At 33.0% G+C, this 54,830-nt stretch carries 54 protein-coding genes, 2 tRNA genes and 1 other annotated feature (1 of these 57 only partly in view); of the genes, 25 read left to right on the forward strand and 31 right to left on the reverse strand.

Annotation, left to right across the window (positions count from 1 at the left end; all coding sequences use genetic code 11):
* Positions 1-889, reverse strand: the 5' portion of a protein-coding gene (locus CBP76_RS12695; RefSeq protein ID WP_102197230.1) for an ABC transporter ATP-binding protein. Its footprint begins 833 nt before the window's first position; 889 of the gene's 1,722 nt are visible here — the first part of the coding sequence; it begins with the start codon at positions 887-889; its stop codon lies off the left edge, out of view.
* Positions 890-985: 96 nt separating this feature from the next.
* Between CBP76_RS12695 and CBP76_RS12700 the strand changes: the two genes are divergently transcribed.
* Positions 986-1,684, forward strand: a complete 699-nt coding sequence (locus tag CBP76_RS12700) for a CPBP family intramembrane glutamic endopeptidase (RefSeq protein WP_102197231.1) — start codon at positions 986-988, stop codon at positions 1,682-1,684.
* Positions 1,681-1,902, forward strand: coding sequence for a hypothetical protein (locus CBP76_RS12705; RefSeq protein ID WP_102197232.1), 222 nt, complete (start codon positions 1,681-1,683; stop codon positions 1,900-1,902). The genes CBP76_RS12700 and CBP76_RS12705 overlap by 4 nt, the downstream gene beginning before the upstream one ends.
* Positions 1,903-2,345: 443 nt before the next feature.
* On the opposite strand, the gene CBP76_RS13530 is transcribed toward CBP76_RS12705, so the two are convergent.
* The 7 genes from CBP76_RS13530 to CBP76_RS12740 form a co-directional block, all read right to left on the reverse strand.
* Entirely contained in the window at positions 2,346-2,471 is a 126-nt protein-coding gene (locus tag CBP76_RS13530; protein WP_281258487.1) for a hypothetical protein, read from the reverse strand.
* A 339-nt stretch (positions 2,472-2,810) separates the two neighbouring features.
* Positions 2,811-4,763, reverse strand: coding sequence for a BglG family transcription antiterminator (locus tag CBP76_RS12710; protein ID WP_102197233.1), 1,953 nt, complete (start codon positions 4,761-4,763; stop codon positions 2,811-2,813).
* Positions 4,764-4,881: 118 nt separating this feature from the next.
* Positions 4,882-7,551, reverse strand: coding sequence for a glycoside hydrolase family 38 N-terminal domain-containing protein (locus CBP76_RS12715; protein ID WP_102197234.1), 2,670 nt, complete (start codon positions 7,549-7,551; stop codon positions 4,882-4,884).
* 21 nt (positions 7,552-7,572) lie between these two features.
* Positions 7,573-8,673 (reverse strand): PTS fructose transporter subunit IIC, encoded by a 1,101-nt coding sequence (locus tag CBP76_RS12720; RefSeq protein WP_102197235.1) that lies wholly within the window; start codon positions 8,671-8,673, stop codon positions 7,573-7,575.
* Positions 8,674-8,677: 4 nt separating this feature from the next.
* Complete coding sequence (locus tag CBP76_RS12725; RefSeq protein WP_102197236.1) at positions 8,678-8,995, reverse strand: PTS fructose transporter subunit IIB; 318 nt, start codon at positions 8,993-8,995, stop codon at positions 8,678-8,680.
* Positions 8,995-9,450 carry a PTS sugar transporter subunit IIA gene (locus tag CBP76_RS12730; RefSeq protein ID WP_102197237.1) on the reverse strand — a complete coding sequence of 152 codons (456 nt, stop codon included), beginning with the start codon at positions 9,448-9,450 and terminating at the stop codon, positions 8,995-8,997. The genes CBP76_RS12725 and CBP76_RS12730 overlap by 1 nt, the downstream gene beginning before the upstream one ends.
* Positions 9,451-10,487: 1,037 nt before the next feature.
* Entirely contained in the window at positions 10,488-11,381 is an 894-nt protein-coding gene (locus tag CBP76_RS12740) for a BspA family leucine-rich repeat surface protein (RefSeq protein ID WP_102197239.1), read from the reverse strand.
* Between the two features lie 427 nt (positions 11,382-11,808).
* Here CBP76_RS12740 and CBP76_RS12745 point away from each other — a divergent pair, with 427 nt between their 5' ends.
* Positions 11,809-12,165, forward strand: a complete 357-nt coding sequence (locus tag CBP76_RS12745) for a tyrosine-type recombinase/integrase (RefSeq protein ID WP_102197240.1) — start codon at positions 11,809-11,811, stop codon at positions 12,163-12,165.
* A 114-nt stretch (positions 12,166-12,279) separates the two neighbouring features.
* On the opposite strand, the gene CBP76_RS12750 is transcribed toward CBP76_RS12745, so the two are convergent.
* Positions 12,280-12,352, reverse strand: a tRNA-Glu gene (locus CBP76_RS12750).
* A 154-nt stretch (positions 12,353-12,506) separates the two neighbouring features.
* Here CBP76_RS12750 and nfsA point away from each other — a divergent pair.
* Positions 12,507-13,244: an oxygen-insensitive NADPH nitroreductase gene (gene nfsA / locus CBP76_RS12755; RefSeq protein WP_102197241.1), complete on the forward strand. Its 738-nt coding sequence runs from the start codon at positions 12,507-12,509 to the stop codon at positions 13,242-13,244.
* Here nfsA and CBP76_RS12760 read toward each other — a convergent pair.
* Entirely contained in the window at positions 13,236-13,871 is a 636-nt protein-coding gene (locus tag CBP76_RS12760; protein WP_102197242.1) for an SAP domain-containing protein, read from the reverse strand. The genes nfsA and CBP76_RS12760 overlap by 9 nt on opposite strands.
* Before the next feature lie 148 nt (positions 13,872-14,019).
* Here CBP76_RS12760 and CBP76_RS12765 point away from each other — a divergent pair, with 148 nt between their 5' ends.
* Both CBP76_RS12765 and CBP76_RS12770 read left to right on the forward strand, forming a co-directional pair.
* Positions 14,020-14,847, forward strand: coding sequence for a helix-turn-helix domain-containing protein (locus CBP76_RS12765; RefSeq protein WP_102197243.1), 828 nt, complete (start codon positions 14,020-14,022; stop codon positions 14,845-14,847).
* Between the two features lie 37 nt (positions 14,848-14,884).
* A complete protein-coding gene (locus CBP76_RS12770; protein WP_102197244.1) occupies positions 14,885-15,511 on the forward strand; it encodes an NUDIX hydrolase in 627 nt (208 codons plus the stop codon).
* A 54-nt stretch (positions 15,512-15,565) separates the two neighbouring features.
* On the opposite strand, the gene CBP76_RS12775 is transcribed toward CBP76_RS12770, so the two are convergent.
* The 4 genes from CBP76_RS12775 to CBP76_RS12790 all read right to left on the reverse strand — a co-directional run bounded on the left by CBP76_RS12775 (position 15,566) and on the right by CBP76_RS12790 (position 20,551).
* On the reverse strand, positions 15,566-17,338 hold the full coding sequence (locus CBP76_RS12775) for an oleate hydratase (RefSeq protein ID WP_102197245.1): 1,773 nt from the start codon (positions 17,336-17,338) through the stop codon (positions 15,566-15,568).
* 190 nt (positions 17,339-17,528) lie between these two features.
* Positions 17,529-18,353: an aldo/keto reductase gene (locus CBP76_RS12780; RefSeq protein WP_102197246.1), complete on the reverse strand. Its 825-nt coding sequence runs from the start codon at positions 18,351-18,353 to the stop codon at positions 17,529-17,531.
* 225 nt (positions 18,354-18,578) lie between these two features.
* Positions 18,579-19,406 carry a TMEM175 family protein gene (locus CBP76_RS12785; RefSeq protein ID WP_102197247.1) on the reverse strand — a complete coding sequence of 276 codons (828 nt, stop codon included), beginning with the start codon at positions 19,404-19,406 and terminating at the stop codon, positions 18,579-18,581.
* A 65-nt stretch (positions 19,407-19,471) separates the two neighbouring features.
* Positions 19,472-20,551, reverse strand: a complete 1,080-nt coding sequence (locus CBP76_RS12790; RefSeq protein WP_102197248.1) for a serine hydrolase domain-containing protein — start codon at positions 20,549-20,551, stop codon at positions 19,472-19,474.
* Between the two features lie 169 nt (positions 20,552-20,720).
* On the opposite strand from CBP76_RS12790, the gene CBP76_RS12795 reads away from it, so the two are divergent.
* The 4 genes from CBP76_RS12795 (at position 20,721) to glyA (ending at position 24,507) form a co-directional block, all read left to right on the forward strand.
* Positions 20,721-21,269, forward strand: coding sequence for a LemA family protein (locus CBP76_RS12795; RefSeq protein WP_102197249.1), 549 nt, complete (start codon positions 20,721-20,723; stop codon positions 21,267-21,269).
* Positions 21,270-21,281: 12 nt separating this feature from the next.
* Positions 21,282-22,187 (forward strand): zinc metalloprotease HtpX, encoded by a 906-nt coding sequence (gene htpX / locus CBP76_RS12800; protein WP_102197250.1) that lies wholly within the window; start codon positions 21,282-21,284, stop codon positions 22,185-22,187.
* A gap of 264 nt (positions 22,188-22,451) precedes the next feature.
* The gene (locus CBP76_RS12805) at positions 22,452-23,264 is read left to right on the forward strand and encodes a DNA/RNA non-specific endonuclease (protein ID WP_102197251.1); all 813 of its coding nucleotides are present in this window, start codon (positions 22,452-22,454) and stop codon (positions 23,262-23,264) included.
* Between the two features lie 4 nt (positions 23,265-23,268).
* A complete protein-coding gene (glyA, locus tag CBP76_RS12810; RefSeq protein ID WP_102197252.1) occupies positions 23,269-24,507 on the forward strand; it encodes a serine hydroxymethyltransferase in 1,239 nt (412 codons plus the stop codon).
* A gap of 186 nt (positions 24,508-24,693) precedes the next feature.
* Here glyA and yjeM read toward each other — a convergent pair whose 3' ends face one another.
* From yjeM to CBP76_RS12825, 3 genes are read right to left on the reverse strand one after another with little or no spacing between them, the layout of a single operon-like run.
* Entirely contained in the window at positions 24,694-26,223 is a 1,530-nt protein-coding gene (gene yjeM / locus CBP76_RS12815) for a glutamate/gamma-aminobutyrate family transporter YjeM (protein ID WP_102197253.1), read from the reverse strand.
* Positions 26,224-26,261: 38 nt separating this feature from the next.
* On the reverse strand, positions 26,262-27,692 hold the full coding sequence (locus CBP76_RS12820) for a C69 family dipeptidase (protein WP_102197254.1): 1,431 nt from the start codon (positions 27,690-27,692) through the stop codon (positions 26,262-26,264).
* A gap of 9 nt (positions 27,693-27,701) precedes the next feature.
* Entirely contained in the window at positions 27,702-28,028 is a 327-nt protein-coding gene (locus CBP76_RS12825; protein WP_102197255.1) for a heavy metal-binding domain-containing protein, read from the reverse strand.
* A gap of 339 nt (positions 28,029-28,367) precedes the next feature.
* Here CBP76_RS12825 and CBP76_RS12830 point away from each other — a divergent pair, with 339 nt between their 5' ends.
* Complete coding sequence (locus CBP76_RS12830; RefSeq protein WP_102197256.1) at positions 28,368-29,312, forward strand: hypothetical protein; 945 nt, start codon at positions 28,368-28,370, stop codon at positions 29,310-29,312.
* Between the two features lie 238 nt (positions 29,313-29,550).
* On the opposite strand, the gene CBP76_RS12835 is transcribed toward CBP76_RS12830, so the two are convergent.
* Positions 29,551-29,622, reverse strand: a tRNA-Gln gene (locus CBP76_RS12835).
* 332 nt (positions 29,623-29,954) lie between these two features.
* Positions 29,955-30,218: a hypothetical protein gene (locus CBP76_RS12840; protein ID WP_102197257.1), complete on the reverse strand. Its 264-nt coding sequence runs from the start codon at positions 30,216-30,218 to the stop codon at positions 29,955-29,957.
* A 214-nt stretch (positions 30,219-30,432) separates the two neighbouring features.
* On the opposite strand from CBP76_RS12840, the gene CBP76_RS12845 reads away from it, so the two are divergent.
* The 4 genes from CBP76_RS12845 (at position 30,433) to CBP76_RS12860 (ending at position 35,762) form a co-directional block, all read left to right on the forward strand.
* Positions 30,433-31,407, forward strand: coding sequence for a hypothetical protein (locus CBP76_RS12845; protein WP_245865804.1), 975 nt, complete (start codon positions 30,433-30,435; stop codon positions 31,405-31,407).
* A gap of 307 nt (positions 31,408-31,714) precedes the next feature.
* Positions 31,715-33,070 carry a purine-cytosine permease family protein gene (locus CBP76_RS12850; protein WP_174683330.1) on the forward strand — a complete coding sequence of 452 codons (1,356 nt, stop codon included), beginning with the start codon at positions 31,715-31,717 and terminating at the stop codon, positions 33,068-33,070.
* A gap of 24 nt (positions 33,071-33,094) precedes the next feature.
* The gene (locus CBP76_RS12855) at positions 33,095-34,207 is read left to right on the forward strand and encodes an S-methyl thiohydantoin desulfurase family protein (protein WP_102197259.1); all 1,113 of its coding nucleotides are present in this window, start codon (positions 33,095-33,097) and stop codon (positions 34,205-34,207) included.
* Position 34,208: 1 nt separating this feature from the next.
* On the forward strand, positions 34,209-35,762 hold the full coding sequence (locus tag CBP76_RS12860) for an ROK family protein (protein ID WP_102197260.1): 1,554 nt from the start codon (positions 34,209-34,211) through the stop codon (positions 35,760-35,762).
* 130 nt (positions 35,763-35,892) lie between these two features.
* On the opposite strand, the gene CBP76_RS12865 is transcribed toward CBP76_RS12860, so the two are convergent.
* The 3 genes from CBP76_RS12865 to CBP76_RS12875 form a co-directional block, all read right to left on the reverse strand.
* Positions 35,893-36,804, reverse strand: coding sequence for a LysR family transcriptional regulator (locus tag CBP76_RS12865; protein ID WP_102197261.1), 912 nt, complete (start codon positions 36,802-36,804; stop codon positions 35,893-35,895).
* Between the two features lie 84 nt (positions 36,805-36,888).
* Entirely contained in the window at positions 36,889-38,649 is a 1,761-nt protein-coding gene (locus CBP76_RS12870) for a CocE/NonD family hydrolase (RefSeq protein WP_102197262.1), read from the reverse strand.
* A 171-nt stretch (positions 38,650-38,820) separates the two neighbouring features.
* A complete protein-coding gene (locus CBP76_RS12875) occupies positions 38,821-39,852 on the reverse strand; it encodes an SDR family oxidoreductase (protein ID WP_102197263.1) in 1,032 nt (343 codons plus the stop codon).
* A gap of 129 nt (positions 39,853-39,981) precedes the next feature.
* Between CBP76_RS12875 and CBP76_RS12880 the strand changes: the two genes are divergently transcribed.
* Positions 39,982-40,554: a TetR/AcrR family transcriptional regulator gene (locus CBP76_RS12880; protein ID WP_102197264.1), complete on the forward strand. Its 573-nt coding sequence runs from the start codon at positions 39,982-39,984 to the stop codon at positions 40,552-40,554.
* Positions 40,555-40,667: 113 nt separating this feature from the next.
* Here the strand turns inward: CBP76_RS12880 and CBP76_RS13275 are convergent, their stop codons facing one another.
* The 5 genes from CBP76_RS13275 to CBP76_RS12900 all read right to left on the reverse strand — a co-directional run bounded on the left by CBP76_RS13275 (position 40,668) and on the right by CBP76_RS12900 (position 44,251).
* Positions 40,668-40,808, reverse strand: coding sequence for a hypothetical protein (locus CBP76_RS13275; RefSeq protein WP_166667280.1), 141 nt, complete (start codon positions 40,806-40,808; stop codon positions 40,668-40,670).
* Positions 40,809-40,820: 12 nt separating this feature from the next.
* Positions 40,821-41,066 carry a GlsB/YeaQ/YmgE family stress response membrane protein gene (locus tag CBP76_RS12885; protein ID WP_102197265.1) on the reverse strand — a complete coding sequence of 82 codons (246 nt, stop codon included), beginning with the start codon at positions 41,064-41,066 and terminating at the stop codon, positions 40,821-40,823.
* A gap of 169 nt (positions 41,067-41,235) precedes the next feature.
* Complete coding sequence (locus CBP76_RS12890; protein WP_102197266.1) at positions 41,236-42,231, reverse strand: tRNA dihydrouridine synthase; 996 nt, start codon at positions 42,229-42,231, stop codon at positions 41,236-41,238.
* A gap of 130 nt (positions 42,232-42,361) precedes the next feature.
* Entirely contained in the window at positions 42,362-43,537 is a 1,176-nt protein-coding gene (locus tag CBP76_RS12895) for a multidrug effflux MFS transporter (protein WP_102197267.1), read from the reverse strand.
* Positions 43,538-43,690: 153 nt separating this feature from the next.
* Positions 43,691-44,251, reverse strand: a complete 561-nt coding sequence (locus tag CBP76_RS12900) for a TetR family transcriptional regulator (RefSeq protein WP_102197268.1) — start codon at positions 44,249-44,251, stop codon at positions 43,691-43,693.
* A gap of 154 nt (positions 44,252-44,405) precedes the next feature.
* Between CBP76_RS12900 and CBP76_RS12905 the strand changes: the two genes are divergently transcribed.
* The 7 genes from CBP76_RS12905 (at position 44,406) to CBP76_RS12935 (ending at position 50,101) form a co-directional block, all read left to right on the forward strand.
* Positions 44,406-45,041 carry an NAD(P)-dependent oxidoreductase gene (locus CBP76_RS12905; RefSeq protein WP_102197269.1) on the forward strand — a complete coding sequence of 212 codons (636 nt, stop codon included), beginning with the start codon at positions 44,406-44,408 and terminating at the stop codon, positions 45,039-45,041.
* Between the two features lie 17 nt (positions 45,042-45,058).
* Positions 45,059-46,027, forward strand: coding sequence for an amidohydrolase family protein (locus CBP76_RS12910; RefSeq protein ID WP_102197270.1), 969 nt, complete (start codon positions 45,059-45,061; stop codon positions 46,025-46,027).
* Positions 46,028-46,257: 230 nt separating this feature from the next.
* Entirely contained in the window at positions 46,258-46,995 is a 738-nt protein-coding gene (gene deoC, locus CBP76_RS12915) for a deoxyribose-phosphate aldolase (RefSeq protein WP_102197271.1), read from the forward strand.
* Positions 46,996-47,013: 18 nt separating this feature from the next.
* Positions 47,014-47,733, forward strand: coding sequence for a GntR family transcriptional regulator (locus CBP76_RS12920; RefSeq protein ID WP_102197272.1), 720 nt, complete (start codon positions 47,014-47,016; stop codon positions 47,731-47,733).
* A gap of 67 nt (positions 47,734-47,800) precedes the next feature.
* Positions 47,801-48,412: a histidine phosphatase family protein gene (locus CBP76_RS12925; RefSeq protein ID WP_102197273.1), complete on the forward strand. Its 612-nt coding sequence runs from the start codon at positions 47,801-47,803 to the stop codon at positions 48,410-48,412.
* A 171-nt stretch (positions 48,413-48,583) separates the two neighbouring features.
* Entirely contained in the window at positions 48,584-49,585 is a 1,002-nt protein-coding gene (locus tag CBP76_RS12930) for a tRNA dihydrouridine synthase (protein WP_102197274.1), read from the forward strand.
* A 240-nt stretch (positions 49,586-49,825) separates the two neighbouring features.
* On the forward strand, positions 49,826-50,101 hold the full coding sequence (locus CBP76_RS12935; protein ID WP_281258489.1) for a SemiSWEET family transporter: 276 nt from the start codon (positions 49,826-49,828) through the stop codon (positions 50,099-50,101).
* A 163-nt stretch (positions 50,102-50,264) separates the two neighbouring features.
* On the opposite strand, the gene CBP76_RS13280 is transcribed toward CBP76_RS12935, so the two are convergent.
* From CBP76_RS13280 to asnS, 4 genes are all read right to left on the reverse strand, one after another.
* Positions 50,265-50,426 (reverse strand): hypothetical protein, encoded by a 162-nt coding sequence (locus CBP76_RS13280; RefSeq protein ID WP_166667281.1) that lies wholly within the window; start codon positions 50,424-50,426, stop codon positions 50,265-50,267.
* On the reverse strand, positions 50,423-50,974 hold the full coding sequence (locus tag CBP76_RS12940; RefSeq protein ID WP_102197276.1) for a DUF1700 domain-containing protein: 552 nt from the start codon (positions 50,972-50,974) through the stop codon (positions 50,423-50,425). The genes CBP76_RS13280 and CBP76_RS12940 overlap by 4 nt, the downstream gene beginning before the upstream one ends.
* Positions 50,964-51,281: a PadR family transcriptional regulator gene (locus CBP76_RS12945; RefSeq protein ID WP_102197277.1), complete on the reverse strand. Its 318-nt coding sequence runs from the start codon at positions 51,279-51,281 to the stop codon at positions 50,964-50,966. The genes CBP76_RS12940 and CBP76_RS12945 overlap by 11 nt, the downstream gene beginning before the upstream one ends.
* A 136-nt stretch (positions 51,282-51,417) precedes the next feature.
* Positions 51,418-52,809: an asparagine--tRNA ligase gene (gene asnS, locus CBP76_RS12950; RefSeq protein WP_102197278.1), complete on the reverse strand. Its 1,392-nt coding sequence runs from the start codon at positions 52,807-52,809 to the stop codon at positions 51,418-51,420.
* A gap of 59 nt (positions 52,810-52,868) precedes the next feature.
* Positions 52,869-53,104 (reverse strand) — a binding site (T-box leader).
* An 89-nt stretch (positions 53,105-53,193) separates the two neighbouring features.
* Here asnS and CBP76_RS12955 point away from each other — a divergent pair.
* Positions 53,194-53,910, forward strand: a complete 717-nt coding sequence (locus tag CBP76_RS12955) for an alpha/beta hydrolase (protein WP_102197279.1) — start codon at positions 53,194-53,196, stop codon at positions 53,908-53,910.
* A gap of 83 nt (positions 53,911-53,993) precedes the next feature.
* Positions 53,994-54,677 (forward strand): hypothetical protein, encoded by a 684-nt coding sequence (locus CBP76_RS12960; protein ID WP_102197280.1) that lies wholly within the window; start codon positions 53,994-53,996, stop codon positions 54,675-54,677.
* The last annotated feature ends 153 nt before the right edge of the window (positions 54,678-54,830 follow it).

Below are 54,830 nucleotides of genomic sequence, written 5' to 3' on the forward strand. Positions count from 1 at the left end.
GAGGAACAAAAACAAAGACCATTGAAAGAATCATGAAACTCATTAAAATTTGCATAGCATAAGTCATAAATGCAATCATATTACCAATCTCCATTGATTGATTAGCAATATAATGTGCACCTAACCAAGTAATTCCGACATTAGTGCCGCTCATAACCAATGTTACAACCGGAAACATAACGGCTACAATACTAAATACCTTAACGGCATTGCTAGTATAGTCAGCATTAGCGTCCTTAAAACGGTCTTGTTCAAATTTATCCTGACGGAAAGCACGAATAACACGTACTCCTGTCAATCCTTCACGAAAGACCAAATTTAACCGGTCAGTCTTCTTTTGCATTGCCTTAAATAATGGCACGGCAAAAAACATTACTAACCCTACGATAACAATTAAAATAGGAATTGAAACTAAGAAAATCTTAGTCATTTCCGCATTCTTTTGGTAAGCCATAAAACTTGCACCAATCAACATGATTGGTGCCATAATCATCATCCTTAACATCATGATCATAACGTTTTGAATTTGGATAACATCATTAGTAGTTCTGGTAGTTAATGATGATGTCTCGAATTTGTCGAATTCATCATGTGTAAAGTATAATATTTTTTTGAATAAGTCAGATCTCAATTTACGACCTAATCCTTGTGATGCCTGTGAAGCCATCAAAACATTACCAAAAGCTGCAATCGCAGTTATAAATGATACAATAACCATTTGTATACCAGCATGTACGATATAATTAGTATCGCCTGTGATAACACCTTTATTAACAATGTCTGATGTAAGATTAGGAATATATAACGTTGCAACGACTTGGAAAATCATAAAAATAACTGCACCAAGTACTTGCCAACTATTGATCCTGCCTCGAGCAATCTTGAACATTTATTCACTCCCTTTAAATCTAACTATAGCATTATAGTATTAAAGCACTTATTATCAATAAATTCTAATAATTATATTAAATAAGGCGGTATTTTAATGAATAATACTAAAAAAACTTATCAACCTATAAAAGTTATACTTCATATTATAGCCTTTTTAGGTTTATTTTTAATGGAACAATTGCCATTAAGTATATTAGCTTTAAATAAAAAACAACTTGGTGAAAAATATACTACATATCTAAAGTACGCACCGATTGCAACCATTTTATTATTAATAGTCGCTGCAACGATAATTATTTTAGTTTTCCAACATGCACAAAACTTTCCCACACAAAGGTTTACCAGAAAAACTTGGATAATAATTATTATTGCAGTTGTTCTAACGGTTCTAATTAATTTGGCAACCATCCCATTTATGAAGGAAACTAATGATAATGTTAAGGCTCTTGAACTAATAGCAAAAAATAATATTGCCATTCTGATTATTTTCACAATATTTGTAGCTCCCGTTTTAGAAGAAATTCTCTTTCGTGGCATCTTTATGAATTGGTTCTTCGTAGATCATCCACTCATTTCCGTACTAGCCAGTGGTTTACTATTTGGTTATGTTCATGCGCCATTTAGTACTTCAACTGACTGGATTTATGCCTTATCAAAAATTCTTTTGGGAATTGTCCTAGCTGCAGTCTACTATCGAACTAAAAATATCAAAGCCGACATCACTGTTCATTTTCTAAATAACTTTTTAGCTATCCTTAGTGGTGCTTTAGTCTCAGGAGTTATCTTACTATGAAAAATAATCAAAAAAAATTTAACGAAGTTTATCAAGACTTATTACGTAAAGTTATCATGTTTGGTGTGCTATCAATGCTCTTGATTGCCAGTGCACGAATTACTGGCTGGGTAATTATGGAATATGCTGGGTTTGCTAGTGCCATTTATACAATTTTTTTAATCGGAATGATGGTTTATGTTTTGATTATTAAAAATAAAGACTCTAGGGGAAAATAGATACTTATTTCTATGCTAAATGTACTTGAAAAACTATTTGTTAACTATTAAAAACTGAATGCCCTTATGTGAAATACAATAAAATCAGTAAAAATAAAAAAGCCTTCAAATTGGTTGAAAATGCCAACTTGAAGGCTTTTATTTTGTGAATATCATTCGTATGAGGGTTCATCACTTACTTACAAAAAGTCAGTAATACAGTAGTTTCAAGGTTTAAAAGTGCCATAATATGCTAATGGTTCAACTTTTTAAATTAAAAGCAAAATTGTCTTTGCTAATTTTAATTGACTAACGATTTTTTTAATACAAAAGATATAATATATAATGTTCTATTTAGTTTTCAGATTTCAGCCTAAGATCTTCTAATCTTCGCTTATATCGTAATATCCAAAAAAAGATATCCAATAATATCAGGTTCTGTCTCAACTAATGGTAAATATTTTTCATTTATTTTGAAGTTTATTCACAGCTTCTGAAATTGTCTTACCGTTTGCTGAAACACTAGGATTCTTCTTGTCCAAAACGGTAAACAATTGTGAATCCGTATTTAATTGTACACGATATTTCATATGCTTACCTCCTTTTAGTTCAATATTTCATACATTTTATATGCTTAGATTATTATTGTCAATTAATTACACAAATTGTGATCTGACTATATATTCAAGTGGTTTACTTCCTTAATTTCTTGTCTCCTAGGCATATTATTTTTTCCCGCTAGAGAAGACTTCTGATTTCTTTTTTAGATATTCACCAATTATCTTAGTTCTAGCTCGGATTGATTACAGAATTTTTCACTAGAAAAAACTTCTTCACAAGTATCTTATGAATTATTTACTAAAATAACAATTCATAAAAACATAAAAAACTGAATCAATTTGATGATCATTAAAATGCTCTATTTTAGATTAATTAATATTGTTTTGAATAAACGAATTAATAACTTTAATTGTCTCATTGGAATCACTGCACTTACTGATTGAGTTATAAAACCTAGTATCACTTTGTAAATCAGCCAGAAAATTAAACAATGTTTGAATTTTAGGATATTCTTTCTCATTTATTGCTAGTAAAAACACTAATTGAATCTTATTGTCATTATCGTCCCAAACTATTTGCCTTTTTAATTGTAAAAATGCTACATTTGACACTTTTGCAGCAAATTTAATAGGATGCGGTATAGCAATTCCGCCCCCAATGGCAGTTGAATACATTTTTTCCCGCTTAAACATTTTGGCTCTAAAGTCACTTCTAACAACATCTTGTTCTTCCAATTTATCACATAGGAAATCTAATACCTGCTGACGTGTTTGTAAATCACTATTTATAAATACTAATTCTGGTTTAAATAGACTGTACAGGATTTGTTGGTTATTAGATGTTGAAGTTATGAAGCCATACAATTCCTTACTGTCGTTAGCGAAATTAGATAAGTCTACTTCAACGACGGGAACTTTACTATTTAATATAGGAACAGTTGAGATCAAGAAATCAACTTCCTTAGGATAAAGAGAGCTGCAATACTCTGCATATGAATAAACTCTTATTATATTCAAATAATTACTAAATCTATTCTCTAGTTTTGCCCTTAACAGATTGGCTGTGGCCGTTCCCGATCCACAAATGATTGCTACGTTGCGCTTCTTCCACTTATTGCTGTACTTTCTCTCCATAGATGCACCAATATGTAAAGTTATAAATGATAATTCGTCATTAGAAAAATGAAATTTTAACTGGCATTCCAAGATTTTTATTGATGTGATTGTCATTTCATAAGCTAAAGGAAAGGTAGAAGGTATAACGTCTAATAAAGGATTTTTTCTAGAACTATCTAAAGATTTTATCTTAATAGCAGCTTTTATATGTTCTGTCAGACTTTTTATTAAAAGGTCATCATTTAAAAGATTGAATGTATAATTATTACGTATTTTATCTAAGAAAAACAACACGCTTTTCCTTATCAATTCTTCTTGTGGCTCATTGGAATTATTAACTATTTGAGGATTATTTAAACCTATGTGATATTTTACATATTCCCTTTCAGGTAAGATTATCTCATTACCAATATTCAACTCTAATCTATCAAACATTTTATCGAATTTATCTTGAAAACCATGAGATACCTGCAAATTACTATTAAACTCTTTTAAAATATACCCAGCTTTAATTCTAGATAAGGATAAGATTACGTGAATAACAATATTTTTACGATTATAGTCAGGAATTTCTTTCATTTCCTTATCTATAAAGGCATTTATTACTTTACTATTAGTATCCAAATCAATATTATTAAACAACCTACGTTCATTGGTAGTAAATCCTAAAACATATTCTTTATAATTCTTATTCTCCAATTGATTTATAAAGCAATAACGTTTATTCTCCTCCTTCCCCACCAAAGATAATCCATTATTTTTATGAACTATACGTAGATTATATTTATTAGCAATTTCTTTTATATCAATAATATCCTTATTCAAAGTATTAATACTGATATATAAACTATCCAAAATATTATCAATGGAAATCAGTTTTTGCTTGGTCAATAATTCGTTCAGAATATATTTAATTCTACTACCCGAATTATCTACATTTGTTTTCTTATCTAATCTGTTCAAATCACATTTTAATTTATCTAATTGTTGGTTATCTTTAATCGCTAAATAATATCCTTTTCCTCGGCAATTCATTATTTCTAATTTATAGTCACTAATATCAGAATTCAGCTTCTTTATATCACTACGAATAGTTCTAGTACTAACATTTAATCGTTTTGATAAAATATTACTTGGTACCTCAACCGTTGCCAAAATTATTATCATTAATATCTGTTTTAATCTTGGATAAGATAGTTTCAGCATTCTTAACCTCCTTATATATATAAAGACCAATCTAATCGATGAAAATTCGCACAGAAATAAAATAACCAGTCTTCAATATAAATTTGAAGATTGGTTATTCTTTATTCAAATACCGAAATTAATATTCAAAATAAATGGTCTTAATTTTAGCATGTGTAATGTCATTCAATTTGATAGTATTATCAGCAAATTGAATTTTTTTGATAGTATCTTCCTTCAAATTAACTAATTCAACTCTAGTAGGCTTCTTATTAAATATAACTTGATCGTCAGTTGTTTTGCACCCATAACCGTTATAAAATCGTGCAATATAACCGCTGCGATGGTTAGCTTTCTTCAAAGTACTTAAAATCAAATTACCATTTGTACGCAAAATACTTCCACTTTCATTTAAGGTACGATCAATTGAATCCATAGTGAATATCAAACGCCCATTTAAGAAATCTGCATATTCATAATATTGTTCTGGTGTGTCATAATCTTTGGCCTTAGACGCTACATCGCTATCATCAAAGTTCTTATCAGTAATTGATAATCCTAATTCAAAATTCAATTCAGTTTGTAATTCAGCATGAGGTGTCGCAATAACCTTTTCACCTGAAGCTCTACCTGGACGATAAAGTAAATCGGTTTTACCCATCATTCCATATGTTCGAAATAAAGTAAATCTGATGATTGAATAATCTTTTCCAATAATTTCATATTCACGAACACCCTTTGGAAATACGGAGACAGTATTTTCACTATTTGATAAAGCCACAAAAGACTGACAAGTTTCAATCGAAATTGGTTTCTCATTCCAATTATTTTTATTCCCCATCCAAGATTTCATTTCCTTCTCACGATAAACCGGTCTCTTTATTGTTCCAAATTGTTGATCCGCATACGAAACCTTAGAACTAATACTTGTAGAAAAATCTATACACAATCTATGATCTAAGGGTCCACGATTATCTATTTTGACATTGAATTTAATTACTGGAGAATCCCTTTCAAGTTTAACTTCAACTGATACTGGCATCTTTACATTGCAATTCTTTTCGGCCCTACCTTTTAAGTTTTTTGGCACTAAAAAATCATAGTTAATCTTTGCCAAGGAAACCAAATCAGATTTAGTTACGGAAATAGTATTTGCCTGATCTGTTGAATAAACAATTAAATCCTTTTTGGCAGGCGAATAATTAAAGGAATCCCCATCATCGCCATTCTCCTCAAGAACAGCTTGGTTTTCATAAACTTTTCCCGAAGCTTTATCTGTTATTGTCAAAGAACCATTTTTTTGAATGACAATCTTAAAATTATTATTTTCTAAAGTCCTTTCATTAATTGCCTTGATTGTCTTATTTTTCTTTAAATTTTCATTAATATACAATTGCTTGTACCCCATTGCTGGTACATCTTTTACAAAAACATAGGCGTCTACTTTATAAATCTTTTCAGGTTTATAAATTTTCTCTCCTGGGTTCAATTGAATTGTTTGGTCACTTATATATTCAGTTTGGTCTTTGCATGATTCAATTGAAAATTCAACAAATTGATCATTTTCATCAACAATTTCAAAATCTTGCGATGGTACATAGAACGAGATTTTTGTAATTTGAGTTCTATTAACTGGCAAAGTGTTAAAAACTGACAAACTAATTTCATATTTCTTATTCTTTTTAATTTGTGTAGCCATTTCTCTTAGTGTGACCTCAACCAAGTTCGTACTGATATCACGAACCTGTTTATAACGCATATAAATATCTTCATTGGTTGTATCGGAAACACAAGACCCAATCGAATCATGTGCAGCATTTTCAAACATTAATTTCCAAATATCATTAACTACTTCACGAGGATAATCAACACCATAGTGTTCTCCCATCGTCAAAACTGGTTCAAGAATATTGACTAGATAAAACTGAATCTTTGTATTTAATTTCTTTAAGTCAGAGCGCGATGAATAAATAGATTTATGAATTCTCATATTTTTACCATTAGTAAATTCACCACTAATTTCTTCTAATTCAGGTTTTTCACTTTTAACAGCATCTATATATTCTTGAATTGAACTAATTTCAAAATCGAAATCTCTATTAACAGCATTAAACTTCTTAATTAATTCCGGCAAATCTTTTCTGGCTGGAGCTTGATCAAAACCATTGGGAAAAGCAACATGACTTGTTGTTGCTCGTTTAACAATTGAAGCAAAGGGTTCTTGATACATTATTTTCTCAAGCTGATTTTCGTCAATAATTCCACCGATATAATACCCTGATGGTATTTGGTAAACATTTATCTTTGAACCATCTTCACCTTTCCAGACGAATTCTGTATGATCAATATTTTCTTCGGAAACTCCACGCCAAAACATCGTGTCAGGAATTTCAAAACCTTTATAGATTTGAGGCATACTTGATTCTTGACCAAACGAATCAGGAACATAACCAACATTCATATAAGTTCCTAATTTATTGCAAACATCCATACCATATTGAAGATTTCTAATAATACTTTCACCAGATATAACGAATTGATCCGTTTGCGTATACCACGGCCCAATTATTAATTTTTTATCTACCACTAGTTGCTTTATAACATTCTTATCTTGAGGTCGCCACTTCAAATAATCTTCTACTAATGAAGCTTGTCCATCTAAAATAAATCTATCATAACCTATATTGTGTTGTAGATTATTGTTAATATTCATCAAATCTTTTAACAAGTAAACTTTTGAACGTGACGTAGTAAAATACCATTCTCGATCCCAATGCGTATGTGGAAAAACATGAACTGTATTGACCATTTTATAACTTCTTTCTTTTATTTATTCCATATCAATATTAATATCATCTTCACCAATATCTTTTTCTTCTTCATCAGATGAAATATTGAAATTTGCAACTAATGGTGCTACTAATCCTATAAATAATGCTCCAGCTGCTATACCAGCAATATAGGCGAGTTTATTATCAGCAGTGATAATCCCTGGTAACCCACCCAATGGGGGAATATGTGATTTCATACCTAATAATTCACCGGTCACAGCGCCCAAAGCTCCACCAATCATATTGACTGGTAATAATTTCAATGGGCTTACTAAGAAGAATGGAATAGCACCTTCTGTAATCCCAAAAGAGCCCATAATCAAATCATTACGTCCTGCCATAAACATTTCATTTGAAAAGTACTTGTGAGGATAAATAAATGTTGCCAATGCATAACCTAGTGGAATACAGCAGATAGCAATATTTGTCATTAATGCTGGTCCATAAACGCCTTCGATAAAGAGAATATTACCCACCATCCAAGCAGCTTTATTGATAGGACCGCCTAAATCGGTACCAATCATAGCTCCTAATACAAGGGCAACAATTGCACCATTAGTATGATTATTGATCATAGCTTTAACCCAAGCTACCAATGAGATATTTAACCATGATAGTGGCCCAGATAAAATAATACCTACAACTAAAGCGACAGCACCTGTTGTCAATAATGGCACAATTAAAAGGGGAACAGATGACTCCCAAGCTTCACCAACCTTAATTTTCCTGCAATAACGGGCAACATAACCAGCAACGAATCCAGCTACCAACGCTCCTAAAAATCCAGCATTAATGGTACTTGCTAATTGTCCACCAATGAATCCAGCACCTAAGGCAGGTTTATCTCCAATGGCATATGCCACATAACCAGCAATAACTAAATTTACTAAGCCAATTCCAATCCAACCTACTTGATTGATCTGATAGAGCATATGAAAAAATCCTTGAGCACTCTTATATTTACTAAGGTCGTTTACCCCAAATGCCATCCCGATCAATTGTGGAATACCAACAATCATCGCACCACCAATTACGGTAGGAATCATATAAGAAATTCCACTCATCAAATATCCTTTCCAATCAGCTAAAAGCTTTTTCATAAGCCTATGCCCCCTCTACAGTAGAAACACATTTTTTAAGTACTGCTTTTGGTGCTTTAATACATACATTGATATCAACACGCAAAATTTTCTTATTTTTGAATCGCTCCATTCCAGTAATTTTTTGATCAGAAGCAATCAATACAAAGTCAGCTGTATCAGCCTCATCTTGATTAATGACGTTTACTGGACCCATAGATCCTTGTTGTTCCATTTTTACGTGATATCCTAATTCTTCTCCCGCTTTCTCCAAAGCTTTAGCAGCCATTGGTGTGTGCGCTAAACCAGCTGGACAAGCTGAAATTCCTACAATATTTGTCATTATATATTTCCCCCAATCTCATTAGTTATATATTCTGAAATTTTTTCTGAATCGTTTAATTCGTGAATTTTCTTCTTAAATTCATCTTCTAAAAGTGCTGTGGCTAGATTTGATAACATCTTCAAGTGAACCTTTCCAGTACCACTTTCATTAACCATAAGTACAAAAACATCTGTAACTGATTTATCATCATATGTTTTCCATTCAATTGGATGTTGAAGCCTAACATAAAAAATTTGTGCAGATTTAACAAAATTTGTTTTAGCATGCGGTATTGCAAATCCATCTTGTAATCCTGTAGAATACTCCTTTTCTCTCTGAATAAAAGAATCATACAATCCCTTAGATGAATTCGTATATCCAAAGATTTCACATTGTTTTGAAATAAAGCGTAATAAACCATCACGATCTGTTACGTTTATATTTAATAAAATATTTCTTGCTGGTATTTCCATTAATTTTCACCTCGCTTTCATGTAATCCCTTACATCGACTATTTTAATAAGAACCATTTTTTTGTAAACATAACAAATTTCCAACAAAGTTGGAAATTAACTAGTATATTAGACAAATCACAAATTTTGTCCGAACAACTTACGCCATAAAATTCGTGACGTTCATCATAAATGTTTTTACTCATTACAAAGATATTTTCAATTAATGATAAAGATGGAATACTGAATTTAAATTGCAAGTTAAAATATTATCCAACTATTTTTTTGATCTCTATAAATATAAATAAAAAAGACATTGATACCAGTTTCCTGATACTCAATGCCATTACTACGATCATCATTTCTTTTTTATCATATATAATCTAATTCTCTGACATGAAATCTTTCGAAATCTAAACAAACTTTCATATTCTCGAAAACTGGTTCTACGTCAATTTTTCTACGTACATAGATATCAGCGTATTGAGGAATTGAAAGTTTACTTTTCACGACTATGTTCAGATGTGGATTGAAACTTATAAAATGACCACATTAGTGAACACAGTTATTATATCTATTCATTGATTCCAATTGAAATACAAGACTATTTTCGCAAAATAAAACTCAAAAATGTTACAAAGTTTGATTATCAAAAACTAATTACTAAATATGGAAAAATACATGTTAGAAAAAGTATTTCTAAACTTAATAACAAAAAGGAAGATACTCTTTAAAACTGTACTGAATATAATTTCTGGTTCAAAACACACTCCAGTTAACATTAGTTTGTCCCATAATGCGAAAAAATCTTCTGGTTCCAAAGGAACCAAGAAGATTGTCATTTCTGCTAATGTATCATCTAGTGTAAACAATGAGATGTATGATACAAAAATGTTCCTCGCCGAACACTAATCATCCCATCATTTATGATTTTACCATCTCATAAAAATATGATATGCGGGGTGTTATTTAGTTCACTTTAATTTTGAAAATTCAGTGCCTAGAATCCCACTGATTCTTACCTATATCACAATATCAAAAAAGAGAACCCAATAATATCAGACTCTCTCTTGATTAAAGGATTGAAGACTTCCATCCCCTGAAAACATATTTATCATTTTCGTAACAGCTGAAGTATTTAACTCATCAAGATGATCTATCTTTGTTAAACTGTTATCGTTACAAAACATAAAAGACATATTTTCTACTTTTGTTGTATTCTTTCCAAATAATCCACCTACATCTAACTTTGTAAGATTAGAATCCCTTAGAAACATACCCCTAATATCCGTAACGGCTGAAGTATTTAACTCATCAAGATGATCTATCTTCGTTAAATTGTTATCATTACAAAACATAAAAGACATATTTTCCACTTTTTTTGTGTTTTTTCCAAATGATCCACCTACATCTAACTTTGTAAGCTCACTAGCAGGTTCAAACATATAAGACATATCTTCTACATTACTTGTATCCCAATTAGAAAGATCTAAGGAAGATATTTTTGTTCCTTCAAACATGCTTTTCATCGAGGTAACATGAGAAGTATCAATCTTATCTATTCCATTAATGATTGTCAAATTTTCTAAAACATCCGCACTAGAATTAGTAGAAAATAAGCTGGTCATATCTCCAATAAGACTTAACTTTCCAGTAACATCAATCTCTTTAATATTTTCGGCTATGCCTGCAGATTGCCAAGGGGCATCCTTTGACAATCCAGAATTTCCGCCATTAATAGTTAAAATTTGGGTATTTGTATCATATTTCCATTTTGCTGTACCCCATGTTCCTTCCTGATCAGTGTTATTTGGATTTGAAACTTGCACATCATTAACATTATTAGCTCTTACATTAGAAAAATTGTTTTCTATCGCAAATAATCCTGAACTCGTAAATAAAACTGTAGCTATTAAAAGCGAGTGTTTTACTTGCAACTTATTCATTACCATTAGCTTATCCTCCTATTAAGATTTTGCTAATACGCATGTATTATATCACCAATTAAATATTTTAATATGGATAACTAAAAAAGCCATCACTCTAAATTAATAGAGTGGTGGTTGTGGTTACTAGCTGTAGTGATAGTAGTTCTACTTTATTCTATGTTCAAACCGCAAGAACATTTGTTTCTTGACTTGGATAAAGATACTGTAACGACGAATAGGAAATCACATGCAACTTTTAAATTTCAAACTAATAAAGGAAACAAGGCTGCTGACTTTGATTTATGATGAGAAAACACTATTGATAAATAAAACCGTTACAAGGGATATTAACAACAAAAAAGTTATAGGCACACCTAAAACCATTCACGGTTATCGTACATTATATTTAGATCAATACACAGCAGACCTCTTACATAATTGAATAATAAGAATGCGTAAAGAAATGCTTGTCCTTGGCTATAATACTTCCTCACGAAATCAATGGATATTCCCTAATGAAAGTAATCATACCCTTTCACTCATGAAACCTAATAAGTGGATGGATACTGTTATCAGTTCATACAATGATAACGAAAAGAATAACACTAAGTTAAAAAGAATTACACCACATGGTATGCGCCACACATTTGTGACTATCGCCATTGAATCAAAGAAACTAACTTTGAAGCAAATTCAGGAACAAGTTGGAGACAGTGACATAAGTGTAATTATGAATATTTATGCACATGTTACTAAAAAGGCTTCAAAAGAAACAATTGATAGTTTTACAAGTTACGTTGGTTTCTAATTCTCGTGGCTCATTTTTGATGAGCCATATCGAAACACACCGAAACTATTAGCAAGCAAAAAGCCCTTATATCAACGATACTGGGACGTATCGAAACATATAAGGACTCCATTATCACCCGTATGGGAATCGAACCCATAACTCCACCTTGAGAGGGTGGCGTCTTAAACCATTTGACCAACGGGCAAATTTAACAACAGATATAATTTTAACTGTAAACTACCATTTATGTCAACACGAAATTGCATTTTATTCTTAATTATTCAAAGGGTTTTAAAACAATCTAAATTTAAAGTAGTGTTATTCTTTAAAAAGACTTTAATTAGAAATGAGGATTTTTTATGAACCAAACCATCGAAAATTTAATTAAACATACTGCTGTTCGTGACTTCACTGACCAAACTATTACTAACGAACAAAAAAATAATCTTATCGCGGCTGCACAACATGGTTCAACAAGCGAGTTTATTCAGGCCTTTTCAATAATTGAAATTACTGATTCAAATCTCCGTAATAAACTTGCTGATATTACAATTAGCTCCCCACATGTTAGAGAGGCAGATACTTTTTATATCTTTGTGGCTGATCTTCACCGCCAGGCATCAATGTTAAGAGCAAACAAAATGAACCTGGACAGTTTAAAAAATATGGAATCTCTACTTGTAGCGACAATTGACACTGCAATTGCTGCTCAAAACATGGCCACAGCAGCTGAATCAATGGAATTGGGAATCTGCTATATCGGTAGTATCCGCAATAATATTAAACAAGTTGCCGAATTATTAAATTTGCCTGACTTCACAGTTCCATTATTTGGAATGACTATTGGTGTTCCCAAGTTCAAAAATCAATTAAAGCCACGAATGCCCAAACAAAACCAAATCGCCACTAACTCTTATGACGAGGAAAGTTTCAATAACTTAAATGATTACGATAATACTGTCAAAAATTATTATCTCAATCGTAAATCACATCCCAATGACAATTCTTGGACAGAAAAAAATCTTGATATATTTAAACATATTCGACGACCAGATGTTGCCCAATTTCTTCGTAATCAAGGGTTTTCACTAAATTAGTTTTTCATATATCGCTATCTCCTTATGGTATTTAACCATTAAAGAGTGGCGATATTTTTTATTACCAGCACTATCACGAACTTTTTGCCATAAAATGGCTGCCACCTTCATCCGATCAGAATAATTCTGAGAAAATTCATCTTTATTAAAATCCTTAACAAAATTATTCCATTGATAAGTATTTTCTTCACTGGTCTGTTGAGCTTCTTGGTTCTTCAACAGGTAAGCATCAATTAAATCTTGAACGGTTGCCTTGGTATCTTGATTAGATTGAATCATTCTTAATTTAACCGCCATTGATTTTTTGAATGAAAATTTTTCCATATCAAAATAATCAGCAAAAAAGTTTCTAGCTTCCCTATTTAGTTTAAAATTTGATTCTAACAACCTTGTATTAGGATAAATGTCCTCGGCTTTTAGAACTTTTGTATTTCTTGATTGGTACCTGAATTGTTTAACGGGGTTACCGAGTAAAAAACTAACAATGTATTGATTCAATTCCGCTTTAGTTCCATAAGATGGTAGATTATTTTTTCGACATATTTTAACCAATTCATCTTTGTACCAATAATATTTTTCAAAATCTTTAACAGAAAGTTTATCTGAAAAAATAGGTCTTTTATCCATTAATATTTTTCCTTTATTCATTAATAATTTACATAATCTAAACAAATCTTTACATTAATTGAACATAAAATACACACTAATTTTATATCATTTACTCATAGAAAATATTAATTTGTTCAACCGAATAAAAAAAGTAGGTGTAAAAGATATGGATAATTTAGGTGATATTTTAAAAGAAACTCGCCAACAAAAACAGTTATCTCAGTTTAAAACGGCCGAAGATATTTGTTCACAGTCAACTCTCTCTGAAATTGAACACAATAAATACATTCCCAATCCTCAATTATTAATTGACCTTTGTGAACGTCTTTCAATCGTTTTTGAAGATATATCTTTGGCAAATAATTTCAAAATTTGTAAAGATAATTATTTCAATCAAAAAATTAACTCATTCTATAAAACTCACAATTATGATCAATTACGAACTTTCTTAAATCGTCCAACAGTTATTGAAACTGTTCAAACCAGCAAACAAACTCAAGCTTACTATTTTTATCTAGCCATATGTGCCTTACATTTGGAAAGAAAATTTGATAATGCAAAAGAACTCTTAAAACTATCTCTCGCAAGTACTGGTCATAGTCGCAAACAAACAACCCTTACTAGAGTTAGTAATGTTTTTCTAGCATATGTCTATGCTCAACAAGGCCTTAAAAATTCTGCTCTTAGACAAATAGATCTTTCCTTAAAAGATCTAAATTTAATTGAACATGAAGACAATCTTAATTTAATCTTTTATATTTCAGCATTATCATATTTTAAACTATCTAAACTTGATTTAGCTATTCAAACTATAGAAAGTGGGGTTAATTTTATTCGTAAAAATGAATCCCATTTTATGTTATTGAACAGTTTCTATTTAATGGCCCAAATTGCTGAATCCGTTAAAGAAAAAAATGCTGTTATTACAATTCAAAATTATGATTTATTTAAAACTCTATTTCATGCACCCACTTACCAAAGTGTCATCTCATAATTAATGTTATAATCCAAATCAAAGGATGGTAATAACAATGGATGATGTAGAACTATTAATTCAACAACTCCAGGCAATCGCCCAAACAGGTAAACATTACAGTAAAGACGTCTTTGATACCGAGCGCTATGAACAATTGGAAAATGTAGCCAAAAAACTAACTGCAAGATTAGTTAATGACTCAACACCAGATAAATTAAATATCTTTTTTGATTCTGATACTGGATATGTAACTCCCAAAGTTGATGTTAGAGCTGCAACTTTCAAAGACAATAAGATTCTACTAGTTCGCGAAAAAAGTAGTGGTCAATGGTCAATTCCTGGCGGTTGGGCTGACATTGGTTATTCAGCCTCAGAAATTGCCGCCAAAGAAACCTTTGAAGAAGCTGGTATTAAAGTGAAGCCGGTAAAAATGATTTCTATTAAAGATATGCAAAAAAATCACTATCCTAAGAAAAATCTTAACTATATTTATAAATTATTCTTTGAATGCGAACCAATGGAAAGTGGTATTCATGGTGGTGTAGAAACATCTGACGTAAAATATTTTACTCTTAATGAGGCACTCGATTTAAATTTATCATTGGAACGTAACATGCCTGATGATTTTCAAAGAGCCTTTAAATGTCATAGTACTGAAAATTGGTCTACATATTTTGATTAAAAATAAAGAGCCTATCCAACAACTATTATCGTTGCTAGATAGGCTCTTCAACTTCTATAACAAATGAGCATCTTTCAATAATTCTTCAATATAAGTTCCTTGAACCTTTTCCATAACTTTCTTCTCAACCAAACGCTCTTTAAATGGCAACTTAATATCCTCAATCTTTTGTTTTCCATCCAAATAATAAATTGCTCTCAACAATGTACGTACGTCAAAGGCCGAACCGAATACTTCAGGAACTCCACGATCAACATTCAATAATGTGTAAACAGCTTCCATGGCCGTTCTAACCGAATATTCAGTTGTAAAGACTGTATCACGTTCTGTTTCAGCAAAATTACCGATGAAAGCTAAGTTCTTTGATCCTTCTGGCACTACTAAAGGACGATCTTCAACCTTTCTTGGCATAAAGTACGAAGTGATGTATGGCATATGTGCTGGAATAGTATTTGCATGATTTTCAGCAATATCCTTAATCTTATCTACAGGTACTCCAATATGATATAACCACTCTTCACATAGTTCATCACCTGTACATTCAGTAATCTTTTTGTTTACAAAATTACCAGGCTTGTCTGAGAATAATCCATAAACCCAAACTACTATTTCATTATCTTTTTGTCTCTTAAAGTGTTTTTGACGACTAATTGAATAGCCATATAACCAATTAGAATCCTTAATGCTAACGGGGCCACTTGTGACGATCGAACCACTATGTGGATCTTTTTGACTAATTTTTTCAATATAAGGCATAACCTCGTCATCAGTCAATGTAATCGTTCCAGAGATTGTCCAATTTGCTTCTGGAATATTCTTGCAAAATACGTCAGGATTACCAAAAGCTTTATCTTGCTTTGCTAAGTTTTCCCATAATTCCCAACTGCTACCAAGCTCATGTTCTGTTGGTGCAGGATGGGTTTTATCTCCGTAAGTAGTGCTTTCAGTAATTGATCCATTGGTAACAAAGACTAAATCATCTTCTGTTAAAGCGACTGTATTGTCCTTACCATCAGTTGTCATATCAATTTCTGTTGCGACTTTAGAACCATTTGAGGTATCAACTTTAATATTATTAACATGAGTATTGTACGTAAATTGAACACCCTTATCTTCCAAGAACTTAATCATAGGTTGAATTAATGATTCATATTGATTATATTTTGTAAACCTCAATGATGATAGATTTGACAATGAATCAATATGATGACAGAAACGCATCAAATAACGTCTCATTTCCATAGCACTAGCCCAAGGTTCAAAAGCAAACATAGTTGACCAGTAAAGCCAGAAATTAGAATTCAAGAATTCTTCAGAGAAAACCTCGTTGATCTTTTTATCGCCCAAATCTTTTTCAGGTGTCATTACTAAATCGATCAATTCCTTAACAGCCTTAGGTGTCAAAGTCAATTGACCTTCTGTTGGCAATTCTTTACCTTGTTCCTGAATCACCCTTCCATGTGAAAAACTTGGATCTTTCTTATTTAACCAATAAAATTCATCCAAAACAGAAACATCTGGATTCTCCAATGATGGAATAGATCTAAACAAATCCCAAAGAGTTTCAAAATGTGGCTCCATTTCTCTACCGCCACGAATAATATAACCTTTTTGTTCATTCCAGATGCCATCCATACTACCACCTGGTAATGCTAATTCCTCTAAAACATGAATCTTTTCACCCTTCATTTGACCATCACGAATTAAGAATGTTGCTGCGGCCAAACCAGCTAAACCAGATCCAACAATATAAGCTGACTTATTATCAACGCCTTCTGGCTTCATAGGTTTTGCAAATGCTTCATAATTACCATTACTTCTATACATAAGAACCACCTCTTGATTAATATCATCTTTATCTGTAACTGCTTACAAATAAAATATAGTTCTATTCTATATAATATACAATAGAGAAATTATGATTTTTTTGTGAAATTTAGATTTATTATTTATCATATTTTGAGACAAAATAAAAAAAGAGTAGTATTTGAGACATTCTCAAATATTACTCTCATTTTTAAAATTCCTCATACACCGCAGGATCTTGATCATTCGTTCGTCCATCTTTTTTTGATAAAGCATCTATTTTGTTCATATCTTCATTTGAAATTTCAAAATCAAATATATTAAGATTTTCGCGTTGTCTAACTGGCGAAGATGACTTAGGAATTGGAATGGTTCCCAATTGATGTTCCCATCTTAAAATGATTTGTCCTACAGACTTATTATATTTTTTACTTAAGGCAACAATTACGTCATCTTTTAGAACCGAACTAGCACGTCCTAGGGGACTCCAATCCATTGTAATTATGTTATTTTTTTCGTCAAACTGTCTTTGTTCAAATTGATTAAAATACGGATGTAATTCTATTTGATTAATAGCTGGTAAAATACCTGTCTCTTTTTGCAATTTTTCAAGATGTTCTGGCAAAAAGTTGCAAACACCAATAGATTTTACTAATCCAAACTTTTGTGCATCAATTAGTGCTTGCCAAGCTTCAACGTACATATCACGTTTTGGATTAGGCCAATGCAATAAATACAAGTCAAAATAATCTAAGTGTGTTCGATACAGGGACTCCTGTAAAGTGGCTATTGCATCATCATAGGCATAATACCTGCCTGGCAATTTTGAGGTGATTGTTAATTTATCACGATCGATACCACTTTCAGCAATCGCGCGTCCAACAGTTCCCTCATTTTCATAATTATACGCAGTATCCAACATTCTATAGCCATTATTAATGGCTGCGACAATACTTTGAACGCCCTTTCGTCCATTGAGTTTATAAGTTCCAAAACCAAAGTCTGGAATCTGCTGTCCATCGTTTAATTTATACATTTATTTGTCCTCCTCAATGATATTAACCGTACAACAAATATCAAAGTCAGACAAACAAATTGGTTTTTGGACAAAGAAAAAGTCCTACATCAATCCGTGATGTAGGACTTTAGATCACTTTACAGTAAATCTTTGGAATGTATAAAGTGACCATTTTTAATACACAGGTAGGCTTTACCTGCACATTCAATCATACAGCCTTTTAAGTTAGAAAACCAGCTTTTTTTAACGTTTCGCTTTACGATGACGATAAAACTGCTTTCCATTCTGAGAAAACCAGGTTGCTAATTCCTCTCTATTCATCCCAAACTTCTTTGAACCTTCAGATAAAAATTCTTCCCAGGTCTCTTTATTGGGATGCTGTTGAGATTCAGCAACATACTTTCTAACAAATCTAATAAATTCACGACGCTGAGAGATACTTAATTTCATAAAACCACTTTGACCTTGGAGACTAAGGTTTTCCATCCCCTCAGCCGCTTGATCCTTTCCAACATTAGAAATAAAAGATCGAACAGGAACTGTTATAAATAGTATCGAACTCATCTTCGGATAAAAAATCCCTAAAATAATAATTAAAATTATTAAGGCACCATTTTCCCAATTATGTTGTCCATAAATATATATATAAACTTTAGCCATCTCATCTTTATCATGATATTTTTGATGAATGACGCTTTTAGCAATACCTCTTATCGTGACCGTAATAATTAAATACAGCAACCCATATAATGTAACGGTCTGTTTATTAGTATCATTAATCATTAGTTTCGTAAAAGTTGGCAACAAAGATACTAAGAAAATCATAAATATATCTTGAACCATAACCTGATTATTTACTTCATTTAATTCATTAAATATTGTTGTATGCTCAAACCAAACATTAGCTACAAAACAAAAACTAACTGCATAGATACCAATAGCCGAAAATAGACTACGATAATTTACCTGATTATTAACCACCTCAATTGGTAACTCTAAAACAATAATCGTAATAATAATTGCCAATATAGCATCGGTAAATGCATCAAATCGTTCTTTTATTTTTTTCATAATAATCCCTCATAACAACTGGAGATTATAACAAAACAATAAAAAAAGTGCCACATCAAGTGACACTAATTTCCATTTAACATTCCATAGAGTTGTTTAGCAACTGGTTTCATATCAGCTGCTAAACGTTGATAATTTTGCAAAGTAACCACAGCATCTTTTCCATCATCAGAAATGTGGATCACAGCCTGAAAACCATATCCCCAGCCGTTGGCATAATTATCATTACCATTATGATAAAAGCCACCACCATAAGTACTGGAACTACCTGGAAGATATAATTCTTTACGCGAATCATCGGTTAAATATGAACTGGTAAGGATATATTTTTCAACTTTGTACAAATCTCCCGCACTCATATAAACCTGTCCTGTCCCCAGTTCATCGAATTCATAGGCCTTTTTTGTATCAAAAGCATTTTTATAATCCAATTTTGCAGAAACAGGATTGATATTGCTATATCCTGTCGCTTTTTGAATGCCAGATTTTTCATCATAAGCAAAAATAGTGTGTTTCAAATTTAACTTCTTAATAAATGTGTTGGTATATAAAGTCCGATATGATTTACCAGTTAGTTGTTCTAGGATTCCACTCAATAAATTATAATTAACCGGTGAGTAATCCCAATTACCATAGATAACCTTTGAAAATTTGATATTTCCGACATCAGTATTAATAATATTTTTGTCAGTCATAATTTTATCAGGGCCAACATTACCAGGCATAACTAGTCCCGAGGTCATATCAAGCATTTGCTTAATTGTTATTTGCTTGCTACCTGGTATCTCAGGATAAAATTTATAAAGTTTATCAGTTAACTTTAATTTGTTATTCTGTACTTCTTTCATAATCATTGCGGCAGTCATGGACTTTTGAATCGAATCTATCTCGAAAGTCATATTTTTATTATTGTAAATCCCATCCGCATGGTTCGAGAATCCATGACTGGTCTGATAAATTGGTTTACCATTTTTGATCAACAATAAAGTACCAGAGTATCCCTTACGATTGATCAAATTATTGACCCGTTGATTAAAATTAGTATCAGTGGATGGATCAATGGTACTATCAGCAAGAATCTTTGCTGGAAATGAAACCATTGAAACAGAAAGAACCATTAAAATGGCTAGGAAAAACTTTTTCATAATATTCACCTATGAAACCTACTACTTATGTAACCTTCCCTTGTGTTAATTATAATTTATTTTTTTCAAAACTGATAATAATAAACTCAAACATTAATGTTGCTTAGCTTTATACTACCTAACTGGCATTATGTTAAAATAAAGCCATTAAGAAATAAAGGAGATTTACATGAAAACATTAATAATAATCGCTATTATCGCAGTGATAATTATCGCCTATGCTGGTATGTACAATAGCTTGGTTAAATATCGCAACCGTGCCCGCGAGTTCAGTTCTCAAATCGATGTTCAATTGAAACGCCGGACCGACTTAATTCCTAACTTGGTTGAAACCGTTAAGGGATATGCCAAACACGAAAAAGAGACTTTGGCAAATGTCGTTGAATTAAGAAATAACGTTACTAATGCTAACTCTCTCCAAGATAAAGTTGATGCTGACAATGCATTGACTGGTGCATTACGTCAAGTTTTTGCTTTAGCTGAAAATTACCCTGATTTAAAGGCAAATCAGGAATTCTCCCAATTAATGGAAGAACTATCAAACACCGAAAATAAAGTATCTTATGCGCGCCAAGCATATAACAGTCAAGTACAGGCTTACGACACAGCCATCCAAACATTTCCACGTAACATCATCGCTGGCATCCATGGATTCAAGGAAATGAACTTCCTACAAATTCCAGATGTTGATAAAGAAGCTCCTAAGGTTAAGTTTTAATAGAGGCCTTATATGATTTACGAACAAATTGATCGTAATAAACGTAAAACTTACTTGATATTTTTTATTTTCTTCGTATTACTGGCCGCCATTGGTAGCTTCTTAGGAATTTATTTTTTTGATAATATCTATTCTGGTATTATCATCGCTCTAGTTATTGCCATTGTTTATACATTGATTACTTATTTCCAATCTACTAGTATAGTAATGCAAATGAATGGCGCAAAAAAGTTAAATTCCGCTAAAGATGCACCTAATCTTTGGCATATTGTCGAAGATTTGGCCATGGTAGCTGATATTCCTTTACCCGATATTTATATTATCAATGATTCTAGTCCTAATGCATTTGCAACTGGACGCGATCCGCAACATGCAGCTGTTGCTGTAACTAGTGGTTTGTACGAAATGATGAATCGTGAAGAACTTGAAGGAGTTTTGGCTCATGAAATATCTCACGTCAGAAACTATGACATCAGAGTTTCAACCATCTCTGTAGCATTATCTTCGGCTATTATCTTGATTTGTTCAATTTTAGGAAATGCTTATCGCTGGTTTATTCCTATGAATGATAATGATCGTGATAATAATAATGGTGCTATTCGTATAGTTTTGTGGTTAATAGGCCTAATCTTTGCTATTATCGGTCCTATGATTGCTACCTTAGTTCAAATGGCAATCTCACGAAACCGCGAATATCTAGCTGATGTTTCAGGTGCCGAATTGACTCGAAATCCTCAAGGATTGATTAATGCCTTAGAGAAATTAAAAAAAAGCACTAAACCCATGCGACGGGTTGATGATGCAAGTGCAGCTTTATATATTGATGATCCTAATAAGAAGAAACATTTTTCTGGATTATTTGATACTCATCCACCTTTGGATGATCGTATTGCTGCCCTAAAGAAAACTTTTGAATAATTACGACATAGTCTATGTAATAAAGCCTGCCTAGTAGCTACTTCAATAGTTATTAGACAGGCTTTATTTTTTGATCTTATTTTTATTATTAATTAATATGCACTATTTCAAATCCATTATTACTTTCTTTATAGATTTTTAATCCAATAATGTATATACGAATAAAAGTTGATGTTTTCAAGTATATAGTTCTAGATTTCTGAAAATTTATGATAAAATCTTAAGTGGAGATTTCATTAGTCTTCACAGTGAGGGGAAATTTTTATGTATATGTTATTACTGATCGTTTTGGGTGCAATTGTGTTGTTTACTACCTTCATGATTAAACCAAAACGTAAAATTCATCGACGATTGGTTTCATTAGGACTTCTGTTAATTGCCGTAGGTGGTTCGGGAGTTTACGAATCCTATCAAAATAATAACTTGGGTACAGGTGATAATCCTAGACAGGTCGAAAAGAGTAAAACCTCTTCCACAATCAATTTGTCTAATCTAAATTATCAAGGTACTCAAGAAATTGAAGTCAATAACAATACGCCTACTTTCACAAAATCCGAACTAAACATCTCGAATGGTCCTTGGCAACAATTTGCTGACTTGGACAATCTTAATCGAGTTGTACAAGCAGATGCCTTATTGAGTAAAAGCTTAATGCCCACACAAAAACGTGAGCCGCTTTATGTCAATCCAACAGGCTGGCGCAACAAGAAGATTCAAGGTGGTTGGCTATATAATCGATCACATCTAATTGGTTATCAATTGACCGGACAAAATAATAATCTGAAAAACTTGATGACTGGTACTCGTTCCTTGAACTCTCCCGAAATGCTTAAGCATGAGAATGACATTGCTTACTACCTCAAGCAAAACCCTAATAATTATATTAGGTATCGAGTCAAACCGATATTTCGTGGTAATGAGCTAGTCGCTCGTGGAGTGCAAATGATGGCTGAATCTTTAGATAACAATGGACAGCCTGATAACAGAGTTACCTTCAATGTTTATATTTTTAACATTGAAAAGGGTGTGAAAATTAATTATAGCGATGGTACTAGTGTAGTTAATAATAATTATTGAGGAGATGGTCGTAGTGCAATACAGTACAGGTGATAAAGCAATCTTTGATTTAATCAAAAAAGAAGAGGAACGACAAAATAGAAATATTGAGTTAATTGCTTCTGAAAATATTGTTTCTGACAACGTTAGAAACGCTCAGGGCTCCGTTTTAACTAATAAATATGCTGAAGGTTATCCTGGCCACCGTTATTATGGTGGTTGTGAATATATCGATCAGGTTGAACAAATTGCCATTGATCGTGCTAAAGAGCTATTTAACGCAGAATACGTCAATGTTCAACCACATTCTGGTTCTCAAGCTAACGCTGCAGCTTATCAAGCTGTTCTAAAACCAGGAGATTCAGTACTTGGTATGGATTTGAATGCTGGTGGTCATTTGACTCACGGCTCAAAAGTCAACTTCTCTGGTAAAATGTACCAATTCCATTCATATGGCGTTAATGATGATGGTCTAATTGACTATGATGATGTTCAAAAAATTGCTGAAGAAACTAAGCCCAAACTAATCGTAGCTGGTGCTTCTGCTTACAGTCGTATCATTGACTTCAAAAGGTTTAGAGAGATTGCTGATTCAGTTGACGCATATCTAATGGTTGATATGGCGCACATTGCCGGATTAGTTGCTGTTGGTCTACACCCTACTCCAGTTGGGGTTGCTGACATTGTTACTACAACTACTCACAAAACGTTAAGAGGACCTCGTGGTGGTATGATTCTTGCCAAAGCTGAATTGGGTAAAAAAATTAATTCAGCTGTTTTCCCAGGAAACCAAGGTGGCCCATTAGAACATGTTATTGCAGCTAAAGCCGTTGCCTTCGGTGAAGATCTTCAACCCGAATTCAAAACTTATATGGAACAAGTAGTTAAGAATGCCGCTGCCATGGCTAAAGTAATTAATGATGCTGATAACCTTTCAGTTTTAACTGGTGGTACAGATAATCATTTATTAAATGTTGTTTTAACTGACTCCGGTCTCAATGGTATGGAAGTTCAAAACTTACTTGATTCAATTCATATAACAACTAACAAGGAAGCAATTCCTAATGATCCATTGCCTCCTAAATTAACATCTGGCTTGCGCCTAGGTTCTCCTGCTATTACATCAAGAGGATTTGATGAAGAGGATTGTGAAGAGGTAGCACGTATTATTGTTGATGCTATTAAGTATCATGATGATCCTGAAAAGCTTCAAGAATTAGATGCACGTACTAAAGCTTTAACTGATAAACATCCAGTTGAATAAAAATCAACTTAAAAAGTATTGAAATAGCCCCTTTAGTTTGGCTTTACGTCCAAACTAAAGGGGCTATATTTATGTTTAAATTCGATTTTGATTTGAGACTCACAACGATTTTCACAGAATATATTTAATTTTTTCAAAAAAATAAAGCTAATCTTATTATTAAAAATAAAATTAACTTTATTTTTACTACTTAGTAGCTTCAGCACCAACACTAACTTTACTATGATCTTTATGTTCATATCTATAGTATAAAATGAATCCGACAAGCCCAAAGACAACTGGTCCAAGGATTGTCCAAAGAGCATCTGTATACGCGCCTTCCATAATTGGTTGAAGCAATGTAAAGATAATTGCGAAAGCTAAAACTAAGAAAACGATTGTGGTTACAGTCCACATAATCTTCTTATTCTTATAGAATAAATATGGTTTTTCAATATCCTTATTCATATTAAAGAATGGATATGCACCAACTAAGAATAAATATGGGACTGTTGTTGAAACATTAGCCATCAATGTCAAAACATTGTACAAGGCCTTAGCATTTTTACCACCCATATCAACAATTAGGATAAGGACAATAACAACAATAGCTTGAACCCACATTGCATATGCGGGCATACCATGTTTATTTAATTTAGTAACCTTTGCAGGCCAGAAATCCTTTGGTGTTCCCATAACAAAAGATTTTAATGGTGAATAAATCAAAACAAAGAACGCACCCATATAAAGGATGAACATATCGAATCCAGTAAAACGTGCCAACCATTCACCAAGTGTAATAGCAGCGGCACTGCCTAAACCAATATGTGTACCAAATGTATAACCAAGATTACTCATCATAACGTAAGTAATATTACCCAAGTTAACATTTCCCTTTGAAACAACGGAACTCCAGTTGGCGCTCATAGCCCAACATAAAATAGTCAATGAGTAAAGCAAAGTGATAACTCCCGCGGAAATTAAAACACCACGTGGAAAATCACGTTTAGGATTCTTCATACTATCTGTAACACCACCAACAGATTCCATACCACCATATGCAAAAATAGCATAAACGATAAATGAAACCATTCCTAGTGGTGACGCAAAGGCTGGATTAGCCGAATGGATAAACGTATTTAATCCATGGATTGGTTCTGCGGTGTGAAAACCTGACATAAACAAAACGGCTAAACTTAAAAGAAAGAAAATACCGTTCAAAGCAATAGTCATGATACCACCAAAACTTGAAACTTTAGAAATTTTATCCATACCTTGAGTAGCGGTATAAGTAACAAAAATAATCCAAAGAACAGCTAAGATACCAATAACTTGTGTGGCACTCAATCCAAACATACCCCATGTTTGAGTTGTATCATGACCAGCAAACATAGTTGACAGTGGAATCCAAACCTTTGAGGAGGTTGAAACTAACCAGACCTCCCATGAAGCTAACCACATAAAAGTACCAATGAAAGCCCACTTTGCACCTACGGCTCCATCGATCCATGAATAAATTCCACCTTTTGCTTCATTAAAAGCAGAACCATACTCTGCCATCATAAATCCTACTGGAAGAAAGAAGAAAATAGCAGCAAATACATACCAAACAATACTTGCTAATCCCATCTGTTCATATGCAACAGTTGTATTAGCGAATCCAAAGATTGCCGTAAAGATCATCATAATTAAACCAAATAATGTGATTGTCTTTTTCGGCGCATTACCATCATTCATTTTTAAAACCCCTCATTTAATTTTCAATGTACGAATTCTTATAAATTCATATCTGTCTTGAAGTTTAGAGGTGAAAAATCAGTCGAGTCCGTAATTAATTGAGCAATCAGCTCTTTATAGCTATCAAGTGAAACTTTAGCTATTTCAAATGAAGCCTTCGTTAAATAATTAGGTAATTTATCATCATCTGTGCTCAAGGCCTCTTTATCGAAATCTTTCAACTTCTTACGAAGTGTGATATTGATGTCCTTTTGCTTGGCTTGGAAATCCTTTCCAAGTTCTTTGTAATGGCCGTCTAATAAAACACCGGCTAATTTATAAGTCCAATAGGCTGACTTAGAGTCGTATGGTAGCTCACCTAGCTTGTACTCTTCAGGAGTATCAGTCATTCCCATATAAAACGGAACATAGATACTTTGAGAAGCTACACCCATGGCTAACCATTGAACACAAGCGATTTTAGGCTTCATATTAGGTCTAATTTGTAAAACATGTGACTCCTGAGTCTTAGCCAAGCTAATTGGACGATAACGCTTATTATTTACTGAATCATTCAAAGGATCAAATTCAGTCTTCTGATAATGAGAAGCCAAATAATCTTGCGCATCATCAACACTTAACAAGCGATTAGCCTTTTTAATAAAAGCTAAATCTTCACTTTCTGGACTTTCATCAGTTGCACCTGAGAACTGCTGTTGTCCCCACCAAACACGTGGCGTGCTGTAAATCTCATCAGACAAATCATGTGTTCCAAAAATTTCTCTGAAGTTAAAACTATCAGGCTTAGCATTCAAATGATTATCATCGACAAAATTTTTAATATCTTTATGATACAAGAAATTATTTTCATCGTTAAAATCAATTTCTTGAATAGCTAACTGATTGGCTACTACAGCGTAACAATCATCGGGGATACGCTGAGCAACCCAGTAGTGGCCTGATCCACTTTCGAAATACCATACCTCATCCTTATCAGAGAACAATACCCCATTAGTTTCACAGGTTCCATAATCTTCAATAATTTTTCCTAAACGTAACACGCCTTCCCTAGCGGTTTTAACATAAGGCAAAACTACTGTAATCATGGCTTCTTCGCCAATACCATTTTTAACAAGAGGATCAACGCCTAATACACGTTGGTTTGAATACGCACTTTCCGTTGCACTCATTCCAACGCCATACTCGTTGAAACCATCCTCTTCAAATAATCCTTCTTTAAAGGTCCATTCAGGAGTTGCAGAATATTTATAGCGAATTTTAGGCAGATCCATTTGAAAGTCATTGGCTTTAGAAACAAATTTTTGATTATCAACAAATTCTTTATGTCCATGTATAACAAAATGCTTAGGCCATGAAGGCATTGCATCTTCGTTTCTACCAATGATAGTCGAGCCATCAATCGTAGCCTTCTTACCAATTAAAATACTCGTACAAGCAGATAAAGAACTCTTATTATATTCTAATGCCATTTAATCACCTTACTTAAATTTTACTGCGGTACCATACGCTGCAACTGTTTCCATGTCAGCACTGATAGAGTCTGAATCAAAACGCATCATCACTACTGCATCAGCACCCATATCCAAAGCATTTTGACGCAAACGGTCAATTGCAATGTCACGAGCCTCAGTTAATAGTTCTGTGTAAGCTTTGATTTCACCACCAACAATGTTTTTGAATCCAGCACCGATATTTTTAACGACATTTTTTGATTGAGTTGTTAAACCAAAAACCTCACCAATAATCTCGTATTCACGACCTGGAACATGTTCAGTTGTAGTTACTAATATCTCGCCTTTCTCCATTGGTTCACCTCACAAAAATAATTATTTCACTCCATTAAATAATGTAACACATTCTTCCTTAGATATGGATGTATCTGGATATAAATTTTAATGAATATTAGAAATTATAATTTATTGGCGAAGGCCTATGGTTGTAAGGGCTTTTATCAGAGATTTGGATATTAAAAAATCGGCAAAGATAATTTTCTTTGCCGATTTCTCATTTTTAATATTGAATATATCAAAATGGTATTGTTTTTTTAATTTTTGAATGTCTAATAAAAATTAATACACCTCAATTATTACTACATCCCTTTCTGATATAATTAAAGCGATAAATATATCGTTTTAGGAGAAATTATGAATAGAGAAAGTAGAGTTATTAGAAATAAAAAGCCCTTTTATAAAAAATGGTGGGTATGGTTGATTGGCATGTTTTTGATACTAATGATTATTAATCCACTTAATCCAAAACTCCAAAAGAAAGTTCCAAATAAACCCTTTCTTGAACTAAATTCATCTAACGAATATAAGCCTGCTGGCGATGGTTATTATTGGATGTATCATATAAGCTTCAGTTTACCTAGAGAAACATATTATAAAATTGACGATAATAAATACTCTCAGAATCCAACTACAAAAAAAGGTACCGGGAACATGAAAGAAGAATTATTGGAATATTCCAATGGATTATCAGACAATTCAAATATTAATGAAGCCTATATGAATAGTGGAACTGTAAAGATTACATATTGGAAGAAAGGGTCTTCCACAAAATATATAAAAAGAATAAAACTAAAAAAGCCAACTAAAAAACAAACTTTGAAGCAACAAGGGATAGTTAAAAAACTAGATAACGAAAGTACCCAAGTAAAGCAAAATAATAATAACTCTCAAAGTACAGAATCAAATTCAATGAATAACGATAAAACAACAATCAGCTCTATGACTGTATATGGTGAATTGAGCTTGTCGGATGTTAATGAAAATAAATTAGGCGATTTCACAGAAAAATCTCCCTTAAACTATGTACATATTTCAGCTCCAAATAATATTATAAAAAGTGTACGTTTAGATCTCATTAAAACCCCTATTTTATTGTCAGATACTGAAAGTCTTAAAGAATATTATTCCGAGTATATGGAAAAAGATTCACAACAAATAGAAAGCTTAAACGATACTGACTTTGTTTTCCATTCTAATAAAATTGACAAAGATTATGAGGTTAAGTATCAGGCAAATACTGAAGGTGAATTGGACGGAAAAGTATCCGTAAAACAGATATTTATAAGCGAATATTCCTAGGAAAATCAATATTAATACTATTTGCATTTTGTTTAAATTAAATCTCAATTTGAATTTGATCAGTTCAAATACTTTTTTAGTTTATAGCTAGATTCATTCTTCACAAAATTTAGAAAAAAAAGAAACCGCAAAGAAGTATTCAAATTACGTAAACTTCTAAGACGGGCACTATCACGGGTACCCATTCGGTTTCTATCAGTTAAAAGCTTGATATAACAAGCTTTCTGTGAGTATTGTATTGGGCATATTGGGTTCGAACCAATAAATTGCGGATTCAGAGTCCGCTGCCTTACCATTTGGCGAATGCCCATTAACAGTAAAATGTTATAAAAAAATAAGCACAATGTCAAGCACAATATAACAATTTAATACCGTTAACTAAATAAAAGGTCTTAAAAAACCATCCAGTTTATCAAGACAATCACAATTACACTTGTACATATCTTCAAATTATGACGATTTCTAATGGAAACAATGATCTCCTTGTCTCCATTAAGCAATTTCATTCTTACAGGCCAAAATACCCTAACCACATATAGCAATGATATCAAAAATAATAATATCTCTAATAAAAATAAAGTCTTCATTTCAAAACAAAAAAATCATTTCAATCTTACTTGAAATGATTTTTTACTATTCATACTACTTATCTGTACTTAAAACTTTCGCTACTCTATCCAACGACTCAAAAACATCATTATTCAATAGCTCCATAATTGGACTTAATCTTGCAAACTCATAAGCTAAAATATTCTTATTAATTTGCTGGTCATTGGAACGCCTCAATTGAAGATTATAATCCATTAAAGCATCAATTTTTATCTTTGAATCATCAAGCTCACTCAAAATATCATCTATCTTATCAGCATCATATTCTTTTGTAAGCTCGTTGGTTGCGTCTGCCATGAAAATATACTCCTTTTTTGTTTATAAGTTTAAATCAATAATTCATATTTATATTCTTGGTATACCTCATATGATAACTGGTTTTTCTAAAAAAGATAGTCTATTGTCCAAATCGTATATTCGATAATTACATAAATTCAACATAAATATTATGATAAAGCTTATCAAACTTTTACTGGCAATAAACTTTGTCATTTTCAGAAAGTACTAATTTATGTTAAGCTTATTTAGTTTTGCTAAAGCATCAGTATTAAAAGGAGAGACTAACCACCACATGCAATTGAATACTATTGAAAAACGCAACTATTTAATCGGATTTTCATTAATTATTTTCATGGTTGCAACAGCTACATTTCTAAATGATTTCGAAATTATCCTACCTGAGATCGGCGCTTTAACCGCTGGAACTTGGATCTATCAAAATGACGGATGGATTAATCAGCCAACTAAAATATTTCTAGCCCCTTCTGGAACAGCTATCATTGGTTTTCTGATTAATCAGTTAAAAATAAATTACGCTCAAAAGGTTCTATTAGGGCTTTTATTGATGCTAATCTTATTAAAAGTTCTTAAATCAAACCTGGCTCCATCTTTTGCCACTGGATTGCTACCAATTATTATCAACGCAACACATTGGTCATTTATTATTGCAATACTAATATTTACATCTATTCTAATGATTGGTGTACTAGTTCAAGGCGGCTATAAACAAACCGTCCCCAGTACTTCAATTAAAAAACATCATATGTTGGTTTTTACAATTATGGCTGCCGTTTGGGTTGGAACTGTTTGGTTCTTTGGTTTTTCCCAAATGGCTGCTATTCCACCCGTAATGGTTGTCTTTTTCGAAGTTCTGCAAAAGCCAAATTATAATTGGCGCATGGCTTGTAAACATTTTATTGCCTTAGTAGGGGCAGCAACTATTGGTGTATTAATACACTTAATATTTTCTTCATGGCTACTATCAGCTCTAATTGCACTTCCTTTAGTATTTTTACTATTACAGATATTAAAAATTAAACTACCCGCCGCATTTGCTTTTCCATTATTAGCCTTGGTTCTACCTAAGAATATGTTCCATATGTTGCCAATAACAGCCATTTTGGCAACAACTTTCTTCTTAGGTTCAATGGTACTATTTAAAAAAATTGTATCGATTAACCAAACATCATCCAATTTTAATAATTAATGAACTTGGCCAACGATTATATATTTTATAATCGTTGGCTATTTTTATACATTTTTAGTCTAATTATTAAAATACATTTAAATTATTAGCTGTAATTTAATTTAATGTTTTTTTATAAAATAGCAGGAATTGTTCCCACTTTTAAGAGCAAATGCTATTATATCAATCTTTTTTTAAATATTTCATTGCATATTCACAAATTTTCTGCTAATGTTCTCTAATATAAATTTAATATTTCTAATGTGATTTTAATCTTGTTCTAAGACAACTATACGCACATTACCTATGTTTTTAGGAGGATTTTAATATGGATTTAGATAAAGACGATGCTACAACTACCATTGTAGAAACTCCACAAAATAGTGAAGGAACATTTGATGATTATTCAACTCAACGTGTTCCCGATTCTGAAAGAGATCCAATGTGGAAAATATTAATGGTTCAAATTGGCGGCTTTGTTTGTTTAAGCCAATTTATGTTAGGTGCAGAACTTGGATACGGGATGTCTTTTAGAGATGCTGTACTTTCAACAGTAATCGGCAGTGTTATTTTGCAATTCATTGCTTATGGATTAGGTCTTGCCGGCCAACGTGAAGGTCTAGCAACTAGCTTACTTTCAAAATGGTCAGGATTTGGAACTATTGGATCGGCTGTAGTTGGATTAACCTTTGCTATCAGTTTAATTGGTTGGTTTGGTATTCAAAATTCAGTCTTTGCCCAAGGAATCGTTTCTATCATTGGAAAAAATGCTAATTTTGGAATTGTGTCAACTATTACTGGTCTAGTAGTTACGCTTTCAGTAATTTTTGGATTTAAAGGATTAAGTTGGACTACTAATATATCTGTTCCCGCTTTTTTAATTGTTTTGGGCGTTGCTATTTACAATATGATGAAAGGTCATACGATTGCAGGACTTGTTACTATGGCGGCTCCTGGTGCAGCCATGAGCTTGAGTTCGGCTATCACAATGGTAACTGGTAATTTCATCGTTGGTGCAATTATTATGCCTGATTTAACCCGTCGTTCAAGAAATGGTCGCGATGTTTTCTGGATTTGTGTTATTGGTACTTTAGTAGGCGAACTCGGGGTCAATGTAATTGGAGTTCTAATGGCACATGCTGTTGGTACAAGTAAAATCATGCCTATCATCTATCAACTAACTGGACTCTTTGGTATCGCTTTGATTGTTCTTTCATCAGTCAAAGTCAATGATCTAAATCTTTACTCTGCTAGTCTTGATATCGTCAACTTTTTCAAACAAGTATTTCATGTCAACCTTAACCGCGCATGGGTTACTGTTGTTGCTGGTTGTTTAGGTACCTTTTTATCCGTTATTGGTGTGATTGACAAATTTTCATCATTCCTAACAGTTTTGGGAGTTGTCTTTCCTCCAGTTGCTTCAATTATGTTTGTTGACTATTGGATTCTTAAACGTGATAGAAAATCTTTAGATGAGAGTCATAACCGGGGAACTTTACCAGCTGATACCGAAAAATTCCCTATTGTAACAATAGTTGCATGGGTCGGGGGTTCCCTAATCGGATATTTCTTCACTTGGGGTATTCAGTCTATTACCGTAATTATTGCTTCCGGTTTAATTTATTACGTTGGAATGAAGCTTTTCGACAAAAAAAGTACCAAATCAACAATTGAGCTTAAATAATTAATAACGAAAGAGACGATGAAATTGAGTAGAAAATTATATGCAGAAGACATTAATCAAATCGCAACCGGTGCAGCCTTATTAGGTGCTGGCGGTGGTGGTAATCCATACATCGGAAAATTAATGGCTCTATCAATGATTAAGAAAAATGGGCCAGTAACATTGTTATCACCTGAAGAAGCCCCTGATGAAGAATTATTTGTTTCAGCTTCCGGAATTGGAGCCCCAGCCGTTTCCATGGAAAAGTTCCCTAATGGTAGTGAATTTAGACGCTCATTTGAAATGATGGAAAGTTATTATGGCAAAAAAATCTATGGTACTTTTCCAATTGAGGCAGGAGGAATAAATTCAATGATGCCTATCGTTGCGGCTAGTGATATGAATATGCCTATTGTTGATGCCGATGGTATGGGAAGAGCTTTTCCCGAGTTACAGATGTCTACCTTTGTTCTAGCTGGACATTCAGTTACACCAATGGTGCTAACTGATGAGCGTGGAAATACCAGTTTGATAAACACTATTGATCCAGTTTGGGCAGAAAAAATCGGTCGTAACGTAACAGTTCAAATGGGTGCTACTGCCACCAGTGCTAGTGACGGATTAACTGGAAAAGAATTACGCGAGGCAGGCGTTCTCGGAATTATGACAAAGAGCCAAAAAATAGGAACCTTGATTCAACACGCAAACGAATTTGACTCAGTAGATCAGGCACTCCTTGAACTACTGAAGATCACTAATGGATTTAGATTGTTCACTGGGAAAATTACTGACATAGAGCATACAACCAAAGGCGGATTCAATTTTGGTGAAACTATCATTCATGGCTTAAATGAAGATTCAGAATCCACTGGTCAAATTTCTTTTCAAAATGAAAATATTATTTTCAAAGTCAACGACAAAGTTCTAGCTACCGCACCTGATTTAATCACTATGGTAGACGTTGATACCTTGCAACCCGTAACAAACGAGGAAATAAAATATGGTAAAAGGGTTCACGTTTTAGGCTTACCTGCCAATGACAAATGGCGAACTCCAGCTGGAATCAAATCTGTGGGACCAAGATACTTCAAATATGATGTCGATTACGTTCCTATCGAAACCAGATATAAAAATTTTGTTGAAGAAAAAGGTGAATAAATTGTATAAATTAGGTATCGATGTTGGTGGAACTAATACAGATGCAGTGATCTTAGATAGTAATTTAAAAGTTATTTCAAATATTAAAACTCATACAACAAAAGACATTGAATCAGGTATTAACAATGCCATTCATCAAGTTATTGAACAAAGTCAAATTGATGTACAAAATATTACCGAAGCAATGTTGGGCACTACTCAAGCTACAAATGCCATTGTTGAAAGACAAAAATTGGGCAAAGTTGGCGTAATTAGAATCGGTTACCCGGCTACCGCTTCAATCTTGCCATACACTGAATGGCCTAGTGATATTACAAAAATTTTATCAAATACTTTTTCATTAGTGCATGGTGGGTATGAATTCAACGGCGACGAAATTACTCCTTTTCAAGAAGATGAAGTAAAAGATATTTTACAAAGTTGGCAAGGAAAAGTTGATGGCATTGCCGTTATAGGAGTTTTCTCTTCCATAAATAATGATCAAGAGCAAAAAGTTAAACAACTAGCCGAAAAAATTTTAGGACCGGATATCCCAGTCTCATGTTCCTCCACAATAGGTTCAATCGGGCTGATAGGTAGAGAGAATGCTACTATTTTAAATACGGCATTATTTAAAGTAATTAAATTAGTTACTGATGGTTTTCTCAATGCTTTGAAACAGGAAGGGATTACAAATGCCAAACAATATCTTTGTCAAAATGATGGTACGTTAATGTCTATGGAATATGCTAAAAGCCACCCCATACTAACCATCGGTAGTGGTCCTACTAACAGTATCCGTGGAGCAGCCTATTTATCTAAACAAGAAAATGCTCTGGTGTTAGATATTGGTGGCACTACATCTGATATTGGAGTTCTAGTTAACGGCTTTCCTCGTGAATCATCTAAATCAGTCACTGTTGGAGGCATTCAAACTAACTTTAGAATGCCAGATATACTATCAGTCGGTTTAGGCGGAGGCAGTATTGTTCGAGAAAACTCGGATGGAACTATCACAGTCGGACCTGATAGTGTTGGTTATGAGATCACTGAGAAAGCTAAAGTATTTGGTGGTGATGTTTTAACTACCACCGATATAGCAGTCAAATTAGGTATGTGTCAGATTGGAGACCCATCATTACTTTCATCAATAAGTGACGATGTTGCTCAACATGCAATGACAATTATCACCCAAATCTTGGAAGATGCCATTGATAGAATGAAAACAAGTTCTAAGGACGTACCTGTAATTTTGGTTGGAGGCGGCGCTATAATTTCACCTAATCATCTTAAAGGAGTCGCCCAAATTTACACTGACAAATTTGGGGGTGTCGCCAATGCTATCGGAGCAACAATCGCACAAATCGGTGGTGAGTATGAAAAGGTCTATCAATATGTAGACACTCCAAGAACCGATGCAATTAAGGATGCTGAATTACAAGCTAATCAACAAGCAGTCAATGCTGGTGCTGTTGAGGATACTATCGAAACAGTTTCAATTGAAGAAATCCCCTTATCCTATGCTCCTGGTGATACAACTAGGGTCAAAGTTAAGGTCGTTGGTAGTAATCATTAGCTTAAGATAAAATTTTTTAGAATATTCAAATAAGACGACAACTTAAAATTAAGTTGTCGTCTTATTTGACTTAATTTGAAAAACTATACTTTGTTTCAATTCTCCGTTGTATATTTATATCATTCTCAAGTTATATCTCAGATGTTTTCTCATCAATTAGATATAAATTCAGTTTTTGAAGAAATTGATTCTTATTATTTTTATTAATTACACTAAGAATATCTTGCTTCTCCTCAGAATTATCCAAATCCACTATTTTAATATGATATTCTCTTTCTAATGTTCCATTATTCATCCCAGAGTACAAAAATGCCAATCCTTTTCCTAGTCCGACCATAGATAATCCCTGGTCTAAGTCCTTAACATAATGATCTGCTTTCAAATTAAAACCATTTTGTAGTCCCTGATTAATGACATAATCAACAATTACGGGTGATTGTTGTCTTTCTAATAAGATAAATGATTCTTCTTTAAGTTCAGAGAAATATACTTTCTTTTTCTTAGATAATTTATGATCAACTGGTAACGCGATTTGTAGATGATTTTTCATAAACAATTCTTTTTTTAGATTTTTTTGCGATTGAAAATAAGATGATATACAAAACACCAAATCATAATGTCCATCCAAAATCCCGTTAGTTAAATTCATTGGGGTATCTTGATTCATTATAAATTGAACATTGGGATAATTCTTTCCAAACCTTCTCAAAATTTCATACATTTTTCCCATATTAAAATTAGGTAGATAACCTATTTTTAATATAGCTGGTTGTAAATCGGACACTTTTTCATCATCAAACATATGTGATAAACGTTGAACTCTTTTTAAAATATCTGTGGCTTCAGCAAAAAATTTTTCACCTTTATTTGATAAAATAACTGAATGACTTTTTCGAATAAAAAGCACGACTCCAAGTTCCGCTTCTAATTCTTGTATTTGCCTACTGAGAGTTGGTTGTGACACAAATAATTTATCCGCGGCTTTTGTAAAACTTTTTTCAGTAGCTACAGCTACGAAATGATTCAACGTTGATAATTTCAAACCTATTAACTCCATTCTAAAAAAATATGTTTGTAGTAACTTCTTGATAAAGTTACTACAAACATATTCATTCAACAAGTAATACTATTTAGACAATAATGGCAATTGTAAATATGACGCATATTTACCACCTGTATGTAAAATATGGATTCCTTTATTATCAGGCGTACACCCAGGAGTACCAGGCATCACTGACCCAAGTTCATCTTTCGAACTAACCACAACCCTTAAAGTATCACCAGCATTATATGATAATCCCATTGGACTTAATATTATATCTAAAGCAATTACTTCATTTTTATCAATCTTTTCAATACGATCAAAAGTATATGACGGGATTTCCTCGGTTGATATTTGATCATCCAAATGCCGCATTGAAGCTCTCAGTCGTCCCCATGAACCTTTATAGCGTAAGGCCGAAGCACCTTCTTGTGTAAAGTCTTGCAGAGCAGCTCCATGATTTGGGACAACAAATTCACTTAGAACATTTCCTATTTTATCTAACTTTTGTACCCATACAAAAACATCCATATCATCATAACCTGCACATTGCATGAATAGTTTGGCTTTTGGGTATCCAACAAATTGAGTATCTTTATTGAAAATCATTTGAAATGAAGTTCTTCCAGGTAAACCACCGGCCTGATATTTAACCTCAAAATCTTCTTTTAATGGACTTTCATCTAAAGTTCTCGATTTTCCATTCATATAATATTTAACAGATTGAGCATTTGCTGGTGGAAATGATGTTGCCGAAATGTCATTTTGATTTTTACCTTTAAAATCAATTAGACTATATCTTACTTTAGACGTCTTGTTCCAGCCATTATCCTTATTCAATAAATAATAATCGAAAAATCGTCTCAATTCTTCAGTATTATCCTTATTATAATAATATGGCCATTCTTGACGATCATGTATTCTCAACCATTTTTCCTTTGACCCCAGAGTTCTCCAGGCACGAAATGTCCCCATTGTATGCAATGTATTAGAATAACTGGCTATAACAAATGCTGGAATTTTTATTTTACTTGGATCAGCAATTTTATCCTTCCAGATATCAGCATCTGCTAAAGGTTCAGAATGCATTTCTTTAACTAAGTCTTCCCTTTTAGCTCCTATTGCAGAAACATGATTAACAGACAATCTGCCAATAAAGTTTTCATCAGGTATACCACCAATAAACGCTAAATCTCGGTATGCATCAGAAAGTCCCTCAGTTGGATTAATACAAGTCAAATGAGGAGGCATTTCAGCAGCAATGTACCATTGTGACCAAGCTAAATATGAGGTTCCAGTTAACGCAGTTTTTTCATTGGACCAAGATTGAGATGCAATCCATTCAATTAAATCATAACCATCTTGTGCCTCTTGAGAACCTAGCATAGTAGTATTTCCCTCACTATGTGCTATTCCACGCATATCTGGATTACAAACCGCATAGCCATGTTCTACCCAATATGCTGGATCAGGCGCCTCAAACTTAGTCAAACCTGAATTCCATTCTTCTCCCATACCTAGCATATTAAAAAGATTGATATATCGTGGTGCCGTACCAGCACTCTTTCCATATGGACTCCAAGCTATTAGAGTCGGAAACTTCTCCCCACTCGTAGGCATGAAAATATCGGTATATATCGTAACACCATCACGTAATTTAACAGGAACATCTTTCAACATTTTTATATCACAAGACAAGGGTTTAAACCCTTCAGAAATCTGATGTCCTTTTTCTAAAATCATTTCTTTAGTTTCAAAAGGACTAAGTACACCATGTTCTCTACCATCATCAATATATTCAAACGATGGACTAAATTTCATTTTTTCAGTAATCTTCACAGTCATATGTATTACCTCCAATTAATTGTGCTTATCTTTTAAGCACTTCGAAGTATACAAGGACGTATAAATTAAGTACAATTGCTATTTTGCATTAATAATATTTCAAATATATGTTATCCATTTTCTGAATATCATCTTTTACAAAAAGCAATGTAAATCCAATCAAATTCTCACTTACTTTACAATACCCAAATCAATCATAGATTGAGCAGTTGCAATAATGGCCGTTTTGGCAGGCCTAGGATTCCACCCCAAAATTGTTTTAGCCTTTTTATTACTTGTTTGAGCATAACCTCCAACAATTGAAGCTATCATGCGTAGCTTGGGATTGCCGATTGCCGCAGCTTTAATAACCGAGTTTGGAATTAATTTGGTTGGTAAGTTATCAGCATATTTTGGAAAGGCACCTCTTAAAATATCTGCAACATCCATCATTGAAAGTGTTTCCCCAGTTGTTGCTAAGAATCGTTCACCATTGGCTTTCTCAGATGTCATAGCTAAAATATGAAGACTAGCCACATCACGTACATCCACATATCCTGAATCAACCTTAGGTAATGCCTTGATTTTACCTTCAAGCATCTCTTGAATCTGAATATTTGAATGTGAATATTTAGCTGATAATACAGGACCCATTACTCCTACCGGATTAACAGCCGCAAGTTCTAATCCATCACCCTCGTTTTTTACAAAATCCCAAGCGGCCATTTCTGACATCGTCTTGGATTTTTGATATGGATGTACATTCTTTGCTTCCAAATTAGACCAATCTTTTTCAGTATATGGTGTAGTTCTATTCTTATGTCCCGCAAAGATTGCACCATATGCAGATGTTAAGACTACACGTTTAATTCCATTATCACGAGCAGATTTCAAAACTCTCAAAACTCCGCCGACTGCGGGACGAATCATTTCATCTTCATTTTTAAAATTCAATTTGGGGGTTGGTGAAGCTACATGTATTACATAAGTAGCACCAGTCATAGTCTCTTCCCAATTACTATCCGCAGACAAATCAACAATTGAAAATGATAGGTCCGATAAATCTTTGATCCCACCATTCATCAGCATTTCCTTAACTACAGCTTCTTTATCTTCAGACCTAACAGTTGTTCTAACCGCATACCCTTGTTGTAAAAGTTGCAAAATAATATGTACAGCAATAAAACCACTACCACCAGTTACTACAACTAATTGTTTTTTCATAATCTTAATATCTCCTTATTTTTCATCAGCTAACGTTTCACTTGTAACGTTCATGTGTTGTATATTAATATCAACATGAAAGATTCTCAAGTAAACTAAGAGCATCTGTGACAAAAAGGAGAAAGTGTAATGGCAGCTACCGAACATTCCCAACAAATTAAGCAGGATTCAATGGATTATTTAATTACCGCACTATTAGATATGCTCCAAACTAAAAATCTTAACGAAATATCAATTACTCAAGTAGTCAAAAAAGCCGGCGTTAGTCGAATGGCCTTTTATCGTAATTTTCAAACATTAGAAGACATTCTGATAGCCTATTACAAACCCAAAATAGATTCTGAATTTAATATTATTATCAATAGAGTTCCTCAAGATAAAAAATTGAACGCTTTAGGACAATTCTTTGCTGAAATGGCCAATCCAATGAAACTAGCTGCCAAAAGAAACTATGAATTTATTATTCAAAATATTTTTAATGATAATATTACTAATTTCTATGATAAGGTCATGAACTGGAATAACTTTTCCAATATTCAAAAAAAATACTGGACTAGCTTTATGAGCGCTGGTGTCTATGCTATTTGGCGAGAATGGTTGAATAGCGGTCAAAATGAATCATTAAATGATATTCATATATTAATTTCTGATTTTCAAGTATCTACTTTGAAAGCATTGACTGAACAAATTATAAAAAAATAAAATATAGCTTTTTATACTTAAACAAATAAACCCTAGTAATCAAAGTTCGATTACTAGGGTTTATTTGACTTAATAATTGAAAGCCGAACATTCTTGTTCCACTTTCTTACTCTTTATTGATAAATTTTATCTTGTAGTTTATCGCCGGTCTTATCGATTTTTTTAGCAGCAAAAACTGTCCCACCGACTAAAAATCCGCCAACGATTAATGTACTTACCATCATAAACTTAAAAATAGATTTAAGCATTTTCATATATTTTCACCTCTACGATAATCTTTTAACAACAAATGAGACAACTACAACTAAAATAATGGCTCCAATTAGAGAAGGAAAAATTGCCATCCCGGCCAATTGAGGACCCCATGAACCAAGGATTCCTTCACCAAGACTTGAACCAATAATACCTGCAAGAATATTGCTGATCCATCCCATTGATTTACCATTATTAGTTATTGCTCCAGCAATCGCCCCAATAATCGCACCTACAATCAAAACCCATAACCAATGCATATTAATTTCCTCCTTATTTTCTTATATATTTATATTAATAAATTCCGAAGAAATACGCACTAAATATGCTGTTATATAATATAGAGTAGTAAAAATCTCAATTATTTCACGTAAAAAAGGCCGTCTGATGACTATTAAAATAGTTGTCGGACAGCCTTTTTTCGATTTTTTATTCACCGGGATCAATTTTATCAACAATTTTTCTTGCTTCATCAGTAGTCTTAGTCTGCATCAAATCATTTCTTATAGCAGAAGCACCCTTCATACCTCGTACATAGATTTTGAAAAATCTCTGTAATGGCGCAAAGTGTCCAGGAATACCTTTAGCTACAAATTGATCGTACAAGTCTAGTTGATACCTCAAGAGATTTAATAATTCATGACTAGAATGTTCTTTAGGCACACTTTCAAAAGCATAGGGATTCATGAAGATTCCTCGACCAATCATGATTCCATCAACACCTGGATGATCCTTTGCTAATTGAATACCAGCCTGATAGTCAGCAATATCACCATTTATTTGTAACAACGTATCAGGGGCATATGCATCACGCATTTGTACCAATTGATCAATCAATTCATAATGTGCAGGTACTTTACTCATCTCTTCACGAGTTCTCACATGAACTGTCAAAACCGGAACTTGTTGTTTCAATAAAAATGGAATCCAAGTTTCAAATTCCTCAATTTCGCTATAACCAATTCTAGTCTTTACACTTACAGGTAAGTCAGCTTGACGGGCTCCTTCAATAATTTCTTTAGTAGTATCAAAATGACGAATCAAATCACTACCACTATGATTCTTAATAACCGCTATATCAGGACACCCTGTATTAATATCAATAGCTTCATATCCCTGTTTTTTAACCTCTTTAGCAGCTTTAGAAAAATCTTCACCATTATTCCCCCACAATTGCACAATGGGCTTGGGATCTTCTTTAGGGTCAATATATAATCTGCCCTTTGTCGTTTCCTTTGCTAAGGGATGAGTAATACTCAACGCATTAGTGAATTCTGTATAAAAAACATCTGGTGTAGCGGCCTTCATTACTACTCTACGAAAAACAGAACCCGTAACAGCCTCCATTGGTGCTAAGCTAAAAAACGGACGATTTTCACTTTTGGCCTTATTTGCGATGCGATTCCAGTATGTTGACTGGGTCACGATCTCACTTCCAATCACAATTAATTCAATCTTTTAAACTATAACGATTATCAGTAAGTTAATGCAAGTATTATTTCTCAATCTCTATTAAAAATGCCCAAGCAAAATGATTTGCCCAGGCAATTAATTATTATTTTCTTATTCTAAATAAGGCTGATAGATAAACACCTAACATAACTATACAACTAACTAAAATAAATATTGGCAAAGGCCAAATAGTGCCGTTATGAATAAAACTAACTAAATACGTCAACAAACTAACAATTATATAATATCCAAAACTAAATATTCCACTCGCGCTCCCAATAACATCTTCATATCCCTTCAAAGCCAAATTCAATGCTACAGGTAAAACCGTATTTAATCCTAGAAAAATCAAAAAGAATCCAATAATCATTAAATATGCTTGATTCAATTGCAAACTTACTACTAATAATCCACTAGCAAGTGTAGCGAATATCAAACCGATAGTCGCAATAGTTTCTGATTTAATGTGCTTAACTAAAAAATTAACATTGATTGCACCAATCAAACTGGCTAATGCTAAGGTCATCCCCAAACTACCATATTTAACGGACGAATATCCAAAATGTTTTATAAAAATGAAAGGTGCTTCTGAATAATAACCAAATAAAACTCCATTAACTCCACCAATGAGAATTCCATAAGCCCAAACGATTGGATCTTTGATCAATCTACAGGTAACTTTCAGTAAAGAAATACTTTTAATATTATCGATGTCTCGCGTCTCTGGTAAACAGGAAAAACTGTAAATCAAAACTAATGTAGCCATAACAATTAAGGCACTGAAAACATTGCGATATCCTAAATAAGTTTCCAGTAGTCCACCGATCAACGGACCAAAAGCAGGTGACAAAGCCATTGCGGCTCCCACTTTAGAAAATACCTTAGCACCATTTATACCGTCAAAACTTTCACGCATAATTGTTTGAGTTACGACTGACCCAACACTGGCCCCAAATGCTTGAACAAAACGTGAGACCAATAAAAGGCTAAACGTTGGGCTGATATATAATCCTACATTCCCTAATAAATAAACTACAATTCCAATATTCATAGCAGGTCTGCGACCTATTCCATCTGACAATTGTCCCCAGAATAAAACTCCAATCGCAAAAGCAATAAAATAGATGCTCATAGTTAATTGTGATGTTGCAGCAGTTACATGCATATTGCTGCTGATCATAGGCAATACTGGTGTAAAAATTGATTCACTGATCTGTGGAAATCCCACTAGAACGATAATTAATAAGATTGATGGTACTGTGTTACGGACGTTTTTCATTTTATACTCCTAAAAATTTATTATGCAGAAAAACGTCCTTCATCATTTACGGGCATACAAGCCATGATGTTTGATAATTCCATGGTTTTCACCTAATTTCTTTAAGGTCTAACGTAGATCATATAGTATCCTCCAAATGTTTGCAAATTCATATTATAAGTTTTTCAACATCTCTATAATATTTTTAACATTAATCAAAAAATCTTTCTTCCGCAGATCTTGATCCGAATCATTATTATTTCGAGAAGTTACCGATTCGCCTAGCATGTAATCGGCTAATACCTGTGTCCCTCTTCTAATCGTATCAGAGTCATTAATAAACGTTTTCAGAAGTTTAGGTAACATGGAATATAATCGATCATATTGTTCTTTAACATCAGAATATTCAAGATACTTAGAAACACCGGCAAAATCATGCGGCATAATCTGAGTGTACTCACCAAAGGCAACCGTAGTCACTAAATTTAGTAACGCTTCTTCACCTGATACACCTATCAACTTCTCATACAATTGATCAACCAGTAATTGTAAATTATTAGCTAAGATCTTTGCCTTTAAATCAGTGGTATTTTTCACATATCGATACATTGACTGTGGTTGAATATCCAAACTCTTGGCAGTCTTGGTTAATGTCACTGATTCTAATCCATCTTTCTTTGCAAGTTCGGTTGCCGCTATAACAACCTTCTCTTCATTTAAAGATCGTTGTTTCATAATTATTTCTCACCTTTCTCTTGCAAAACTTGGTAGCCAAGTTTATATTAGTGTCATTAAACTTGGCAACTAAGTTTAATTCTTAATCAGCAAGTTTATATTACCATGAATCATAAAAATTGACTAAATTAAAATATCAGAAAGAAGAACTATTATGAAAATCGGAATTATTGGTGCCACAGGAAATGTTGGACAAATTATTTATAAGGAAGCAATTGCTCGCGACAATGATGTTACGGCGCTGGTCAGAAATTCTGAAAAAGCAAAAAAACTACTTGGTAACAATGTTAATTATTTGGAAAAAGATGCTTTGCTCTTATCACACGACGATTTAAAAGATTTTGATGTTATTATTGACGCTTTTGCTTCTCCAGACGCCTATCGTAGTTTGGATTTAACAGGAAAGTTGGTAGCTCTTTTTAGAGGGCAACATAAACCACATTTAATCTTTGTTACTGATTCTAGTTCGTTGAAAAACAAAGATGGTGTTTTACAGCTAGCTGATATTTTAAAACAATTTGCCGACCAACCTTGGATTCAGTCATCTGTTGAACAAAATCATTCATTAGATTTATTAAAATGGGTTGATAACGTCGATTGGACAATTATGACACCTCAAAATGATTTTGTGCCTGGCGATAAGACAAATTATCGCTTAGGAACAGATAGCGTCATGAAAGACAGAAATGGTAATTCAAAATTATCATACGGCAATTTTGCTAGTGCCATGCTTGACGAATCTGAAAACCCACAACACATTCACCAACAATTCACCGTTGTTAACGACTAAAAAAGGAAGTTATTCAAATGAAAATAATCACAGTTGAAGAACATTTTGATACACCTGCTAATGTTAAAAATTTTAATCAATATTCAAAAATTAAAAATAATAATCCTCGTCAAAATGAACTAAATCACGATTTAACCAGCCTTCAGGCGCATGTTGATTATATGGACAAATATAATATTGATATGCAGGTTATCTCTGATGCTGGTAACTCACCACAAGTTTTACCTGATAACATGGTTGTATCTGCAAGTAAAGAGCAAAACGATACATTGACCAATAATATGACAAAATTTCCAAAACGATTTGCTGGATTAGCAGTCTTACCAGTCAATCTACCCGAAAAAGCAGCCACTGAATTAGAACGATCTGTCAAAGAACTAGGATTAAAAGGTGGCATTATTAGTGGTTCTGTAAATGGTCAATTTCTTGATGATCCAAAGTTCGAACCAATATTTGCAAAGGCCGCCGAATTAGATGTTCCTTTATATTTACATCCCGGGGTTATTACTGATGAACAGCTTAATATGTTATATAAAAGCAAATCTTATTCTCCATTACTAACCACTATGATGGGTGGAGCTGCATGGGGTTGGCATAACGAAGAAGGCATCCAAGTTGTTCGTTTAATCTTAGGAGGGATTTTCGAAAAATATCCTAAGCTAAAATTAATCACCGGGCACTGGGGCGAATTTGTACCTATGTTTATTGAAAGACTTGATCAATTTGGAGCAATTGGTGGTTTGAAAAAACCATTTTCTGAAACTTATCGAAAAAATATCTTTATAACACCCTCAGGTATGTTTACAAATCCACAATTACAATTAATTAAAACAGAAATGGGTACTGATCATATGATGTATTCTGAAGATTACCCTTATGTCAAACGTGAGAACGATGTAAGAAAGTTTATTACAGAAGCTGATTTAACAAATCCTGAAAAAGAAACATTCGCTCATGGCACTGCCGAAAAATTGTTTAAACTTTAATTTATTAAGATAGTAAACCCCCTCTTATTTTAAAAAATTTGAGGGGGTTTACTATATCTAAGTATTTCACGTTATGTCCTTACTTATTATTTATATAAATATTTTCTACTAAAGTAATTATTTTGTTTAATTCTTGATTACAAGAGCCTTAATAATTAAGTATTGATTATTTAGAATCCAAAGATTATTATTTATATGTAATTACATAATAATCTTTGGAGGATTTAAACATGTCACAATATACATTAGATGAATTATCAAGATTGATCGATCATACTAACTTACACGCCTACGCTTCTGCAGATGATATGAAAAAACTATGTCAAGAAGCCATAAATTATCATTTTAGAATGGTAGCAATCAATCAGGTTCAATCAAAAATTTGTTATGATATATTAAAAGATACTGATATTGATATTGGTGCTGCCATTAGCTTTCCTCTTGGACAAACAACAATCGAATCTAAAGTCTTCGATACTAAAAATGCAATTGAAAATGGAGCTAACGAGATCGATTATGTAATCAATATCACCGAAGTAAAAAATAATAATTTTGATTACATCAAACAAGAGATGGAACAAATCGTTAACGTTTGTCATCAAAATTCTGTTTTGGTAAAAGTTATTTTTGAAAACGCCTATCTTACTAAAGATGAAATAAAACATGTTGCTGAAATAGCTAAGGTCGTTAAACCCGACTTTATCAAGACATCAACTGGTTTTGGTCCTAGTGGAGCCAAAATTGAAGATGTTAAACTTATGAAGGAAACAGTTGGTGATGTTGTTTCAGTAAAGGCTGCTGGTGGAATCAGAAACTCTGATGACTTTCTAGCAATGATTGCGGCTGGTGCTGATAGAATCGGTACAAGCAGTGGTGTTAAAATCATCGAATCTATTAAGCAAAGAATGGTCGATGACAATATTCAAACCATTAAAATCGATCGAAAGTATCAAAAAAATTTGAAGTAGAACATATGAGGTAAAACAATGGACAGTAAGAATTTGCCTAAACATACATTAATTGAAAATGACATTTTATCGAAAATTAAAAATGGGACCTACAAACCTAATACACTTATCCCTAAAGAAATTGAATTAATGGAAATTTATGGCGTTAGTCGGCCTACTGTTCGTCAAGCAATCCAATCTTTAGTCAACAAAGGTCTTTTGGCTAAACGAAAAAAACGTGGAACTATCGTATGTCAAAGTAAAATCTCTCAAGAGTTTACTCATATAATTGAAAGCTACAATGATGAGGTTAAGAATAAAGGATTGACTCCTAAAACTCATGTTATTCTGTTACAAAAAGAATTACCCTCTCAAGAAGTATGTGATAATCTGCAAATAACTAAAGATGAATTTGTTTATAAATTGGTTCGTTTACGTTACGCCGATGAGCAACCTATCGTATTGGTAACAAGTTATATTCCCAATAAAATCTTTCCTAAGTTGAATGAATTTAATTTTGAAGATGTTTCGCTTTACTCAGCCCTAGATGATAATAACTACCCTATTTTGCAAGTTCGCCGTAAGTTAGAGGTGTTGTCCGCCGATGAAACTACATCTGATCTTTTAAATATTGACGAAAATGATCCGATTTTTTATTTCCATACTGTTGGACTTACAAAGAACAATGTTCCAGCTGAATATTCTATTGCCAAATATCGTGGAGATATTAATTCATTTGAAATTTACATTCAAAGATAGAAAAAGAATTTTGTTCTAATCCATTTTGAAGTTTAGAATATAACTAACAAACTCTGGAGGGCAACTAATGGTTGAATTATATATCGTCAGGCATGGCGAAACTGATACTAACTACACTGGAAAGATCAATGGTTCTGCAACTAATCTACCGCTTAACGAAACTGGTAGAAAACAAGTCACTTATTTAAGAGAGCATATGGTCATGGATATTAATGATTTTGATGAAATTTATGCCAGTCCTTTAAAACGGGCTCTTGAAACCGCCGAAATTCTCAATCAAAATACTCATACAATAAAAACAGATGATCGATTAAAAGAAATCAATTATGGTTCATGGGATGGTCTCTTAGCTTCTGAAGTTATTGCCAAACATCCTGATGGGTTTGATGAAAATGAATACTTAACTGAGGACTACGTCAAATATGCTGAAAACGGTGAACCTTACGAATCAGTTTATAAACGTATTCAATCATTCTTAGATGATGTTTCTAAAGAAGGCGACAAAAAAATTATGGTCGTCTGTCACGGTTTTATTACCAGATCATTTATCAAATTAGTAACAAAAATACCTGATATGAAAGATGTTTATGAACCTATCAATGCAGGCGTTACTAAAATTAAAATCTTACCAAGTGGTCATCCTTACATGACCTACTTCAATCGTTTAGAAAATATTTAAGCATAGCAAAGGGATTGTTTAGCGGCTATTAAAATAGTTGTTAAACAATCCTTTTTTATGTGTAAAAAATTATATTCTTCTAATTCCTTCTGAGATAAAACATTAGTCTCAAATAAAAAAAACTAGTAGTATATAGTGATATGGAATAATCAATAAAGGAAGTAATCAAACGTGACAGAATCAAATTTTTGGTCAAAAATTGCTACTCAAGCTAAATCTGAGAATCGCCCTTTCTTCACTATGGCACCAATGGAGGCCGTTAGTAATACTGTTTTTCGACAAGTTATTGCTAAGGCGGCTGCACCTGATACTTTTTTCAGTGAGTTTGTTTATGCCAAGGGTATTACTGACCCTAACACTAAGTTTCCCATTCATGGTCGCTTATACGTCGATTCTACAGAAACAAAACGTCCGGTCGTCCAACTTTGGGGAAACTTGGCTGAAGACTTTGTAACTGCGACAGAATCTCTTAAAGAACAAGGATTTGAAGCTGTAGATATTAACATGGGTTGCCCTGATAGCACTGTTATTAAAAACCATGGTGGAAGTGATTTAATTCGTAATCATCAATGGGCTCAAAACGTGATCTCAGCTGCTAAGACATCCGGACTGGCCGTTAGTGTCAAAACACGTTTAGGATACAGTAAAGTTGATGAATATAAAGATTGGATTCCCTTCTTACTTAATCAACATGTTGATGTATTAACAATTCATTTAAGAACCAAAATGGAAATGAGCAAAGTTGATGCTCACTTTGAATTAATTGATGATCTAATCAAATTAAGAGATGAAATAGCTCCAGAAACACTCCTACAAATAAATGGTGATATTCCAAACTATCAGGCCGGACTAAAATTATATCAAGAACATCCTGGCCTAAATGGGATTATGATCGGACGTGGGGTTTTCACCAGTCCTTTTGCCTTTGAAAAAGTACCCAAAGAACATTCCCTAACAGAGCTATTAGAATTATTAAAAATGCAATTAGATCTCTTTGATAACTTCGCAACTCATTATGATTATCCACGTTTCCCATCATTAAAACGTTTCTTCAAAATATATGCTCGTCCTGAACTTGGGGCTACTAACTTGAGAAATAAAATGATGGATGCTAAAAGTACTGATGATGTTAGAGAGATATTGAACAATACTTCGCAATATTTATATAAATAATAAAATGAGTGCGAGACATAACCCCAGAATAATATAAAATTATAGCCTAAATGTGAAAAAACACATTCGGCTTTTTTTTATAGAATTGAATTGTTTGACAATAAATCTAATCTGATTTAGTGTAAAAATACAGTGTTTTTATAGAAAAAATAGTCTAATTAATGATCTTTCTTCACTAGCCATCTCCTGTCCAATGAAACTGAAGACATTAAAAGCTGAAAGATGAAAGGAAGTTATTGTTTGCAGAGGATTAGTTCAGAAAAAGTAGAAAAGATTGGTACGGTAGCAAGTTTAATGTCAGTTTTGATGTATGTTTCATACATCCCTCAAATCATTTCCAATCTATCTGGGACTAAAGGCAATCCGATTCAGCCTTTGGTTGCTTTTATTAACTGCACTATTTGGACAGCTTATGGTCTACTCAAAAAAGAAAAAGATTGGCCCATTGTTTGGGCCAATGTTCCAGGAATCTTCTTGGGAGCTGCAACCTTTATCACCGCAATATTTAGTTTTTAATAATTCATTAGCAAGCCCAATGGGCTTGCTTTTTTTATGGGGGTTAAAAGCATGTATAAATCACTATAAATTTTCTGCCATCAGATTGATTAAATGGAACTATGATTGGCATGGTGTTCTCAACACAGTTTTATATTATTCAGAAGTTATTTTTCCCGCGTTTTTAATGCAAATTTATCGGCGCATACCAGGTACCAAAATGGGACAAAATTTCATTAATATCAAAATTCAATAAACTTAAAGCGATAACCATTAATACCGCACCTACAACCAAAATAACCAATGCCAAAACCAACATTTTACTATTAAACTTTAATAAACTCATGCTTCAATCCCCCTTGAACTAAATTTTTTAAACAAACTTCTGTTTAAATTATATATGGCTCCACTAAAACCTATAAGAAATTGTTCAAATAAAATTCCCAAGCCTAATAATATTAATGAAATCCCGAACTGAAGTAGTGCATATGTAAAACCAATCTTAAAGATAACAATAAAACTACCTAAAAACGTCCATAAGCCCGCCGCCATAAAAGCCAGCGCGCATATGATCAATGAAAAAACTATTGCTAATGCAATAATATACAGGGCTGCTACAATTGGTCCCCATATTGGAAAACTAGCTGATAACAAAATAATTCTTTGTAATCTATTTTTCACCTTAGGAATTTTGACCTTCTCATCTGACAAAATATTTAACAAAATTTTTTTAACACCGCCAACGCTATTAACAGCCGCCTCACTACTCATTCCATTTTCTATTAAATCATCTAAATATTCAGAGTAATACTCAATATAATCATCCGAATTACTAACGCCATATTTTTTTAAATCCTTTTCTAAATCAATTAAGAATCCCGTTTTATCCATCATAATTTTCTCCTTTAATAAACTGAAAAATTCTTTCTACCTGTCCCCATTCATTAATGAATGTATTAACTTCAGCTTTACCTATATCTGTGATCTGATAATACTTTCGAACTCTATTATTGTGAATCCGACTTTGTGAAGTTATTGCCCCTTTAGCAAGTAATCGTTTCAAAATGGGATATAGTGTTGATTCAGATATTTCTATCAAAGGAGCTAAATCATTGATAATCGCATAACCATAAGATTCTTTTCGCTCTAACTCAGATAAAATACAAATATCTAATAATCCTTTTTTTAATTGTGCGTTCATATCTATACCTCTTTATACATAGTATTATGCAATAGGATGTATTAAAAATCAAATAATTTTAATACTTACAAAAAAAGATTGAAACCAATAAAAATCGGTTTCAATCTTTTTATTTATATTTTCCTTATTAAATTAACTAAAATTCAGCATTACCAGGTGTTCTAGGATAAGCGATGACATCTCTGATATTTTCCATACCAGTAATGTACATAACTAATCTTTCAAATCCAATACCAAAGCCAGAATGAACGGTACCACCATACTTACGCAATTCTAAGTACCACTTATAGTCTTCCTCATTCATATCAAGTTCAGCCATTCTTGCTTCAAGCTTATCAAGACGTTCTTCACGTTGTGATCCACCAATCAATTCACCAATTTCAGGAACTAACAAATCAGCGGCAGCTACTGTCTTACCATCATCGTTGGCACGCATATAAAAGGCTTTGAAGTCTTTTGGATAATCAGTAATAAAGACAGGCTTCTTATAAACTTGTTCTGACAAATAACGTTCATGCTCTGAATCAAGATCCAGACCCCAATAAGGTTTTACTTCGAATTCAACGTCTGTAGCTTTTTCCAAAATATCAATGGCCTCAGTATAAGTTACGTGGGCAAATTCTTCGCCAGCTGTAGCCTTCAAGCGATCAATCAAAGTGTTATCAACATTTTCATTTAAAAATTCAAGCTCTTCTTTTGCATGTTCTAGTACATAATTGATAACATATTTTAATAATGCTTCTGAACAATCCATTTCATCTTTAAGATCTGCAAAAGCCATTTCTGGTTCAATCATCCAGAATTCTGAAGCATGACGACCAGTATGTGAGTTTTCAGCTCTGAATGTTGGTCCGAAAGTATATACATTTCTAAAGGCTAGGGCAAATGGTTCAACTTCCAATTGTCCAGAAACAGTTAAGTTAGTTTCTTTTCTAAAGAAATCTTCGTTGTAATCAATCTTACCTTCGTCAGTCTTAGGAAGGTTATTCATATCCAAAGTAGTGACTTGGAACATCTCTCCAGCACCCTCAGCATCAGAACTTGTAATGATTGGTGTATGTACATAGACAAAATCATTATGTTGCAAATATTCATGAATAGCAAAGGCTGCTAGTGAACGAATACGGAATACTGAATAAAATGTATTTGTTCTTGGACGCAAATGTGCGATTGTCCTCATATATTCATATGAATGGGCTTTCTTTTGCAATGGATAATCAACATCAGAGGCACCCAATTCAACGATCTCAGTAGCATGGATCTCAAATGGCTGTTGAGCCTTAGGGGTTAATGCCAATTCACCTACAACCTTGATAGTTGTACTAATAGGGAATTTAACTACCTCAGCATAGTTTTCCATATCACTAGTCATAACTACTTGAACATTTTTAAAGAACGAACCATCATTCAATTCAATAAAACCAACTCGTTTTGAACCTCTAATTGTACGAATCCAACCAGAAACAGTGATTTGATCACCATCAGCAAATTCTTTTTTATATAAATCTTTAACTAAAACGTTTTGCATTGCTTTCTCCTTTTATTCTTGGAATACTATAGACGAAAAAAAGACCTTTCATCCCCAATATAAGGGACGAAAGATCTTTCCGCGGTACCACCCAAGTTTTTTATAAAAAACACCTCAAAGTACAATTAAATACTTGCCAATTATAACGTACTGGTCAACGTCTATACCTACTCTTAAAAATTTCAGTTAGAAGAAAACAAAGATGTTTTTCTTATATACCGACACGCTAGGTTCTCACTTACCCTAACTCCCTGTGGATAAAGTATATAGTACTCCTTCTTTTAATATCTTAAATATTTCGATTTCCCTGAATATAGCATATTTTTAGACCATTTGTAAAGTACAATATTAATAAGTAACTCAATAAAGGTGCGTGATTTATACATGAAAAAATTATCAAAATGGTTAATTGGAATCTTAATTGGAATTATAGTCCTAATTTTAATAACTTTTTTAGTTGTTAAAAACAAAGAGTATCAACCAAGTACAACCGCCCAAACAGCAGCCAATAGTAGCACTATGATAAACAGTACTACTAAATTTCAAGGCGATGACTCTAACCCTAAGGTTATCTTCTATCCTGGAGCTTTAGTGGAACCAAAAAGTTATAGTATTTGGGCAAATAAAGTATCACAAGCTGGATACTCAGTTTATATCGTTCGTTTTCCTTTGGACTTAGCAGTTTTGAATGTTAACGCCGCTAACAAAATATCCAAGAACAATGGTTATATTATCGGTGGACATTCACTAGGTGGAACCATGGCTAGTCGTTACGCTAAAAATCATCAAAAGAATCTCCTGGGGGTCTTTTTCCTAGCAAGTTATCCTGAAAAAAAAGGCGACTTACATGAAATAAATGTACCTGTCCTCTCACTAACTGCATCAAAAGATGGTGTTTTGAACCAAACTAGTTACCAAGAAGCTAAAAAATTACTACCAAATGATACAATTTATGAACAAATATCTGGAGGCAATCATGCTGGTTTTGGTAGCTATGGTAAACAAAAAGGTGATAATACCGCTTCTATTAGCAATCAAAAACAGCAAAATACTGTAAGTAAACTTTTAATTAATTGGTTAAATAGTAATATCAGTAAATAAAATAAAGCGTTTTCATAATTTTCCACAAAAGCGCATACATTTTTGTTATACTTGATTTAGTTGTTACAGTTTTTGGGGGAATTATGACTATTTTAACTAACAAAAAGATTACTTTAAATAAGGATACAAGAACCTTTATTCAAGAATATATCAATTATGTAAGAGACGTTAATCCAGAGGATATCTATGAGGGATTAAATAATAAACAGATTATCGGAAATAAATTTATTTTTAAAATGTATCAATTAGAAAACTTGGATCTAGCAAATGTTGACTTACATATTGAAAACAATCGGGTTTTTGTCTTAGCTAGATTTTGGAATTCTCAGATCATTAATATTGGATCTATCCCTTTAAGTGGTAGTCTTAAAATAATACTCAATCAGGAATTCTATCCTATTTTAAAAATCACTGGTGGCAAATATAAGAAAGTCGTGACTGACACTTATGGTGAGGACACGATTGTTGACGACTTCGAGCCTTATCAATTAACTCTTGAAATTCACAAGGCCGATCAAACCACATACAAATCACAAAGAATTGATGAAATATATCATCGAACATTTAAAAATGAACACCAATTAGTTACCCTATCTAAAAATCTTATGCGTTGTTTCGCAATTTTTGGACTCTTATTAGGTTTAGGATTTATGTTCTTGGGATTTTTCTTAACTGGTTTGATGGTTATTATTGCCTTCTTCGGCGTCAACTCATATACTTTATTGCTTGCTGATGTTCATATGCAAGAACAACGGCAACGGGCTTAAGGTAAAGGGTAAAAAAACTACCTAATGATTATTAAAAAAATAATCATTAGGTAGTTTTTTATAATACTTCAAATTTTCATTTCTTATAAATACCACGATCTTTAATATACCAAGCCACATCATCAGGGACAAAATATTTCAAAGATTTTCCCC

Origin of the sequence: Companilactobacillus nuruki, from assembly GCF_002872255.1 — a bacterium.
Lineage (GTDB): Bacteria > Bacillota > Bacilli > Lactobacillales > Lactobacillaceae > Companilactobacillus > Companilactobacillus nuruki.

Bases quoted from the DNA above. Each gene is read 5' to 3' on its own strand.
- CBP76_RS12700 (WP_102197231.1), top strand. From the start codon at position 986: ATGAATAATACTAAAAAAACTTATCAACCTATAAAAGTTATACTTCAT.
- CBP76_RS12705 (WP_102197232.1), top strand. From the start codon at position 1,681: ATGAAAAATAATCAAAAAAAATTTAACGAAGTTTATCAAGACTTATTA.
- CBP76_RS13530 (WP_281258487.1), bottom strand. From the start codon at position 2,471: ATGAAATATCGTGTACAATTAAATACGGATTCACAATTGTTTACCGTT.
- CBP76_RS12710 (WP_102197233.1), bottom strand. From the start codon at position 4,763: ATGCTGAAACTATCTTATCCAAGATTAAAACAGATATTAATGATAATA.
- CBP76_RS12715 (WP_102197234.1), bottom strand. From the start codon at position 7,551: ATGGTCAATACAGTTCATGTTTTTCCACATACGCATTGGGATCGAGAA.
- CBP76_RS12720 (WP_102197235.1), bottom strand. From the start codon at position 8,673: ATGAAAAAGCTTTTAGCTGATTGGAAAGGATATTTGATGAGTGGAATT.
- CBP76_RS12725 (WP_102197236.1), bottom strand. From the start codon at position 8,995: ATGACAAATATTGTAGGAATTTCAGCTTGTCCAGCTGGTTTAGCGCAC.
- CBP76_RS12730 (WP_102197237.1), bottom strand. From the start codon at position 9,450: ATGGAAATACCAGCAAGAAATATTTTATTAAATATAAACGTAACAGAT.
- CBP76_RS12740 (WP_102197239.1), bottom strand. From the start codon at position 11,381: ATGGTAATGAATAAGTTGCAAGTAAAACACTCGCTTTTAATAGCTACA.
- CBP76_RS12745 (WP_102197240.1), top strand. From the start codon at position 11,809: ATGCGTAAAGAAATGCTTGTCCTTGGCTATAATACTTCCTCACGAAAT.
- nfsA (WP_102197241.1), top strand. From the start codon at position 12,507: ATGAACCAAACCATCGAAAATTTAATTAAACATACTGCTGTTCGTGAC.
- CBP76_RS12760 (WP_102197242.1), bottom strand. From the start codon at position 13,871: ATGGATAAAAGACCTATTTTTTCAGATAAACTTTCTGTTAAAGATTTT.
- CBP76_RS12765 (WP_102197243.1), top strand. From the start codon at position 14,020: ATGGATAATTTAGGTGATATTTTAAAAGAAACTCGCCAACAAAAACAG.
- CBP76_RS12770 (WP_102197244.1), top strand. From the start codon at position 14,885: ATGGATGATGTAGAACTATTAATTCAACAACTCCAGGCAATCGCCCAA.
- CBP76_RS12775 (WP_102197245.1), bottom strand. From the start codon at position 17,338: ATGTATAGAAGTAATGGTAATTATGAAGCATTTGCAAAACCTATGAAG.
- CBP76_RS12780 (WP_102197246.1), bottom strand. From the start codon at position 18,353: ATGTATAAATTAAACGATGGACAGCAGATTCCAGACTTTGGTTTTGGA.
- CBP76_RS12785 (WP_102197247.1), bottom strand. From the start codon at position 19,406: ATGAAAAAAATAAAAGAACGATTTGATGCATTTACCGATGCTATATTG.
- CBP76_RS12790 (WP_102197248.1), bottom strand. From the start codon at position 20,551: ATGAAAAAGTTTTTCCTAGCCATTTTAATGGTTCTTTCTGTTTCAATG.
- CBP76_RS12795 (WP_102197249.1), top strand. From the start codon at position 20,721: ATGAAAACATTAATAATAATCGCTATTATCGCAGTGATAATTATCGCC.
- htpX (WP_102197250.1), top strand. From the start codon at position 21,282: ATGATTTACGAACAAATTGATCGTAATAAACGTAAAACTTACTTGATA.
- CBP76_RS12805 (WP_102197251.1), top strand. From the start codon at position 22,452: ATGTATATGTTATTACTGATCGTTTTGGGTGCAATTGTGTTGTTTACT.
- glyA (WP_102197252.1), top strand. From the start codon at position 23,269: ATGGTCGTAGTGCAATACAGTACAGGTGATAAAGCAATCTTTGATTTA.
- yjeM (WP_102197253.1), bottom strand. From the start codon at position 26,223: ATGAATGATGGTAATGCGCCGAAAAAGACAATCACATTATTTGGTTTA.
- CBP76_RS12820 (WP_102197254.1), bottom strand. From the start codon at position 27,692: ATGGCATTAGAATATAATAAGAGTTCTTTATCTGCTTGTACGAGTATT.
- CBP76_RS12825 (WP_102197255.1), bottom strand. From the start codon at position 28,028: ATGGAGAAAGGCGAGATATTAGTAACTACAACTGAACATGTTCCAGGT.
- CBP76_RS12830 (WP_102197256.1), top strand. From the start codon at position 28,368: ATGAATAGAGAAAGTAGAGTTATTAGAAATAAAAAGCCCTTTTATAAA.
- CBP76_RS12840 (WP_102197257.1), bottom strand. From the start codon at position 30,218: ATGGCAGACGCAACCAACGAGCTTACAAAAGAATATGATGCTGATAAG.
- CBP76_RS12845 (WP_245865804.1), top strand. From the start codon at position 30,433: ATGTTAAGCTTATTTAGTTTTGCTAAAGCATCAGTATTAAAAGGAGAG.
- CBP76_RS12850 (WP_174683330.1), top strand. From the start codon at position 31,715: ATGGATTTAGATAAAGACGATGCTACAACTACCATTGTAGAAACTCCA.
- CBP76_RS12870 (WP_102197262.1), bottom strand. From the start codon at position 38,649: ATGACTGTGAAGATTACTGAAAAAATGAAATTTAGTCCATCGTTTGAA.
- CBP76_RS12875 (WP_102197263.1), bottom strand. From the start codon at position 39,852: ATGAAAAAACAATTAGTTGTAGTAACTGGTGGTAGTGGTTTTATTGCT.
- CBP76_RS12880 (WP_102197264.1), top strand. From the start codon at position 39,982: ATGGCAGCTACCGAACATTCCCAACAAATTAAGCAGGATTCAATGGAT.
- CBP76_RS13275 (WP_166667280.1), bottom strand. From the start codon at position 40,808: ATGAAAATGCTTAAATCTATTTTTAAGTTTATGATGGTAAGTACATTA.
- CBP76_RS12885 (WP_102197265.1), bottom strand. From the start codon at position 41,066: ATGCATTGGTTATGGGTTTTGATTGTAGGTGCGATTATTGGGGCGATT.
- CBP76_RS12895 (WP_102197267.1), bottom strand. From the start codon at position 43,537: ATGAAAAACGTCCGTAACACAGTACCATCAATCTTATTAATTATCGTT.
- CBP76_RS12900 (WP_102197268.1), bottom strand. From the start codon at position 44,251: ATGAAACAACGATCTTTAAATGAAGAGAAGGTTGTTATAGCGGCAACC.
- CBP76_RS12905 (WP_102197269.1), top strand. From the start codon at position 44,406: ATGAAAATCGGAATTATTGGTGCCACAGGAAATGTTGGACAAATTATT.
- CBP76_RS12910 (WP_102197270.1), top strand. From the start codon at position 45,059: ATGAAAATAATCACAGTTGAAGAACATTTTGATACACCTGCTAATGTT.
- deoC (WP_102197271.1), top strand. From the start codon at position 46,258: ATGTCACAATATACATTAGATGAATTATCAAGATTGATCGATCATACT.
- CBP76_RS12920 (WP_102197272.1), top strand. From the start codon at position 47,014: ATGGACAGTAAGAATTTGCCTAAACATACATTAATTGAAAATGACATT.
- CBP76_RS12925 (WP_102197273.1), top strand. From the start codon at position 47,801: ATGGTTGAATTATATATCGTCAGGCATGGCGAAACTGATACTAACTAC.
- CBP76_RS13280 (WP_166667281.1), bottom strand. From the start codon at position 50,426: ATGAGTTTATTAAAGTTTAATAGTAAAATGTTGGTTTTGGCATTGGTT.
- CBP76_RS12940 (WP_102197276.1), bottom strand. From the start codon at position 50,974: ATGATGGATAAAACGGGATTCTTAATTGATTTAGAAAAGGATTTAAAA.
- CBP76_RS12945 (WP_102197277.1), bottom strand. From the start codon at position 51,281: ATGAACGCACAATTAAAAAAAGGATTATTAGATATTTGTATTTTATCT.
- asnS (WP_102197278.1), bottom strand. From the start codon at position 52,809: ATGCAAAACGTTTTAGTTAAAGATTTATATAAAAAAGAATTTGCTGAT.
- CBP76_RS12955 (WP_102197279.1), top strand. From the start codon at position 53,194: ATGAAAAAATTATCAAAATGGTTAATTGGAATCTTAATTGGAATTATA.
- CBP76_RS12960 (WP_102197280.1), top strand. From the start codon at position 53,994: ATGACTATTTTAACTAACAAAAAGATTACTTTAAATAAGGATACAAGA.